The sequence below is a fragment of the Gordonia paraffinivorans NBRC 108238 genome (genome assembly GCF_000344155.1).
Classification (GTDB): domain Bacteria; phylum Actinomycetota; class Actinomycetes; order Mycobacteriales; family Mycobacteriaceae; genus Gordonia; species Gordonia paraffinivorans.
In genome coordinates, this window is the sequence record NZ_BAOQ01000029.1 from 1 (window position 1) to 57671 (window position 57671).

Sequence of the window (57671 nt, forward strand, 5' to 3'; positions counted from 1 at the left end):
CCGCACGCGCGCCTGTGCCCGCGGATCGGCGTCCGGGGCGGTACGGAGCACACGGCGGCGGGGGCCCGGGGCCTCCTGCGGCACACCGCGGGGCCGTCCGCCGCTCACGGGCCGTCCGGTTTCGCCGGTGCGTTCACCGCGGACGGGTTCTCGGGGGATGCGCTCACCACGGTCACCGCGGACCGGTCGACGGCCGCCGTCGGCGTCGGGGAACCGTCGGACGCCGGGCTCCGGCGGTCCCGCACGCCGGGGGCGCGGCCGCCCGGGTGCGCCGTCGGATGGTGAATCCACTGGTAAGCGGTCCCTTTCACAGTCGTCGTCCTGCTCTCGCCGCGGCCACGGAGCCGACCTGAACTCGTGTGGTTTCCGAGACAGAAGTGAAAGCAGGGTCAGTTGATGTGTACCTCGCCAGGCTACTGAAGTGATCCGAGAATTCGAGAACGCAACGCCGAGAAGTCGAGTAGTGGTCATCACGTCCGTCGATCGGTCTGCAGTCCCACCCGTCCGACGGTGGCGGAAGGTGTGCGGCCCGGCCGCCCTGCGGCACGATGGTCGGCATGCGCGTCACGCCCGAGACCCCCACCGTCCACATCGTCGGCGCCGGCGGACAACTCGGCACCGCCCTGCAGGAGCGGGCCGACCGGGCCGCCGGGCAGGTGCTGTGGCGACCGTTGACCTCGGCAGACATCGACATCGCCGACGAGGCGTCGGTGGCGACCGCCCTCGGCGGCCTCGGGCCGGCCGACGTCGTGATCAACTGCGCGGCGTACACCGATGTCGACGGGGCCGAATCCGACCGCGCGGGTGCCGAGCGGGTCAATGTCGCCGGACCCGCGCTGCTCGCCGCGCGCACCGCGGCCGCCGGGGCGTGGCTCGTCCACATCTCCACCGACTACGTGTTCCCCGGCACGCCCCTCGACGGGGAGGGCGCCGGTTCCGCGGAGGACCGTCCGGACGGTTACGAACCCGACGACGTGCGCGGCGAGCCCGCGACCGTCTACGGCGCGACCAAACTCGCGGGCGAACGTGCCGCACTCGCGGCCGACGGGCGCACCACCGTCGTCCGCACCGCGTGGGTGTACACGGGTGGGCCGGAGAGCCGGGACTTCGTCGGGACCATGCGCCGGCTGGAGGCCACCCGTGACACCGTCTCGGTCGTCGACGACCAGCTCGGCTCGCCGACCTACTGCCGCGACCTCGCCGACGGACTGTGGGAACTCGTCCTCGCCGGCCCGCGCGACGCGGTGACCGGGAAGGTGCTGCACGCGACCAACGCCGGCCGGGCCACCTGGTTCGAGGTCGCCGCCGCGGTCTTCGCCGAGATCGGCGCCGACCCCGCCCGCGTGCACCCGACCACGACCGCGGAGTTCCCCCGACCGGCACCTCGGCCGGCGTACTCGGTGCTGTCGGGCCGATCCTGGGCGGCCGCGGGACTGACCCCGCTGCGCGAGTGGCGCGCGGCACTGCACGCCGCCATCGCCGATTCGGCGTCCGCGGGCGGTTCGTTACCCTGAGCCGGTGCCCGCTCAGCTAGCCGTCGTGACGGTGACCTACTTCTCCGGTGACCACCTCGCGACCTTTCTCCGCAGCCTCGACGCCGTGACCGACGAGATGCCGCAGGTCATCATCGCCGACAACGGGTCGACCGATGGTGCGCCCGAGCGCGCCGAGCAGGAGTACGAGTCGGTCACCCTGCTCCGCACCGGCGGCAACCTCGGCTACGGCCGGGCGATGAACCGCGGCGTCGCGCAGCTCGATCCCGACATCGAGTTCGTCCTGCTCGCCAACCCCGACGTCGAATGGAAGCCGGGCGCGATCGGGGAGCTCCTCGCCGCGGCCCGCCGCTGGCCGCGCGCCGGCTCCCTCGGGCCGCTGATCCGCGAGCCCGACGGCTCGGTGTACCCGTCCGCCCGCCGGGTCCCCGACCTGATCTCGGGCACCGGCCACGCCATCCTCGGCACCGTCTGGAAGTCCAACCCGTGGACCGCGGCCTACCTCGCCGACGACGTCGCCCCGTCGGAACGACCGGTGGGTTGGCTGTCGGGGTCGTGTCTGCTCATGCGCCGCAAGGCCTTCGACGAGGTAGGCGGATTCGACGAGCGCTACTTCATGTACATGGAGGACGTCGACCTCGGCGACCGCCTCGGCAAGGCCGGCTGGCAGAACGTCTACGTTCCCAGTGCCGAGATCGTGCACACCAAGGGTCACAGCGCCGGCCGGCACCCCGAGAAGATGCTGCCCGCGCACCACGAGAGCGCCTACCGATTCCAGGCGGACCGCAATCCCGGTGTGCTGCGCGCGCCGATACGTCTCGCGCTTCGCGTCGGTCTGGCCGTGCGCTCCCGCCTGGCCGTGAGGGCCGCGCGGCGGGCCGCGGCGGGTGACAGCGGCCGGTGAGTGTTCGACCCGGTGAGTGATCGATGAGTACCAGCAACCATGAGAAAGGGACGGGCCACGTGGACAACCACACCGTTCGCGAAAGCGATTCCGTCGAGGAATCGGATCCGGTCATCGAGGACGTCCAGGCCGTCGTCCTCGTCGGTGGGCAGGGCACTCGGCTCCGGCCGCTGACGCTCTCGGCCCCCAAGCCGATGCTGCCGACCGCGGGCCTGCCCTTCCTCACCCACCTGTTGTCGCGCATCCGGGCAGCGGGCATCCGCGACGTCGTGCTCAGCACGTCGTACAAGGCCGAGGTGTTCAGCGAGTACTACGGCGACGGTTCCAAGCTGGGTCTGAACCTCCGGTACGTGACCGAGGACGAGCCGCTCGGCACCGGCGGCGGTATCCGCAACGTGCTCGACGACCTGACCGCCGGCACCATCGTCGTCTTCAACGGCGACGTGCTCGGCGGCACCGACGTGCGCGACGTCATCGAGACCCATCGCGAGGCCGGCGCCGACGTCACCATCCATCTGGTCCGGGTCAGCGATCCGCGCGCCTTCGGCTGCGTGCCGACCGACGACGACGGTCGCGTCACCGCCTTCCTGGAGAAGACCCAGGATCCACCGACCGACCAGATCAACGCCGGCACCTACGTCTTCACGCGCGAGATCATCGAGACGATCCCGTTCGGCGTGCCGGTCTCGGTCGAGCGCGAGGTGTTCCCGCGGCTGCTGGCCGAGGGCAAGCACGTCCACGCCCACGTCGACCACGCGTACTGGCGCGACATGGGGACGCCGGAGGACTTCGTCCGCGGGTCGGCGGACCTGGTGCGCGGCATCGCCCCCTCCCCGGCGCTCGGCGACCGGCACGGCGAGTCGCTGGTGCACGAGGGTGCGGGCGTCGCACCGGGCGCGCTGCTCATCGGCGGAACGGTCGTCGGACGCGGGGCAGAGGTCGGCCCGCGGGCGCGGCTCGACGGCGCGGTGGTCTTCGACGGCGCGGTGATCGAGGCCGGCGCCGTGGTGGAGCGCTCGATCATCGGCTTCGGGGCGCGGATCGGTCCGCGAGCACTGATCCGCGACACGGTCGTCGGCGACGGGGCCGACATCGGTGCGCGCTGCGAACTCCTCCGCGGCGCACGGGTGTGGCCGGGCATCCAGATCCCGGACAACGGCGTGCGGTTCTCGACGGACGTCTGAGCAGACCAGACGGCGAACCCACCCGTCTTCGGCACACCCGCCCTCGCGTGGGGCGGAGGAGCCGAAGGCGGGTGGGTTCGGCGGTTCAGCGGGTCTTGACGGCGGCCAGCACGCCCGGGCCGAGCGGGATCACCACCGGCAGCAGCGACTCGTCGTCGGCGATCAGCATCGCCGCCTCGCGGGCCGCGGCGGTCGCCGGCTCGGTGCGGGAGGGGTCGCCGACGGTGCCGTCGGCGGTCGCGTTGTGCACCACGACGACGCCGCCGACGCGCAGCATGCGGACCGCCTCGGCGACGAAGCGGGGCAGGTCCAGTAGGGGGCCGTCGATGAACACCAGGTCGTAGGACGCGTCGGACAGGCGCGGCAGCACGTCGGTGGGCGTGCCGTTGATGAGCCGGGTGCGGCCGGGTGAGATGTCGGCGCCGGCGAACGACGCCCGGGCCGCCCGATGGTGTTCGGGCTCCGGGTCGATGGTGGTCAGCACACCGTCCTCGGCCATCCCGTTCAACAACCACAGGCCGCTCACGCCGGTGCCGGTCCCGATCTCCGCGACCGCCTTCGCTCCGGCGGTCCGGGCGAGCAGGGCCAGCAGCGCGCCGACCGCCGGGCTGACCGGCGTCGTGCCGAGTTCCTCGGCGCGGGCGCGGGCGGCCAGGACGGCGTCGTCCTCGACGATGGCCGACTCGGCGTAGGCGATCAGGTCGGGGACGTCGGACGGGGTTGACTCGGTCACGCGTCGAGGTTAGACCGCGGCGCCGGTGAACAGCGACGCGGCACGCCGACCTGCGCCGATCCCCGTCCGGTGGGCGGCCATGTCGGTCGGTCGCCCAACTTCCTCAGGGAACACTCAGGCGGCTCACACGGCGACCACACCCCGATGGGAGAGGGTGAGTGCGTCGACGGTTCCGGTCGTTCCCGGCGGGCCGGTGTGAAGTCCCGGCGAATCGGGAATACCGAACCGTCGTCGAGATGTTGGACAACGGTGAGTGCTCTGGTCACCGGGCTGTGTTCACGAGAGAGGAACCGACCACCGAACATGACCGATCCCCGTGATTCCATCGACGAGGTCGCTGCCGTCCCCACCGGCACCGCAGGCTTCGACGCCACCGGCGACGAACTGCTCATGCCGTCGTGGGAGGAGCTCGTGCGCGAGCACGCCGACCGCGTCTATCGCCTGGCCTACCGGCTCTCGGGGAATCAGCACGACGCCGAGGACCTCACGCAGGAGACCTTCATCCGGGTGTTCCGGTCGCTGTCGAACTACCGTCCGGGCACGTTCGAGGGCTGGCTGCACCGCATCACGACCAACCTGTTCCTCGACATGGTCCGCCGTCGCAACAAGATCCGCATGGAGGCGCTGCCCGAGGAGTACGACCGCGTGCCGGCCGACACCCCCGATCCGCAGCAGGCCTTCGACGCCGCGAACCTCGATCCCGATCTGCAGCGCGCGCTCGACTCGCTGGCCCCGGAGTTCCGTGCCGCGGTCGTGCTGTGTGACATCGAGGGCCTGTCCTACGAGGAGATCGCGACCACGCTCGGCGTGAAGCTGGGCACGGTCCGCAGCCGCATCCACCGCGGCCGGCAGGCGATCCGCGACGCCCTCGCCGCGCAGGGCCACACCGACAGCCGCTCGGTCGTCGTCGGCGCCCGGGTCTGATCCGGGCACCGGCCCCACGAGCTCGACCACAACCGCCCGTCGCCGGAACCTCACGGCGCCGGGCGTCGTTGTCAGACTCGGATAAGCTTCACCACGCCGCACGAGTGCCGCGTCGTGGGTCCCGGCAAGGGTCGCGGTCGATGGGTACCGTGGCTATCGGACCGGCGATCGCGACCACCGACAGGGCGGGGGGGCGCGAGGAGTGGCAGACTTCGACAGTTGCGGCGTAGACGTCGTGGAGAGGGGTGACCGACGATGACGGACGGCGATCGCGGGCGTGCGACACGGGGCAACGGTGTCGAACCCCCGACCCCCAATCTCCGTCGCCGTCGATCCAACCTCGGCACCGACGCGTGGACTCCCGCGCCCTCCTCGTTCCTCCCCAATCGCGGCTATCGAGAGCCCGGCCGGGCCGGTGGACGCCGTTTCGCCCCCACCGAGCACCTGGCGCCGGAGGCCGTGGCCGCCTTCGTCGACGGCGAACTCGGTATGACGGCCCATGCCCGCGCGTCGCATCACCTGGCTCTCTGTCCGGAATGCGTCTCGGCCGTCGAGGCCCAGTCCCTGGCCCGCACCCGCCTGCGAGAGTCGGGCCAGGTGTCCGTGCCCGCCTCGCTGCTCGGCCAGCTCTCGCAGATCCCCACCAGCGAGATCGATCTCGGCTCGCAGGCCCCGACCGACAACATCCCCGCCGCCCGCAACCCCCTGCTGCGGGCGGCCACCAATCCCTTCGCCCGTGACGCCGGGCGCGGGCGCAACCTCCGTCGCCGGAGCCAGTGAACGTGGCCAACGGACCCGGACCGCGGCACGAGCGGGACTCGAACACCGGAGACGACACGACCGCGGCAGGCGGTCACGGCATGCACCTCCCCGTGGACGACGGGCAGTTCGCGCGACGCGAGAACCCGCCCGGCTCGCACCGCCTGACCCCCGGCCGGCGTGGGCACGTGCCGGTCTCGCCCGAGACCGCGCAGGTCTTCGGCCGGCCCGCCGGCGTGCGTGGCTCGTTCGCGACCGACACCCGGACCGACTCGGTGCCGCAACCCCAGATCGCGCCACCGGACCCGGTGCTCGCAGAGGCGTTCGGGCGTCCTCCCGGTTCCGACGAGACACTCCAGCGCGACCCGCTCGCCGCCTACGGGCAGACCGAGGACGAACCCCGTCCCGAGGACCCCTGGCGCGATCCCGAGTCGCCCGCCCGGCTCACCGAACCCGCGCTGTCCACGCCCGAGGCGGCACCGCCGACCGACCCGGGCCCCAAGCTCGGCGTTCGAGATGTGTTGCTGGGCAATCGGATCAGCTGGGTCGCCCTGGCCACGCTCGCCGTGATCGCGCTGCTGATCGGGATCGTCGGCGGGCTCATGGGCAGGTACACCGCAGAGGTGGCCGCGCCGCTCACCACGGACTCGGTCGAACTCGCCACCGACGACTCCACCCGCGGCGACGAACCACGGTCGTCGATCGCCGGGGTCGCGCAGTCGGTGGAGAAGTCCGTGGTCGCCATCGACGTCCGCGCCTCGGGCGCCTACGCGACGGGTTCCGGCTTCGTCATCGACAAGGCCGGCTACATCCTCACCAACAACCACGTCATCTCGATCGCGGCCAGCGACAAGAACGCCAAGCTCGAGGTGGTCTTCTTCGACCGTCAGCGCGTCCCGGCCCGGATCGTCGGCCGCGACCCGAAGACCGATCTGGCGGTGCTCAAGGTCGACAACGTCAAGAACCCGACCGTCTCGGTGCTCGGCAACTCCGCCGACCTGCAGATCGGCGAGGAGGTCGTCGCGTTCGGATCGCCGCTCGGTCTCAACCGCACGGTGACCCACGGCATCGTCAGCGCCCTCAACCGTCCGGTGGCGCTCACGCCGGACGCCGAGTCCGACACCGACGCGGTGATCGACGCCATCCAGACCGACGCCGCGATCAACCCCGGCAACTCCGGCGGTCCGCTGGTCAGCGCCGAGGGCAAGGTCGTGGGCATCAACACCGCCGGGCGCCTCGGTGCCGGCGGCGGGTCGATCGGCCTGGGATTCGCCATCCCGATCAACGACGCCAAGCCGATCGCCGAGGCGCTCATCCGCGACGGCAAGGTGAATCACCCGCAGATCGGCGTCAACGTGAGCTCGGTGCGCAACGAGCGCGTCCTCGGCGCCCAGGTGCGCAATGTGGTCTCCGGCGGCCCCGCCGAACGGGCCGGGGTCCGGGAGAACGACGTCATCACGTCGTTCAACAATCGGGCCATCGAGAGTGCCGACGAGTTGAATGTGGCGATCCGGACCGCGAAGATCGGTCAGGAGGTCCCGTTCGAGTACTGGCGGGACGGGCGTACGTTCAAGGGCACCATCACTCCCGCGAGCGACTGAGCGCCGTGACGATCGAGTGAGTCAGACCGGGACGAGGTAGATGTTCAGCAGTATCGGATGGGGCGAGATCGCGATCCTGATGGTCGCCGCACTGGTGATCCTCGGTCCGGAGCGCCTGCCCGGTGCCGTGTCCTGGACCATGCAGTCGATCCGCAAGGTCCGCGACTACGCGACCGGTGCGACCAATCAGCTCAAGGAAGAGCTCGGGCCCGAGTTCGAGGATCTCCGCAAGCCGCTGGCCGACCTGAACGAGCTACGCGGTATGACGCCGCGCACACTGGTCACCAAGCATCTGCTCGACGGTGACGATTCGCTATTCCGGCTCGGGGAGGACGCCACGACGGTCGACCGCACCACCTCGCCGGCCCCGCCGATCAAGCCGGTGTCCGCGCCGCTGTCCATGGAGAAGACCGACGCCGGGACCGCTGCGAGCCCGGCGAACACCGGGGGAGAGGCGTCGCCGCGACGGTCGGAGGGCGGACGCCCGTCGGTGGCCGACTGCGACGCCACCTAGGCCCTCCCGCACCCGAGACACCTACGACGACACCCCGGCCACCCACACGGGCGGCCGGGGTGTCGTCGTAGCTGGTCTCAGTCGTGCCGGACGGTGTCGAGGCCGAGGCTCATGCCGGCCAGGCCGCGCTTGCGGACCGCGAGCTTCGAGGCGATCGCGCGCAGCGCCGATCCCGACGCCGAGTCGGGTGCGGAGAGCACGACCGGCACCCCCGCGTCGCCGCCCTCGCGCAGCGCGGTCTCCAGCGGGACCTGTCCGAGCAGTTCCACCGGTGCGCCGACCATGTGGCTGAGCCGGTCGGCGACCTTCTGTCCGCCGCCGGACCCGAACGGCTCCATCCGGGTGCCGTCGGGCAGTTCGAGCCACGACATGTTCTCCACCACGCCCAGGATCTTCTGCCGGGTCTGCAGAGCAATCGCGCCGGCCCGCTCGGCGACCTCTGCCGCAGCCTGCTGCGGGGTGGTGACCACCAGGATCTCCGCGTTCGGGATCAGCTGTGCGATCGAGATCGCGACGTCGCCGGTGCCCGGCGGCAGGTCGAGCAGCAGCACGTCGAGGTCGCCCCAATAGACGTCGGCGAGGAACTGCTGCAGCGCGCGGTGCAGCATCGGGCCGCGCCACGTGACCGGGGTGTTGCCGTCGGTGAACTGACCGATCGAGATGAAGCGCACGCCGTGGCTGATCGGCGGCATGATCATCCGCTCGACCTGGGTGGGCTTGGCGTCGCTGCCGAGCATGCGCGGTACCGAGTGGCCGTAGATGTCGGCGTCGAGGACGCCGACGCTGAGCCCGCGTTCGGCCAGGGCGACCGCGAGATTGACGGTGACGCTGGACTTGCCGACGCCGCCCTTGCCGGATGCCACCGCGTAGACGCGGGTCAGCGAGCCGGGCTGGGCGAACGGGATCACCGGTTCGGCCTTGTCGCCGCGCAGTTTCTTGCGCAGCTCGGTCCGCTGCTCGTCGTTCATGACGTCGAGCTCCACGCGGACCGCTCCGACACCCGGCACGTCGGAGACCGCGGTCTCCACACGCTGGGAGATCTCGGTGCGCATGGGGCAGCCCGACGTCGTCAGGTACACCGCGACGTCGACGCTGGCATCGTCGTTGACGGTGACCGACTTGACCATCCCGATGTCGGTGATGGGCTTGCCGATCTCGGGATCCTTGACCTTGCCCAGAGCGGCACGAACCGCCGATTCGGAGGGCGCGACTGGAGTTGTCATCGCATCCAGACTACCGGCGACGACGACCGGGCCGGGTGGAGGTCCCGGCTCGCGTGCCGAGCCGGGAGGTCAGCGGGCGGGAACCGGGGTCGTCGCAGGTCCGGGCTGATTCGCGGGGGCCTGGCGGGTCGTCGGCGCCTTCTTGGTCGGCGGCGGGGCCGGCTGGCCGGGCAGGGTGATCGTCGGCAGGCACACGATGAAGCAGTCCTGCGGCGGCGGGCCCGGTCGGCGCGTCGACGGCGGCGCGGAGGTGGGCGGCGCCGACGGTGAGCTCGAGGGGCTCGACGACGAGCTGCTCGGCTTCTTCTTCGACGTGCTCGACGCCAGCCGCTTGGCCTCGGGGACCGGGTTGGTCGGCATCACGCCGGTCGCGTACGCACTGGCCCAGGTCAGCACGTTGACGACGTACTCCATCGAGCGGTTGTAGCGCAGGATCGCCGAGACGCGGGTGCCCTCGGCCATGATGTCGGCGACCCCGGCGCACAGGTAGCGCCCCGCGGAGTAGGTGGCGTCGAAGACGTTGTTCGGGTCGGCCTTGCCGTCGCCGTTGGCGTCCGAACCCCACGCGGCCCACGTGCTGGGGATGAACTGCATCGGGCCCATCGCGCGATCGTGTACGGGATCGCCGTCGAGGCGGCCGCCGTCGGTGTCCTTGATGACGGCGTTGCCCGCCAGCGAACCGTCGAGGACCGGGCCGGCGATCGGGTTGATCGTCGTGCCGTACTGGTCGACGGAGCCGTTGGACGCATGGTTGGACTCGATGCGGCCGATGCCGGCGAGCAGGAACCACGGCAGCTTGCACTGCGGGCTCTCGGCGCCGACGCGGTTGGCCGCCAGCTTGTAGGCCTGCAGCACGATGCCGGGTATGCCGAGCGGCCCCGACGGGAGGTCGCTCGCGAGCCGGAACTGCGGGGCGATGGGCGCCGGCTTCTCCGGCGGCGGTGCGAAACCGAGGAGCGTGGCCGGGGAGCCGGCGACGACCTCGGCCAGCGCCACGGGTTCGGCGGGCTCGGCAGGCGACGCGACGAGCACACCGTGTGCACTCGACGCGGTGGTGCCGAGCACCATCGCGCCGACCAGTGCGCCGCCGACGGCAACGGTCGCGGTGCGGCGGGGGAAGCGACGGGGACGGCGCGGTCCGCGGCGCCGCCGCACGAGATCCAACGGGCTCATCGGCGGCCGGCGTCCTGCTCGGGGCGCCCGGACCCGGGCGCCGCTGGGCACTCCACCGACCTCGTCGACCGTGTCGGACGGTTTGCCGTCCGTTCCTGCCGCATCGAATGCACGCTCACATCAACTCCGTTGTCAACACACGACACGTCTGCCCCCGATTCGCCGTGAATGCATGTCCCGGGTCCGTCGGCCCGTGAGCCGGGAGCGAATGCGCCGGCCGGAAACCGGTGAGGTGGGACCGGTCTGGGCCAAACTGTGACCCACCATACATAGTGGGTCCGATGACCAAATGGCGAACCCGACATTTGATCATCGGCAGTGAATTCGCTGACGGGACCCGGAAAGTTACCGACGCGAATGCGATGGGGCAGAAGTTACCGGAGTGACGTAACGAGTGGGTCTCGCCGTGCTGTGAACTTCCCGGATGCGGCCGCCGGGTGCTCGTCAGTGCGACTTCTCGGCGGCGTCGTCGCCGACTTCGTCGTCGGCGTCCTTCGCCTTGAGCCGTTCGGTGAGCTCGTCGAGCAGCTCGTCGAACTCGCGGCGGAGGTAGTCGCGGGTGACGGTGTCGCCGAGTGCCAGGCGGACGGCCGCGAGCTCGCGCGCCAGGAACTCGGTGTCGGCCTTGGTCTGCGCCGCGCGGGCCCGGTCCTCCTCCAGGGACACGCGGTCCCGGTTCTCCTGGCGGTTCTGGGCCAGCAGGATCAGCGGCGCCGCGTAGGCCGCCTGGGTGGAGAAGGCGAGATTGAGCAGGATGAACGGATACGGGTCCCAGCGGATCGCCACGGCCGCGAGGTTCAGCACGATCCACACCACGACGATGACGGTCTGGATGGCCAGGTAGCGACCGGTGCCCAGGAATCGCGCGATCCGCTCGCTGTACATCCCGACGACGTCGGAGTCGAGGTTGAAGGAGAAGCGGGGTCCCCGCGTGCTGGGTGTGTCGAGCTTGCGACCCTCGCTCATCGGAGCCTCACCCCGCCGGAGCCGGGATTCGCGACGTCCTCGGGCTCGGTCTCGCGCCAGTCGCGCGGCAGGAGCTCGTCGAGCAGGTCGTCGACGCTCACCGCGCCGAGGAGGTGTCCAGCCTCGTCGACGACCGGGCCGCACACGAGGTTGTAGGTGGCGAAGTAACGGGTCATCGTCTCCAGGGAGTCCTCTGGACGCAGGACGGCCAGGTCGGTGTCGAGGATTCCGCCGACGAGATGGGCGGGCGGTTCGCGCAGCATGGCCTGCAGGTGCACGCAGCCCAGGTACTTGCCGGTCGGCGTCGAGGTGGGCGGGCGCACGACGAAGACGATGCTCGCCGCCGCGGGCGTCAGATCCGGGTCGCGGACCCGTGCCAGGGCCTCGGCGATCGTCGTCGACGGGGTGACGATGACCGGTTCGGTGGTCATCACACCGCCGGCGGTGTCGGGGGAGTGCAGGAGCAGGCGGCGCACCGGCTCGGACTCCTCGGGGTCCATCTCCTCGAGCAGCGCCTCGGCCTCGGTGTCGGGCAGCTCGCCGAGGAGGTCGGCCGCGTCGTCGGGGTCCATCTCCTCCAGGATGGCGACCGCGCGGTCGCGGCCGAGGATCGCCAGCATCGCCTTCTGGTCGTCGGGCGGGAGCTCCTGCAGGACGTCGGCGAGCCGTTCGTCGTCGAGCGCCGAGGCGATCTCGCCGCGCCGCTTGGACGGCAACTCCCGCAAGGCGTTGGCGACGTCGGCCGCGCGCATCCCCTCGAACTGCAGGAGTGCCTGGGCGACGCCCTGTCCCGGCAGGTTCAGCGCGCTCTGGGTGATGCCGTGCACGCTGGACCAGTCCACGACGTGGGTCTCGTGGCGCCGGCGCAGGCCGCGCCGCCCCGCGCGGACCGCGACCCGCGAGACGACCCAGTCGCGGGTCCGGGTGCGCTCGATGCAGAGGTCGACGACGGTCACGTCGGCCTCGGCGAGCTCGGGGAGATCCGGGTCGACGACGCGCACACGCGTGTCGAGCACCTGGCCGATCGCCAGCGCCTCGCCGGGGCGGAGGTGGAGCCGGCGCAGGCTCACCGTGCCGGTGTTCAGCGTGACCGCGCGCGGCTCGATGTTCGTGACGCGCAGCATCGGGACGAAAATCCTTCGGCGCGTGGTCAGTTCGACGGCCAGGCCGAGGGCGCGCGGCTGCTGGCCGGAGAGCCGGATCGAGAGCACGACGTCGCGGACGCGCCCGATGGATTCGCCATCGGGACCAAGGACGGCCAATCCGACTAATCTGGCCACGAAAACCTTGCTCACCGACGACATGGAAGTAAGGGTAGTGCCAATGCGACGGCCGACGGTCGAGGCGACCGCCCGACCGTCATGGTCGACGTCGACTCCCGTGGGCGTCGACGCCCGAAGAGACGCTTGTAGAAGGGGAAGGTTCGACGAGATGACGAATCCCATGCGCCCGAGTCGCGAGACGCCCGGGCTCCCGACCCCGCCCAAGGGTTGGCCGATCGGTTCCTATTCGACCTACGCCGAGGCCCAGCGCGCGGTGGACTACCTGTCCGACCAGAACTTCACGGTCGAGGACGTGACCATCGTGGGCGTCGACCTGATGCAGGTCGAGCGGGTCATCGGTCGACTCACCTGGGGCAAGGTCATCGGCGGCGGCTTGGTGTCGGGCGCCTGGCTCGGCTTCTTCTTCGGCTGCCTCGTCGCCCTGGTGTTCACCGGCAACCCGCTCGGGCCGATCATCGTCGGCCTCGTCGGCGGCATGGTCTTCGGTGTGATCTCCGCGACGATTCCCTACGCGGCGACCCGGGGCCAGCGCGACTTCGCGTCCACGATGCAGTTGGTCGCCGGTCGCTACGACGTCCTCTGCGATCCCAAATCCGCAGAGAAAGCGCGCGACATGCTCGCGCGCCTGCAGCCCTGAGCCCGTCGGCGGCATTCGGACACGGCACGATCACGATTCCGGACGGAGTGGCACGCCCATGCCGAATGTGTTGCATGTCACGAATCGTGACGTATAGCGTTGCACCTCGGACGCTCACGGCGGAGCACCCCGCTCGTGTTGCGCCGCGTACGACATCGAGGAGGCTGCGTGCGGAGCAGGGTGAGCACTGATGTATCGGGCCGACCCGGCAGCGCCGGGCGGTCGGGCAGCGGCCCGAAGAAGTCCCGAACCACAAGCCGCGTAAGGCGAAAGGTCGTCGCGGCCGCGGTCGCCGCGGCGGCGATCCTGCCCGTCGTCTCCGCCTGTGGGGCGGGATACGAAGCGGGCGTACTGAATTTCTATCCGCCGGCCGACGGCGCCGACACCTTCGCCGCGATCGGCGACAAGTGCTCGGCCGAGTCGGGCGGCGCCTACAAGGTCGTCACGACGCCCCTCCCCAAGGGGGCCGACGACCAGCGACTACAGCTCGCGCGGCGGCTGGCGGGCAACGACGCAGGCCTGGACCTGATGGGCATGGACGTCGTGTGGACCGCCGAATTCGCCGACGCCGGTTGGATGGTGCCGGTTCCCGACGAGTTGGCGGCCGCGGTCACCGAGCGTTCCCTGGGCGGCCCGCTCGACACGGCGGTGTGGAAGACCGAGGACGACGAGAACGAGCGCCTCTACGCGATCCCGTTCTCCACCAACACCCAATTGCTCTGGTACCGCAAGGACGTCCTGGAGGACAAGGTCGGTCGCAAGCGCCCGGCCTCCACCTGGGACGGCATGCTGGAGGACGCGCTCATCAGCGGCCGCAACGGCGGTCCGACCTACATCATGGTGCAGGGCCGGCAGTACGAGGGCCTGATGGTGTGGTTCAACTCGGTGCTCGTCAGCGCCGGCGGCCAGGTCGTCGACCCCGACGACCCCGACAAGGTCACGCTGAACGACACCCCCGAGCACCGCGCGGCGACCGTGCGCGCGCTGCGCACGCTGAAGGCGGTCGCCACCGCGCCCGGCCACGACCCGTCGCTGTCCAACTCCGACGAGGGCTCCGCGCGGCTCGGCATGGAGAGCGGCAAGGCGCTCTACGAGGTCAACTGGCCCTTCGTGTTCCCCGGTATGCGCGAGAACGCGATCGCGGGCAGCGTCCCGTTCCTCGACCTGAAGCGCTTCGCCAACCTGTACGCCGACCCGAACAACCCGCCGTCGGACCGCGACGTCATCCCGGTGAACCGCGAGATGCAGAAGGTCTTCGACTTCGCCCCGTACCCGGGCTTCGAGGGCCTGCCGACCAAGACCACCCTCGGCGGTCTCAACATCGCGGTCGCCAGCACCTCCAAGCAGCAGGATCTGGCCTGGCAGGCGGCCGAGTGCATCACCAACGAGGCGTCGCAGAAGATGTTCTCGCTCAACGCGGGTCCGCCGCCGGTCATCGAATCCATCTACGACGACCGTGATTTCCGGCTCGCCTACCCGATGTGGGAGGAGATCAAGCGGCAGCTGGAGCCCGAACACGCCGCGGTGCGTCCGAAGTCGCCCGACTATCAGGCGATCTCGACCCTGCTGCAGGCGAAGCTGAGTCCGGTCGGCGCCTGGGACCCGGAGACCCTGGTCGATGAGCTGGCCGACGCCGTCCAGAAGGCAATCAACGGGGAAGGGTTGATCCCGTGACCGACGAGAACACGCCCCGCGACGACGATCCGGGCAACGAGTCCGGCTTCCGCGCCGGCCGCCACGCACTGCCCGACGATGCGCCCCCGCAGACCGGCCCCATCCCGATAGTCGGTGGGCCGCCGCCGGTCCAGTCCGCCGAACTGTGGAAGCCGCCGCCCGGCGGCCGTCACGAACAACAGGCCGCCGACACCTCCGGCTCCGCGGGCGGATGGAACGCCCCGGGTGCCGCGGCACCGGCCGGAGGCGCCGCGGGTGCCGCGACCGCTCTCGCCGAACGTCCCCGCGAGGAGAAGAAGGCCAAGAAGGCCAGGCTGAGCGAGGGTAAGTCGGCCGAGCGCCGGCTGGCGTACTGGCTGATCGCCCCCGCCGCGATCATGATGCTGTTGGTGACCGGATACCCGATCATCTACGCGTTCTGGCTCTCGCTGAACAAGATGAGCCTGTCCGCGCCGGGTGAACGCGAGTTCGTCTGGTTCTCCAACTACGGGGCAGTGCTCTCCGACGGCTACTGGTGGACCGCGTTCTCGGTCACGCTGGGCATCACGGTCGTGTCGGTGATCATCGAGTTCGTCCTGGGCATGGCCATCGCGCTGGTGATGCACCGGACGATCTTCGGACGGGGGACGATCCGCACGGTGGTCCTGATCCCGTACGGCATCGTCACCGTGGCCGCGGCGTTCTCCTGGTACTACGCCTGGACGCCGGGCACCGGCTATCTGGCGAACCTGCTGCCCGACGGCAGCGCGCCGCTCACCGAGCAGTGGCCGTCGCTGGCGATCATCGTCCTCGCCGAGGTCTGGAAGACCACGCCGTTCATGGCGTTGCTGCTGCTGGCGGGTCTGGCCCTGGTGCCCGACGACCTGCTGAAGGCGGCCCAGGTCGACGGTGCGGGGGCGTGGACGCGGTTGTGGCGCATCATCCTTCCGCTGATGAAGCCGGCCATCCTGGTGGCGCTGCTGTTCCGCACGCTCGACGCGTTCCGCGTCTTCGACAACATCTACGTGCTCACGCGAGGGTCCAACAGCACCTACTCGGTCTCGATGCTCGGTTACGACAACCTGTTCAAGGCCTTCAACCTCGGTGTGGGATCGGCGATCTCGATCCTGATCTTCTTGTGCGTGGCGCTGATCGCATTCGTGTTCATCAAGGGGTTCGGCACCGCCGCACCGGGTTCCGACGACGAGGGGAGGTAAGCCGGTGAATGCGAGCGGTAAATCGAAGGCCTGGTGGTCCATCGCCAACATCCTGGTGATCCTGTACGCGCTCATCCCGCTGCTGTGGATCATCAGCCTGTCGTTCAAGCCCGCGTCGAGCGTGACCGACGGCAGCTTCATCCCGAAGGAATGGACCCTCGACAACTACAAGTCGATCTTCGACACGAGCGCCTTCACCTCGGCGCTGATCAACTCGATCGGTGTCGGCCTGATCACCACCCTCATCGCGGTCATCCTCGGCACCATGGCGGCCTACGCCGTGGCGCGACTGGAGTTCCCGGGCAAGAAGGTCCTCATCGGCGCGGCGCTGCTCATCGCGATGTTCCCGCAGATCTCGCTGGTGACGCCGCTGTTCAACATCGAGCGCCGACTCGGCCTGTTCGACACCTGGCCGGGCCTGATCCTGCCGTACATCACCTTCGCGCTGCCGCTGGCGATCTACACGCTGTCGGCGTTCTTCCGCGAGATCCCCTGGGAACTCGAGAAGGCCGCGAAGATGGACGGCGCCACACCGTTCCAGGCGTTCACCAAGGTGATCGCCCCGCTGGCGGCCCCCGGTGTGGTGACCGCGGCGATCCTGGTGTTCATCTTCGCCTGGAACGACCTGCTGCTGGCGCTGTCACTGACCTCCACCGAACGCGCGATCACCGCGCCGGTGGCGATCGCGAACTTCACCGGCAGCTCTCAGTTCGAGGAACCGACGGGATCGATCTCGGCCGCCGCGGTCGTGATCACGATCCCCATCATCATCTTCGTTCTCTTCTTCCAACGTCGAATCGTGGCCGGCCTGACATCCGGCGCCGTGAAGGGATAACCCATGGCAGACATCGTTCTGGACAAGGTCACCAAGAAGTACCCGGACGGCTCGGTCGCGGTCCACGAGGTCGACATCGAGATCGCCGACGGCGAGTTCGTGATCCTCGTCGGGCCGTCGGGCTGCGGAAAGTCCACGACCCTCAACATGATCGCGGGCCTCGAGGACATCACCTCGGGCGAGTTGCGGATCGACGGCGAGCGCGTCAACGAGCGCGCCCCCAAGGACCGCGACATCGCGATGGTGTTCCAGAGCTACGCGCTCTACCCGCACATGACCGTCCGGGAGAACATCGCCTTCCCGCTGACGCTGCAGAAGCTGCCGAAGGACGAGATCGCGGCGAAGGTCGACGAGGCCGCCCGCATACTCGACCTCGGGCAGTACCTCGACCGCAAGCCGGCGAACCTGTCCGGCGGCCAGCGCCAGCGCGTGGCGATGGGCCGCGCGATCGTGCGCTCGCCCAAGGCGTTCCTGATGGACGAGCCGCTGTCGAACCTCGACGCGAAGCTGCGTGTGCAGATGCGCACGGAGATCGCGCAGCTGCAGCAGCGTCTGGGCACCACCACGGTGTACGTGACGCACGACCAGACCGAGGCGATGACCCTCGGCGACCGCGTCGTCGTGCTGCGCGGCGGGCACGTCCAGCAGATCGGCACCCCGCAGGAGCTCTACAACAACCCGGCCAACGTGTTCGTCGCCGGCTTCATCGGTTCACCCGCGATGAACTTCCTGCCCGGCCGGCTGAGCACCGAGGGCATCGACACCCCGATCGGCACGATCGCACTCGACGACCTCCGTTCGGTGCTCTCGCGGGCCGGTGACGTCGGCAGCAGCGGCGAGGTCCTCGTCGGCATCCGTCCCGAGCACATCGAGGACGCCGCGCTGGTCGACCCGACCACGCGTGCCCAGGGTGCGACGTTCTCGGCGAACATCGACGTCCTGGAGTCGATGGGCTCGGACATCTACGCCTACTTCGGGATCGGCTCGGGGTCGCGGGCGTCGAGCGACGCGCTCGCCGAACTGTCCGCCGATTCCGGCGCCGACCTGGGCGGAAGCCAGCTCATCGCGCGCCTGTCACCGGATTCGAAGGTCACCCGCGGGTCGACCGCCGAGCTGTTCTACGACGCGTCGAAGGTCGCGGTCTTCGACCAGAGCTCGGGCGAATCGCTGCGTCGTCGCTGAGCGGCGTCACCGACACCCACGCCGAGCGCCACCCCGGATTCGCGGGCGATCACCAGCGAGTCCGGGGTGGCGTTCGTCGTGTCCGACAGGCCTATCGGCGGTGCCGGCGGGAGTGGTCGCGCAGTTCGTCGAACACCTTCTCGTCCCACACGTGCCGGCGGATCAGGCGGTACCGCTCGCAGGCGAGCCACAGGTACAGCTCGGCGTCGCTCTCGATGTCCTCGCGGATGCCGGCCCGACGCGCCATGCGGACGACGGGCAGGAACTCCTCGCCGAACCACCGGCGCGCGACCTCGGTGCGGCTGAGGAACTCGCCGATCTCCTGGCTGAGCCGGAACCCCCACGCCTCCACGTTCTCGGCGAGCTCGGCGTAGTCGAAGGGATCGGACAGGCGGATCGCGTCGGCCTGGGAGCCCTCGAGCGGCACGCGGGACAGGAAGAGCCGCCGGTGGTCTTTGAGGATCAGGTCCGACGGCGCGTTGATGCCCTCCGGCGATATCCGCGTGTGGATCTCGGTGACGTAGGCGTCGATGGTGCGGTATCCGCGGGCGATCGCGATCGACACGCGGTGATGTCCGTCGATGACGAAGTGCATCGAGCCGATCCGATAGAGCTGCACCGGTGGCATGGACTCGCCGCGCCGCTGCGCGGCCGCGAGCCGCTGCCACCGCTCGCGCACCCGGGAGGAGGTCGGCCGGAAGTAGCGGTCGAAATCCTTGGTGCGGTCGACGCTTCCGACGATGGAGGACACCTCCACCACCTGGAGTCCGAGCACGGTCTTGCCGGTCACGCCGAGCGCCGCGCACACCTCGTCGAACGGCAGGATCGCGTTGATGTCGGCGGGCTGACGCGTGAACCACTGTGCGAGACGGGCACGTTCGGCCTGGCGGCGTAACCGTGCGAAGTCGTTCTCCGCGTCCGCCTCGGGGAAACCGGTGTCACGCGCCATGTCTGCGCCTCACGATCTCGACCCTCCCGGTAGTGGGATCGATGTCGAACTGACAGTATCCGACCACGTTCATCGACGTGGTGTGCTTGCCGATCGGCAGGTCGGCGGGGCAGTCGCCGTACGGATGGATGTGACCGTGCACCAGCAGCGTCGGTCGTAGCGACCGCACGAGCGGGTGGAAGCACTCGAATCCGCGATGCGGCTCGTCGTCGCGGTCGCCGACGCCGCGGGCCGGGCTGTGGGTGAGGAGGATGTCGACACCCGGGCGATCCGACCTCGACGTCGCGCGGCTCAGGGCGTTGCCGCACCGCAGGCGCAGGGATCGCAGCCGCTGCTGGGCGTCGGTGTACTGGTTCGACCCGCCGTTGTAGCGGCGAGACCCCCCGAGGCCGGAGATGCGGAGACCTGCGACGGTGACGGTCCGGCCGTCGGCGTTGACGGCGCCGGCCGGACCGGGATCGTCGGCCGGGAGACCGGCGCGGGTCCAGCCGGTCCGTCCCCGCCGGTATCCCCGCAGGTCGCGATCATGGTTGCCGGGCACGTAGACGCACGGGGCCTCGCACAGCTCGGACAGGGTCTCGAGGTAGCCGAACGGCAGGTCGCCCGCACCGAGCACGAGGTCGGGGCGGCCCTCGATGCCGACGCCGAGGGCGAGGGATTCCACCACCTCGTCGGCGACCGCCAGAACCCGGACCATGGCACCCAGGCTAGACGAGACGCCGGGGCGTGGAGTGCCTCTCGGTAGCCTGTCGGACGTGAGTGCATCGGTGACCGACATCGTCGGGAAGTACCTGTTGGACCGGCTCGGCGTCGAACCCCAGCGTGCGTCGGTGACCTTCCTCGGCGTCGAGCCGATCGATGTGCTGCGGTTCGTGACCGGCGACGCCGGACCCGAGGAACTGGTGTACGTGACCTCAGGCTGCGCGCGGCACCCGATGACCGATCCGACCGACCTGCACGCCGACCCGCTCCGCGGACCCCGCGCCGAACTGGTGGTGCGCCTGCGCCCCGACAGCCCGCTGCCCGGTCTGCACAAGCGGATGGCGACGCTGGCCGCCGCGCCGGCCGTGGAGGGCCTGATCCTGACCGCGGACGCGCTGGTCGACCTCGGGGAACCGCTGTGGGACGGGTCGTCGTGTACCGCGGTGCTGCTCGCCGACGACGACCTCGGCGAGGTGGCACTGCCCGAGCCGATGGACCCCGTTCGCTTCCTGCGGGCGATCCCGATCACCGCGAACGAGGCCGCCTGGGTGCGGCTGAAGGGTGCCGACGCGTTGCGCGAGGCGTGGCGGGAGGCCGGCATCGACGTCACCGCGCCCGACCGCGCGTCGGCCAGCCCCGCCTGACGCTGTCACTCGCCGGGTTTGGCCCGGGCACGGCTGGGGTATCGACAGCCAGAGGCGAAGTGCCTTCGCCGGTGACGGCGCGGTCGGAAGGCGGACGAGATGACACGGCGAGACGATGCATGCACGGCGGTGGTCCGATGACGGTGACCTCTGTGTACCCACTTGCACTGACCCGGCCCAAGGCCCCGACCGATCCGCTGGCGGCCAAGGTCTACCTGCCACAGCAGGACACCGAACTGCTCGTCGACGCCTTGCGCGAGCGCGGCGTGACCGGGGCGTCGGTCCTCGATCTGTGCACCGGTAGCGGCGCGGTGGCGATCGCCGCAGCCCGTCTCGGCGCGGCACGGGTCACCGCGGTCGACGCCTCCGCGGACGCGGTGACGTACGCGCGCGCCGGAGCCGAACGCGCGGGCGTGTCCGTGGACGTCCGGCTCGGGGACCTGCGACGTCACGTCGGACGTTACGACGTGGTCACCTGCAATCCGCCCTATGTTCCGACACCCGACGTGTCCGATCCGGAGTACCACCTGAACGGGCCCTCCCATGCCTGGGATGCGGGAATCGACGGCCGGGCCGTGCTCGACCCACTGTGCGCCCGCGTGCCGGACCTGCTCGTCCCCGGCGGTGCGTTCGTGCTCGTCCACTCGGAGTTCGCCGACGAGGAGGAGTCGGTGCGCGCACTGCGCGCAGGCGGGCTGCACGCCGAGATCGTCGACGAGCGGGTTATCCCGTTCGGCCCGGTGATGACCGCCCGCGCCCGATGGCTGGAGGAGCGCGGACTGCTCGAACCGGGATGCCGCGTCGAGCGGATCGTCGCGATCGTCGCCGTGGCCCCTGGAGACGCTGCGACCGGAGAGGCTGCGCGCACGCCGGCGACCGATCACACCGAACAGCAGACGTCATGACCGTCGAGGACGTCGTCGCCGACATGTCGACCGTGAGGAGCACGACCGTGGACGAGAACCCGCAGCCGGGCGCCGAGCGCAGGAGGGTGCGTGTCGTCCGCGGCGGTCCGGTGCTCGTCGAGGGGCCGGTGGACATCGAACTACCCGACGGCTGCCGCGTGCAGTCCGACCGGTTCATGGTCGCGGTCTGTGCCTGCGGGCGCAGCAAGAACTACCCGCTGTGCGACACCAGCCACCGCAAGCGCAGGCGGCGGCAGACTTCCTGACCCGACCACATCAACGGCTTCGGTCCCGACTCATCGAGTCGGGGTCGAAGCCGTTGTATGTCAGGTCGCCGGCGCTCAGATCCCGGGGAACGCGCTCTCGCCGCGCTCCCACGCATCCATCATGTGGGCGCCGAGCGCGTCCTCGACGAAGAGGAAGGCGCGGATGCCGAAGACCACGTCGGCCTCGGCGCTCGGATCGGAGCGGACGAGATCGCCGACGACGTCGGTGCGCAGGATCTGCTCGTGCACCGCGTCGGCCTCGACGTGCTCGCGGTAGAAGTGCCGGCAGGCCTCCGGGGCGTCGAGTCGCTCCAGGCCGGCCAGCAGGCGCTGCGACCCGGGCGGCGAGGTGATCTCGGTGGCCGCGAGATGGCCCACGGCCGCGCCCCGGTATCGGCGGTGGAGACCGAACAGCGACATCAGGTTCACCGGTGTCAGTGCCACACCCGGCACGGTGTCGAGGTAGCCCAGGTAGTCGGCCGACAGGTCGGACGCGCGGAGCAGGTCGGCGAACAGCTCCTGGTGGACGGCCTTGCCCCGACCACTGCCGTACTCGTCGAATTCGACTGCGACATAGGCGGCCTTCGCGTGTCCGCGCAGCCGCGGGATCGCCCAGGCGTGCGGATCGGCCTCCTTCAGGTGGTACAGCGAGCGCAGCGCGAACATCTGCCGGTACTGATCCCACGTCCCGTTGTCGCGCAGGTGATACGACGCGCCGTCGCCGTCGATGTCCTCGATGCACAGGTCGTCCATGACGTCGTCGACGTTCTCGTCGGACGCCGGGACGTCGCGGTGCAGGGCGTGGCGGAAGCGGCTCTCGAGGGCGGCGCGTAGCGACAGGAGCGCAGGATTCCATTCCCAGGCCACGTCGACGTCGGCGAATCCGACGTAGTGCATCTCGTAACAGAGGTAGAGCGCCAGCTGCAGGTCCTCACCGTAGGGATCGGCGTCGATCACGTGGGTGCCCAGGCCAGGTGCCTCCGTCGAGGATTCGGGGTCGCTGCGGAGAAGGTCGATCACGGCCTTCGACAGCGGACCACGCGCGCGGGGCAGGACGGGCACGCGAAAGACCTCGGACGTCGTGTCGGAAATGATCGAACTCGCTGTCACCAGCACTCCTCCCGGTCGGTCCGCCCAGACCCGGGGGACCGGGTCGCAGAACCGTCTCCGATTACCCGAACGGGCGCAGGTCAAACCCCACCTGGGCCGCGTCGCTCCTCGCCGCGCGGGTGGCGCGTACGGGCGGATCGGCGTGCTTCCAGCGTAGGCCGGAGAGCGACGCCGGTCAGCGCGATCGGAGGTCGGCGACGAGATCGTCGTCGAGCGAGGCCCGCACCAGCGCCGCGGCGAGGAGTTCGGGTCTCCCGCCGGCGAGAGCGGCGAGCTGGTCGGGGTCGGTGGGCAGGCCGAGTTCTTCGGCTCCCTGCAGTGCCCGCTCGTCGAACCGAGGGGCGGCCCAGGTCCAGACCGACTGCACCTCGCGCAGGAAGATGTCCGCACCGACCGGTCCGATGCCGGTGAACTCCTGGAGGAGATCGGCCACCTGCTCGGGGTCGTGGTCGCCTCGTTCGGCGAGCTCCCGCAGGTCGGCGTGGTAGTCGTCGAGGACCTTCCGCGCGGCTTCGCCGAGACGGGTCGCGGTGCTCTCGTCGTAGCGCTTGTAGTGCGCCCGGCCAAGTGCGTCGACGAGGTCCTGCCAGGACGCGTCCGCCATCGTCTGCGGCGTGCGGTACCCGGACGAGAAGAGTTCCCGGGCCGCCGCCACCGCGATGCCGGCCGAGATCCGGGTGGACAGCAACAACGACAGGACCAGCAATTCGAACAGGGGAGACGGGGTGTTCTTCAGCGTGATCCCGGCCTCGTCGGCGTAGGTGCGGCCCGCGCGGTCGAGCAGCTCGGCGACGGTCTCGTCGATCTCGGTGGAACTCATGGTCGGTCGGCTACCCGGCACCGGCCGTCGTCAATCACGCTGCGTTCGATCCCGTGCCCGCGGGCGACCAGCGCTGCTTGCGGGGATCGGCTCGGAACCGCCTCGACGATGTCTGCGCATCTGACGAGGCCCGGGCCGCCCTCGGCCCTCACAGCCAGTGGCTGCGCCGGAACACCACGAACAGCACCGCGCAGACCGCGACCAACAGTCCCAGGACGAGGGGATAACCCCAGGGCTGGTTCAGTTCGGGCATGTACTCGAAGTTCATCCCGTAGATGCCCGCGATCATCGTCGGCACCGCCGCGATCGCGACCCACGCGGAGATCTTGCGCATGTCGGTGGTCTGCTGGATGCCGACCTTGGCCGCCCCGGCCTGGAGCAGCGAGTTCAGCAGGTCGTCGTACTCCAGGACGCGGTCGATCACGGTGGTGAGGTGATCGGACACGTCGCGTAGGTGCCGCCGGACCTCCTTGGGCACCAAGGGATTTCCGTTGACGGTGAGAATGCGGAGCGGCTCGGCGAGCGGTGTCACCGCGCGCCGCAGCTCGAGGACCTCGCGGCGCAGGAGATAGACGGGGTCGATGTCGAGCCATCGGTTCTGCCTGCTGAACACCGATTCCTCGATGGCCGCGACGTCGACGTCCATGCGTTCGGTGACCGCGAGGTAGGTGTCGACGACCTTGTCGGCGACGGCGTGCAGGACCGCGGTGGGGCCGAGTGCGAGGCGTTCGGGCCGAGCCTCGAGGCGGCGACGCATCCCGGACAACTCGGTGTGCTCGCCGTGGCGCACGGTGAGCACGAAGTCGGGACCGGCGAAGACCATGATCTCGCCGGTCTCCACGACCTCGCTCGCCTTGGCCATCGACTCGTGCTCGACGTACTGGACCGTGCGCAGCACCAGGAACTGGGTGTCGTCGTAGACCTCGAGCTTCGGGCGCTGATGGGCGTGGACGGCGTCCTCGACGACGAGCTCGTGGAGCCCGAAAGTGCGTCCCACATCGGCCATCTGCGCGTCGTCGGGGGCGTGCAGCCCGACCCACACGAAACCCTCGCCGGATTCGCGGACCCGCTGCAGGGCCTCGCGATAGCCGACCTCACCCGGCTGACGGTGGCCGTTGACGTAGACGGCACAGTCGACGACGGCCCCGGTCGAGGACGGGGGCTGCGGGGGCGACGGGCTCGGGGCCCGGCGCGATGAGAGGCCACGGGAACCTGACCTCGGGATCGACGCCACGATTGCCGATGCTACCCGCGCGGGCAGCACAGCCGGGCGCGTCGAGGCCGCAACCTCGCCGGTGCGAGGACGACGGCAAGTAGCATCGCGTCCGTGCCATTCGACGTCACCGTGTACACGACGACGCTGATCACGTTGATCGTCATCATGGACCCGCCCGGTCAGATCCCGCTGTTCCTGAGTCTGGTGGGGCAGCGCTCGCCGGAGTACCGGCGCCGCGCCGCGTGGCAGGCGCCCATGGTGAGTCTGCTGGTGATCAGCGTCTTCGCCATCGGCGGCAAGGCGATCCTGAACTACCTGCACATCGGCATCCCGGCGCTGCAGGGCGCTGGCGGCCTGTTGTTGCTGCTGGTGGCGCTGCAGTTGCTCACCGGCCTGGGCAATGCCGGCAACCCGAAGGCGTCGGAGGACGTCAACGTGGCCCTGGTGCCGCTGGGCACCCCGCTTCTCGCCGGTCCCGGTGCCATCGCGGCCGTCATCGTCCAGGTCAGCAGTGTGAACGGCGAGGCGGCGGGCTATCTGGCGATCGCGGCGGCGATCGTCAGCGTCCACATCGTGGTGATGCTCGTCCTGCGCTACTCGACCTTCTTGATCCGGGTCCTCGGGGTCGGGGGCATCACGCTGCTCGCCAAGATCGCGGGTCTGCTGCTCGCGGCGATCGCGGTCCAGCTCGTCGCCGACTCGATCATGGGCTTCATCGCCCAGGGGGCGTGACCGACCGGGGACGCTCCGGCACATGGGCGGGCCCGCGCAACCGATACGGTGGCAGGGTGCGAAAGAGTCACGTCGGCAAACGTCTCGCGGTGGTGACCGGACTGGTCGCGATGCTCGTCCTCGGGCTGACCGGATGCGGCGACGACGCGGGCGCGCCCCGCGCGCTGGTGATCGGCTCCGCCGACCAGCCGGCGATGCGCGTGATGGCCGAGATCTACACGGGCGCACTGCGCAACGTCGGGTCGGTGGTCTCCGACGACCATCCCCTCGGCGACGATGCGACGCTTCTCGAGGAGATGGACCGTGCCGAGATCGATCTCTTCCCGGCCTTCACCGGCGAACTGCTGTCGCTGCTCGCGCCGTCATCGACCGCGGTCGGTGCCGAGGAGGTGTACGTCGACCTGAACCGGTCGTTGCCGCAGGGGGTCTCCGTGGGCGACGAGACGCCGGTGTCGGATGCCCCGCAGCTCTTCGTCTCGACCACACTGGCCGGGACCCTCGGTGTGTCCGGCCTCGACGATTGCGCTCTGCTGCCGCCCGGACTGCCCGTCATCGTCACCTCCGACCCGGAGCCGTCGACGCTGAAGGCGTTCGCCGACGCCGGCTGCCGCCTGGGCCCGGTGGAGACGGTCCCGACCACCGGGCAGGTCCTGGTGCGCGCCTCGCAGGGCGACGCGATCGGGTTGCTGGCGCCGCTCGACATCGCCGGTGAGGACGCCGAGGGCGCGTCGTCGGACGTGCAGGCGCTTCGCACCCCGGCGGGTGAGGGGGAGAACGCCGACGAGTCGCGCGCCGGCGGGTCCGCCGAGAAGCCTCGCGACGCGGCGGTGTCCGGACCGCGAGCGGAGATGCTGGTGCCGGTGTTCCGGACGGCGGCGCTGAACCGGGACCAGGTCAAGACGATGAACAAGGTGGCCGGCGAGATCACCACCGCCGACCTGGCCACGATGGCCGGTGAGGTCCAGACCGGCGGCGATCCGCGCGAGGTCGCGCAGGAATGGCTGGCCGAGCACGGCCTCTAGACGGAACGGACAGAGAGAAACACACGTCGGCGGGTCCCCGACCGACCCGCCGACGTGTGAGCTCAGATCGCGCCCGTCACTTGGCCTTCGACAGCGCCCAGCTGGTCGCCTTCGCCGCCACCCACTGGTACTTGGAGGCGACGAGACGGACCGCGAGGTCGAGGACGACCGCATCGGCGCCGACCAGGACGCGCGCCTTGTTCTTCTTGACGCCGTTGATGATCACGTCGGCCGCATCCTCGCTCGACATGCGCGCGAGGTACTTGTCGAAGAAGGCGGCGGTGGCCTTCTGGTCGTGGTCGCCCGACACGGTGGCGTTGCGGGCGATCGCGGTCTTGATGCCGCCGGGATGCACGCAGGTCACCTTGACCGGGTGCTTGGCGATGATCATCTCCTGGCGCAGCGCCTCGGTGAAGCCGCGGACGGCGAACTTCGCCGAGTTGTATGCGGCCTGACCGGGTTCGGACAACAGGCCGAACAACGACGACGTGTTGACGATGTGGCCGTCGCCCGAGGCGATCAGATGGGGCAGGAACGCCTTGGTGCCGTTGACGACGCCCCAGTAGTCGACGTCCATCACCCGCTCGATGTCCTTGAACTCCATCTTCTCGACCTCGCCGTGATGCGCGATGCCGGCGTTGTTGAAGACGACGTTGACCACGCCGAAGTGGTCCTTGACCGTGTCGGCGTAGGTCAGCACGGCCTCGCGCTCGGCGACGTTGAGCAGTTGGGAGTGCACCTCGGCGCCGGCCGCCTTCACCAGGCGCTCGGTCTCGGCGAGCCCGTCCGGGGTGACGTCGGAGATCGCCAGGCGCGCACCCTCTTTCGCCAGCTTGACTGCGATGTCGCGGCCCATGCCCGAGCCGGCGCCGGTGATGACCACGACCTTGCCGCGGAAGTCCTTCATGAGTTTCTCCTCGATCGAGAGAGTCGGTGTGCCGGTCAGGCGGTGACGGTCGCGGGCTGATCGCTCGTCGTCGTGCCGTCGATGTCCGGGGCGGGCAGGCGGCGCGCTCCGCGGACCACATCGTAGGCAGCGATGTCGAAGTGGCGGGTCGCATTGCGGAAGGCGAAGGTGAATCCGGGCCACAGCGTGGTGATGTTGCCGTTGGCGTCCTTGTACCAGGAGGCGCAGCCACCGTTGACCCACACGCTGTTGCGCAGCTTGTGCTGGATGTCGGAGTTGAACTCCTGCTGGGCCGACAGCTTCACCTCGGTGCGGGTGATGCCCTGCGCCCGAACGGTCTTCAGGTAGTCGACGAGGTAGTTGAGCTGGGATTCGATCATGTAGACCATCGACGTGTGCCCCAGGCCCGTCGACGGCCCGACCATCAGCATCATGTTCGGGAAGCCGTGGACGAACGAGCCCTTGTAGCCCTGCATGCCGATCTCGCTCCACACGTCGGCGAGGCTGCGCCGGCCCGAGCCGACGATCTTCTCGAACACCGGGGAGTCGGTGACGTGGAAGCCGGTGGCGACGACGATGACGTCGACCTCACGGATGGTGCCGTCCTTGGCGACGACGCCGGTCGGCGTGATCCGCTCGATGCCGTCGGTGACCAGGTCGACGTTGGGCCGGGCGAGGGCCGGATACCAGTCGTTCGAGCGCAGGATGCGCTTGCAGCCGACCTGGAACGTGGGGGTCACCTTGCGACGCAGCTCGGCGTCGCGGCCGACGCCGCGCAGGATGTTGGCGCGGCACAGCAACTCGACCGGCTTGAGCGCGGCGGGGGAGTAGGTGAGGCCGAAGGCGGTCGCCTCGTTGGCCGCGTAGATGGTTCCGCGGACGGCGGACTGGTAGCCCGGGATGTTCTTGTAGGCCCAGTGCTCGAGCTTGGTGTACGGACGCTCGGTGCGGGGCACGATCCACGGGGCGGTGCGCTGGTAGACGTCGAGACGCGAGGTGATCTTGGCCAGCTCGGGCACGATCTGGATCGCCGACGCGCCGGTGCCGATCACCGCGACGCGCTTGCCGGAGTAGTCGAAGTCGTTGTCCCAGCGGGCCGAGTGGACGATCTTGCCCTCGAAGGAGTCGATGCCCTCGATGTCGGGGAGGTTCGGCTCGCAGAGGGGGCCGACGCCGCCGACGAGGATGTTGGCGCGGACCTGGCCCTTCACGCCGTCGCGCTCGGTGTCGATGATCCAGCGACCCTGCGCCTCGTTCCACTCCGCGTGGGTGACCTCGGTGCCGAACTGCGCCTTGGCAGGGATGCCGTGCTGCTCCGCGACGTCGTTGATGTAGGCGTGGATCTCGGGCTGGTGTGAGTACGACCGCGACCAGGTCGGGTTCTTCGCGAACGAGTAGGAGTACAGCTGGGAGGGCACGTCGCAGGCCGCGCCGGGGTAGGTGTTGTCGCGCCACGTGCCGCCGAAGTCGTGACCGCGGTCGAGGAGGACGTAGTCGTCGAACCCGTTCTGCTTGAGGCGGATGGCGGCACCCAGCCCCGAGAAGCCGGCGCCGATGATGGCGATCTCTACATCGTTCGTTGTCATGGTGACACCATAGGGGTGATACTGAACACGTGTCAATAGCTATTGAACAAGACTCAATAGAGGTAATCTGGGCCGGTGACCAGTAGAGGAACGTCCGAGGCCCCGGTGAGGGAGAACAAGAGTCCTTCCAAGCGCACCCGAATGAGCCCGGAGGCCAGGCGCGATCAGCTCCTCGAGTTCGGTCTGGAGATGGTCAAGGAGCGCCCTCTCGAAGAGATCACCATCGACGCCATCGCCGACGCGGCCGGGGTGTCGAGGGCGCTGTTGTTCCACTATTTCGCGTCCAAGCAGGACTACCACGTCGCCATCGCCCAGGCCCAGGCCGACCGGCTGCTGGCGTGCACCGAGCCAGACGACTCGCTCGGGGACCCCATCGCGATCCTGACCGCCTCGATGGAGGCGTTCGTCGACTTCGTGAGCGAGAACCGGACCGCCTACACGGCGTTGATCCGGGGTGCGTCGAGTTCCGACCCCGCGATGCGCGACGTCTTCGACCGCACCCGCGAGGTGATGGTGCAGCGGGTCCTCGACCACGCCCCGGGCTTCGGCGTCGAGGTCAGTCCCGCGGTCGTGTTGAGCGTGCACGGGTGGATCGCGTTCGTGGAGGAGACGGCGATCCGCTGGCTGACCGAGCCGACCGTGAGCCGCGAGGAACTGCTCGCCCTGATCACCGGAGCACTGCCGGCTCTCGCGACTGCCGCGGTCGGCGCCTCGGCCTCTGCGGTGTAGGCGCGGAGCCCCACCCGGCGCCGGGTGCACGACGAAGAAGAGAGGCCCTGCCGGATGATCCGGCAGGGCCTCTCTCATGTCTCGCGGAGACTACTCGGCGAATGCCTCGTCGAGGATCTCCTGCTGCTCGACCGCGTGCACCTTGCTCGAGCCCGACGACGGAGCCGACATCGCGCGGCGCGACACACGGCGCAGACCGCCGAGGATGTCCGGCAGGACCTCCGGCAGCCACAGGCCGAGGAACGGCCACGGACCCTGGTTCGCCGGCTCCTCCTGGACCCAGCGGAACTCCGAGGCGTTGCCGTACTGCTCCAGCGTCTTGCGCAGGCGGCGGTGCGGGACCGGGTAGAGCTGCTCGATGCGGACGATCGCGATGTCCTCGCGGCCGTCCTTGTCGCGGCGGGCGGCGAGCTCGTAGAAGAGCTTGCCGCTGACCAGCAGCACACGCTTGACCTTGCTGCGGTCGGCGCCTTCCTTGGCGAAGCGCGGGTCGTCGATCACCGAGCGGAACTTGTCCTCGGTGAACTCCTCGACCGCGCTGACCGCAGCCTTGTTGCGCAGCATCGACTTCGGGGTGAAGACGATGAGCGGGCGGCGGATGCCGTCGAGGACGTGGCGGCGCAACAAGTGGAAGTAGTTGGCCGGCGTCGACGGCAGGGCGACGGTCATCGAACCCTCGGCGCACAGCTGCAGGAAGCGCTCGATACGGCCCGAGGTGTGGTCGGGACCCTGGCCCTCGTGGCCGTGCGGCAGCAGCAGCACGACGTCGGACAGCTGGCCCCACTTGGCCTCACCGGACGAGATGAACTCGTCGATGATCGACTGCGCGCCGTTGACGAAGTCGCCGAACTGCGCCTCCCACAGCACGAGCGCATCCGGGTTGCCCACGGAGTAGCCGTACTCGAAGCCCACGACCGCGAACTCCGACAGCGGGGAGTCGTAGACCATGAAGCGGCCGAGGTCGTCGCTGCCGTCGAGGGGCTTCAGGTGGTTGAGCGGGGTGTACTCGGACCCGTTCTGCCGGTCGATGAGCACCGAGTGACGCTGGGTGAACGTGCCGCGTCGCGAGTCCTGTCCGGACAGGCGGACGGTGCGTCCCTCGAGGACCAGCGAGCCGAAGGCGAGGAGCTCGGCGAAGGCCCAGTCGATGTTGCCGTTGCGGGCCGCCTCGGCGCGACGCTCGAGGACCGGCTTGACACGCGGGTGCGGCGTGAAGCCCTCGGGCACGTCGACGAAGGCGTTGCCGATGGTCTCCAGGACGTCCTTGCCGACCGCGGTGACGAGCTTGGTCGGGAGGGTCTGGTCGGCCTCGACCGACGGCGAGGGCTCGGGACGGTACTTCTCGAGTTCCTTGACCTCGTTGAAGACCCGCTCCAGCTGGCCCTGGTAGTCGCGCAGGGCGTCCTCGGCCTCCTTGGTCGAGATGTCACCGCGACCGATCAGGGCCTCGGTGTAGCTCTTGCGGACACCGCGCTTGGTGTCGATGACCTCGTACATCGCCGGCTGCGTCATCGACGGGTCGTCGCCCTCGTTGTGGCCGCGGCGGCGGAAGCACACGAGGTCGATGACGACGTCCTTGTGGAACTTCTGGCGGTAGTCGACGGCGAGCTTGGCGACCCAGACGCACGCCTCGGGATCGTCGCCGTTGACGTGGAAGATCGGCGCGCCGATCATCTTCGCGACGTCGGTGCAGTACTCGGTCGAGCGGGAGTGCTCGGGCGCGGTGGTGAAGCCGACCTGGTTGTTGACCACGATGTGCACGGTGCCGCCGGTGCGGTAGCCGGGCAGCATCGCCATGTTCAGGGTCTCGGCGACCACGCCCTGACCGGCGAACGCGGCGTCGCCGTGCAGCATCAGCGGCAGCACGGGGAAGCCCTCGTCGTCGTCGCCGAGCAGGTCCTGCTTGGCGCGGACGAGACCCTCGAGAACCGGGTCGACCGCCTCGAGGTGGCTCGGGTTGGCGGTCAACGAGACGTTGATCTCGTTGTCGCCGAACATCTGGTAGTACTTGCCCTCGGCACCGAGGTGGTACTTCACGTCACCGGAGCCGTGCGCCTGCGACGGGTTCAGGTTGCCCTCGAACTCGGTGAAGATCTTCGAGTACGGCTTGCCGACGATGTTGGCGAGCACGTTCAGGCGACCGCGGTGCGGCATGCCGATGACGACCTCGTTGAGGCCGTGCTCGGCGCTCTGGTCGATGACCGCGTCCATCATCGGGATCACCGACTCGGCGCCCTCGAGCGAGAAGCGCTTCTGGCCGACGTACTTGGTCTGCAGGAACGTCTCGAAGGCCTCGGCGGCGTTGAGCTTGCTCAGGATGTACTTCTGCTCGGCCACCGGCGGCTTGACGTGCTTGACCTCGACGCGCTCCTGGAGCCACTTCTGCTGCTCCGGTTCGAGGATGTGGGTGTACTCGACGCCGATGTGGCGGCAGTACGCGTCGCGCAGGATCGCGAGCACGTCGCGCAGCTTCATCTTCTCCTGGCCGTGGAAGCCGCCGACCTTGAAGGTGCGATCGAGATCCCAGAGGGTCAGGCCGTAGGTCGCGATGTCCAGGTCCGGATGCGCGCTGCGGGCGTCGCTGTTCATCATCAGCGGATCGATGTCGGCCATGAGATGGCCGCGGCTACGGTAGGCCGCGATCAGCTCGAGCACGCGGGTGCTCTTGTCGACGAGTCCGGCGGGGATGTCCCGGCGCCAGCGGACCGGCTCGTACGGGACGTGGAACGCCGTGAAGATCTCGTCGTAGAAGGCGTCGTCGATCAGCAGCTCGTGGATGGTGCGCAGGAAGTCGCCCGACTCCGCGCCCTGGATGATCCGGTGATCGTAGGTCGAGGTCAGGGTCATCAGCTTGCCGACGCCGAGCTCGGCGATCTGCTCCTCGCTGGCGCCCTGGAACTCGGCCGGGTACTCCATCGCGCCGGCGCCGATGATGGCGCCCTGGCCCTTCATCAGGCGCGGCACGGAGTGCACGGTGCCGATGGTGCCGGGGTTGGTCAGCGAGATGGTGACGCCGGTGAAGTCGTCGGCGGTCAGCTTGCCGTCACGCGCCCGCCGGACGATGTCCTGGTAGGCGTTGTAGAACTCGGCGAAGCCCATCTGCTCGCACTTCTTGATCGCCGCGACGACGAGAGTGCGGTTGCCGTCCTTGCCGACCAGGTCGATGGCCAGACCGAGGTTGGTGTGGGCGGGGGTGACGACGTGGGGCTTGCCGTCGATCTCGGCGTAGTGCCGGTTCATGTTGGGGAAGGCCTTGATGGCCTGGACGATCGCGTAACCCAGGATGTGGGTGAAGCTGACCTTCCCGCCCCGGGTGCGGGCGAGGTGGTTGTTGAGGACGATGCGGTTGTCGATCATCGCCTTCGCAGGCACCGCGCGAACACTGGTCGCCGTGGGGATCTCCAGCGAGATCGCCATGTTCTTGGCGATGGTGGCGGCCGGGCCGCGGAGGGCCTTGTTGGTCTCCGCGGGCTCCTGGGCGTCCTTGGCCGCGGCCTTCGCATCGGCCTTGGGCGCGGGCTTCGAGGCGGATCGGGCCGAGCCGTCGCGACTGGCGATGCTGTGGCCGGACGCGGCCTTCGTCGCGGTCGACTCCTTGGCCGGAGCGGGCTTGCGGGGCGAGGCGGTCCGCGTCGGGGTCTGGTCGAGAGTGACCTGCTTGCTCTGGGGTGCCTGGGCGGGGCGGGCCGCCTTCGGGGCGGGGGTCCCGTTCGCGGAGGCGGGGGCGGCCTTCGCGCTGGGTGCCTTGCCGTTGGAGGCGGAGTCGCCGCCGGGTTGATAGTTCTCGAGGAGCTCGTGCCAACTGGGGTCCACCGAGCTCGGGTCTTCCTTGAATTGCTGGTACATTTCCTCGACCAGCCAGGTGTTCTGTCCGAAGTCAGAAGTCGAACTGCTGCTCACAGCGGTATCTCGCCTCAATTCCCTGAAGGTGCCGGGTTCTTCGCCACGCTGTCGTCTCTTGTGGAGACTATCGGTGAACCAACTGCCGATGCTACGCGTCGTCTACTGCGTCACACCCACCGACCTGCTACTACGGAGTCAGTTCGTGATCTGGGTGATTCGGCGCAGAGGGTTCGGTACGTGGAGGGGCGACGCGCGCCGTTGCGCGTCCTGTCAAATGCCCGCGTGCGGGTCGGTGTCCACCAGTTGTCTCGTGCTGTTGTCCGGACCGTGATCCGGGGTGGTGGACGCCTCCGCACCGGGCTGCGGTACCGGGTTCGGGAGTTCGACGTCGGGGGCTTCGTCGGGGTTGACGCCGGCTTCCCAGAATCCGCGGTACAACGTGTCCAACGCGAGCAACTGCTCATGTGTTCCGCGTTCGACGATTCGGCCTCGATCGACCACGGCGATGGTATCCGCGCGCGCCGCCGTGGCCAGACGGTGGGCCACGATCACCGACGTCCGCCGCCGGGTCATCGCGCGGCCAGCCGCCAGCACCTTCGCCTCGGTCGCCTGGTCGAGGGTCGCGGTCGCCTCGTCGAGCAGCAGGATGTCGGGGTCGACGAGTTCGGCCCGCGCGAGGGCGATCAGTTGCCGCTGTCCGGAGCTGAGGCCGCGGCCGCGTTCGCCGACGGGGTGGTTCATCGCGCCGGGGAGCGCGGCGATCATCGGCAGCGCGCCGACCGCGGCGGCGGCCCGGGCGATGGTCGCGCGGTCCGCGTCGGGGCGTCCGTAGGCGATGTTGTCGGCCACCGTCCCGGTGAACAGGTGCGGTTCCTGCGGCACCAGTCCCAGCCGGCGGCGGTAGTCGGAGAGCACGATGCCGCCGATGTCGGTGCCGTCGACGAGAATCCGCCCCGACGTCGGATCGTAGAAGCGGGCCAGCAGCTTCACGATCGTCGACTTGCCGGCGCCGGTGCGTCCGACCAGCGCGAGCGACGTGCCCGCCGGGATGTGTAGATCGACGTCACTCAGGGCATCGGCCCGGGTGCCCTCGTAACGGAATCCGACACCCTCGAAGTCGACCTTCCCGGCGAAACCGCCGGCGGGTGCGGGAACATCGTCCGGATCGGTCCGCAACGAACTGCGGGTCCGGAGCAGGTCGCCGATCCGGCGCAGGCCGACAGACGCCTGCTGGTAACCGTCGAAGACCTGCGACAGCTGCTGGACCGGGCCGAAGAGCATCGTCAGGTAGAGGACGAAGGCGACCAGCGTCCCGGCCGAGAGCGAGCCGCCGGCCACCAGGCCGGCGCCGACGCCGAGCGCGACGGCGGTGGCGAGATCCGACATCAGCGTGATCAGCGGGAAGTAGGTGGCGATCGCGCGCTGGGAGACCATGCGGGCGGCCACCCACTCCGCCGACCGCTGCGCGAAGCGTCGTTGCGCCGCGTCGGTGCGGAGGTAGGACTGGGTGGTCTTGATGCCGGCGATGTTCTCCTGGAAGTCGGCGTTGACCGAGCTGATCAGTTCGCGGGCGCGCGTGTACGCGCGGCTCGCCACCCGGCGGAACACGACCGTCGCAGCGATGAGGAACGGGAAGACCGGCAGTACCAGCAGGCCGAGGGACGGGCCGGTGATCAGCAGTGCCGCCATCACCCCGACGAGCGTGAGGACCGCGACCACCGCCGAGGTCAGGCCGGTCTGCAGAAATGACGACAGCGCGTCGATGTCGGTCGTCATGCGCGTCATGATGCGACCGGACAACTCGCGCTCGTAGTAGTCGAGGCCGAGCCGCTGGATGTGGGCGTAGCTGCGGATGCGCAGTCCGAACAGGACCCGTTCGCCCGCCCGCGTGGACGTCATGGTGAGTGCGGCGGCGGCAATCCAGCCGACGCCGACGAGGGCGAGACCGCCGAGTGCCGCCCACCAGAGCGTGAACGCGTCCTCGTGGCCGGCGGCGTCGATGACCGAGCGGGCGATGCTCGGGAAGGCCAGGCCCGCGAGGGTGTCGACGCCCACGGCCACGAGCGCCGCGGCGAGCAGCCAGGAGACCGGACGCAGGAGGCCGCGGAGTGTGAACACGGGGTTCTCGCGCCGGACCTCGGCCACGTCGACCCGGGGTTGCTCGTCGGCGGGCGGCAACAGGTCGAGTTGTTGTCGGAGCTCGGGGGTCTCGGGCATGGAGCCCAGCGCGCTGCCCATGCCCCCGCCCCGTGCCCCGGGGCGGGGCGTGGCGGGGGAGCCGGCCGGACCGGCCGCGTCCGAAGTCGCGAGATGCGTTGTGGGCCAGAGTTTCTCGATGTCCTCCGGAGTGGGCTCCGGCGGTGTCGGGATCTCGTCGTCGGCGTTTGGGTCGACGGTGACCGACGACATCAGCTCGCGGAAGCGAGGGGACGTCGCCTCGAGTTCGGCGACGGTGCCCACCGCCGCGATCCTGCCCTCGTCGAGCACCGCGACGCGGTCGGCGAGGACCAGCGTCGAGCGGCGGTGGGCGAGCACGAGCATCGTGCGCCTCTCCTCGCGCAGACGGCCGAGGATGCGGGACTCGGTCGATGCGTCGACGGCCGACGTCGCGTCGTCGAGGACGAGGATGCGCGGATCGGCGAAGAGTGCGCGCGCGAGCGCGATGCGCTGGCGCTGCCCGCCCGAAAGGGTGAGGCCACGTTCCCCGACCACGGTGTCGTACCCCTGTGGGAGTGCCTCGACGAACTCGGCGGCGTCTGCGGCCGCGGCCGCCGCGGCCACCCGCTCGTCGAGGGCCGCCCGTTCGGCGGGGGAGAGATCGGAGGTGTCCACTCCGGCGCCCATCGCGATGTTCGCGGTGATGGTGTCGGAGAAGAGGAAGGGCTCGTCGAAGACGACGGCGAGTGCACTGTGCAGCGCGCGCGGGGAGAGATCCTCGATCGGGTACTCGGCGTCGGGGCCGACGATCGCGATCGTGCCGCGGTCGGGCCGCTCGAACCTGCTGACGAGGTCGGCGATGGTCGATTTGCCCGACCCGGGCGGGCCGACGATCGCCACGCACTCGCCCGGCTCGATCCGCAGGTCGATCCCGCGCAGGACGGCGGGGGGATCGTCGGCGTCGTGGGTGTGATGGGCGAACGACACGTCGGCCAGTTCCACCCCGAGCGGGCCGTCGGGCAGGGTCCCGGTGGCCTCCTCTCCGGGATCGCGGGGATGGTCGATGACGTCGTAGACGCGCTCGACCGCGGCGCGGGCGAGTTGGGCGTTGACGATGAGATTGGTGAGCAGGCGTGCGATGCCGGTCATCGTCGTGACGTAGGTGGTGAAGGCGAGGAAGGTGCCGACGGTGATCGCCCCGGTCATCGTGAGGTGCCCGCCGAGGACGATGACGCCGACCATCCCCAGCTGCGGGATGGCGGCGAGGGTCGGGGTGAACCGGGAGTTGATGCGGGCGGCGCGCATCCGCCGGGAGAACAGCGTGCGGCAGCGGCCGACGAGGGTGTCGACGGCGCGGTCCTCCTGCCCGAAGCCCTTCACGACGCGGACCCCGGTGACGGTCTCCTCGACGTGCTGGGCGACGTCGGCGGCCGCCTGCTGGGCCGACCAGGTCGCGGCGAACAGGCGGCGCCGGGTGCGGAACACCTCGAGCGCGATGAGCGGGGCGATCACCAGCGCGACCACGGTCAGCAGCGGCGACAGGTAGGCCATGATCACCAGCGCGACCACCAGCTGCACCGCGGCGCCGAGTGACAACGGGGCCATGGCGAGCAGTCCCTGGACCACCTGGATGTCGGAGATGGACCGGGACACGATCTGGCCGGTGCGTATGCGGTGCTGGCTGCGGCCGTCGAGGTGCAGGAGGGTGTCGAGCAGGCGCAGTCGCAACGCGTTCTGCACGTTGACCGCGAGTCGGCCCGCGAAGAGGCGCCGACCGAGGTGGCACGCATAACGGACGACGGCGAACACGACCAGCGCCGTGACGAAGGTCGACAGTGCGAGGTCGTCGTCGACGACGCCGGTCGCCCGGTCCATGGCCCCCTTGGCCAGGAGCGGCAGGACGGCGTCGGCGGCCACTCCGAGCATGGTGACGGTCAGGGTCACCACGGCGATACGCCGATACCGCCAGGCCTCGCCCAGCAGTTTGCGTATCCAACCGGGCGAGCTGGTGACGGTGGTGTCGGGTGCTGCGGCGTCGGGCGTGGTGGGCTCCGATCTCACCGCGAGCCGGGCGGCAACCCGTCGGAGTCGCCCACGACCTCGGCGTCGAGCACCCAGAACGGCGGCGGAGGACCGAAGGCCTCCCGCGCGTTGTGGATCACCTTGCGGCCCAGCGCCCGGCTGCCGGCGCCGCCGATGACGGCGCCGATCCCCGCGGGCATGAGCTTGCCGACGATGAGCGGCGCGCGCCGGATCGCGTACTTGCGGACGAGTTTGTTGACCAGGGTCTTGTTGAGCCTGGTCATCGCGCCCGACGGCAGTGCGACACCGCCGAGGCGGCGCAGCGGGCCGCCTCGGGTGCCGACCACCCGGCCGAGTGCGAGGACGCCCTCCTCGCCGAGCGCCACCGTCAGCACCAGGGCCTTGCGACGCTCGGTCTCGTGCAGCGCGATGCCGTGGACCTCGGCGATCGACAGCGCGAGCAGGGCCGACGCCTCGAGGAAGAACGCGGTGTCGCCGGTCAGCGCGCCGAACGCCGTCATGGTCCCGACGCCGGGGATCGCCGCTGCGGCGCCGACCGCCCCTCCCGACCCCGTCACCGCGGCCAGGTAGCGCTTCTCGAGGCGTTCGATGATCTGCGCGGGCGTCTCGTCGGGATACTTGCGCCGCAACGAGTCCACGTACTTCTTGACCGCCGGGGCCTGCAGGCGCTGCGCGCGGTCGAGGAGGCCTCCGGTGACCTCGACGGCCTTGCCCGGGGCCTTGGGGGTGGTGTCTGTCATGAGCGCGGTACCCAGTTCTCTTCGGGCACGACCTCCTCGGGTCGTGGCGGGCCGGGCGGGGTGCCGTCGCCGAACGGACGGCCCCCGAGTTCCTCGCGGTGATGCGGGGTCAGCCACCCGCGCAGGTCGGGCCCCTTGGGCACGATCTGCGTCGGGTTTATGTCGGTGTGGACGATGTAGTAGTGCTGCTTGATCTGGGTGAAGTCGGTGGTGTCGCCGAAACCCGGGGTCTGGAAGAGGTCGCGCGCGTACGCCCACAGCACCGGCATCTCGCTCAGTTTGCTCCGGTTGCACTTGAAGTGGCCGTGGTAGACCGCGTCGAAGCGGGCGAGGGTGGTGAACAGGCGGATGTCGGCCTCGGTGATGGTGTCACCGACGAGGTAGCGCTGCGCAGAGAGCCGCTCGGACAGCTCGTCGAGCTTGGCGAACAGTCGGTCGTACGCCGACTCGTAGGCCTCCTGGCTGCCCGCGAAGCCGCAGCGATAGACGCCGTTGTTCACCTCGGTGTAGATCCCGTGGCTCACCTCGTCGATCTCGTCGCGCAAGGGTTCGGGGTAGAGATCCGGGGCGCCCTCGCGGTGGAACGCCTTCCATTCCAGCGAGAAGTCGATGGTGATCTGCGGGAAGTCGTTGGTCACGACCTCTCCGGTGGTGGTGTCGACGATGGCCGGCACCGTGATGCCCTTCGGGTACCCGGGGAACCGCTTCTCGTACGCGTCCTTGAGCCGGGGGATCTTCAGGACCGGGTCGACGCCGCCGGGATCGAGGTCGAAGGTCCACGAGTTCTTGTCGTGGGTCGGTCCGCAGAGTCCGAGGGAGATCGCGTCCTCGAGCCCCAGCAGGCGCCGGACGATCAGCGTGCGGTTGGCCCAGGGGCAGGCCCGGGCGGCGATGAGCCGGTACCGGCCCGCCTCGACCGGGTAGCCGTCGCGACCGTCCGCGGTGATGCGCGTCTCGATGTATTTCGTGTCCCGGACGAACTCCTGCCCGGTCATCACGTAGCTACCCTGCGCGTCGGTGCCGGCAGGGGTGGATTCGTCCGGCGATGGGGTCATGGGCTCCACAGTAATGATGCGCGTCGACAGACGCCGCGACCTTGACACTCGCGAATATTCCAGCTGGAATATTCGGCACGGGAGACCGGGGTTCGCACGAATCCCGACCGTCGTACCGCGGCGGGGCGCGCCGGATCGGCGGCATCGGCATCGGACCCACAGGCATCAGGAGGCGGTCGTGGCACGTTCTGAGCGCCCCGTGCTCGGACCGGTGGCGATCCTCGTGCTCGGACTGCTCGACGAGCGTCCGATGCACCCCTACGAGATGGTGCAGACGACCCTCGCACGCCAGGAGGACCGCCTGGCCAAGTTCCGTGCGGGCACGCTCTATCACGCGGTCGACCGGCTCGCCGGGCAAGGACTCATCGAGGTGTGCGAGGTCCGGCGCGAGGGCAACCGGCCCGAACGCACCGTCTACGCGATCACCGAGGCGGGCCGGACCGCGCTCACCCACAACCTCGAGCGCATCCTCGAGACCCCGGCCGAGGAATACCCCGGGCTCTACCTCGCGCTGTCGGAGGCCCACGGGCTCCCGCGGCAGCGGGTGATCGAGCTCCTCGGACGCCGCATCGCCGCGATGCGGGCCGAACTCGACGACGTCGCCGCGATGGCGGCCGAGGCGCGGGCGTCGGGCAAGCCGGAGATGTTCGTGCTCGACCTCGGCTGCCGCGTCGCGACGCTGACCGCGCAGCTCGCCTGGCTCGACGACCTCGTCGACCGCCTCCGCGACAACCGCATCGAGTGGCTCGACGACCCGGATTCGCCGTATCGCACCGGATCGACCCCGCCGGTGACCGGAACGGCCGGGACCGCCGCGGTCCCAGACGAAACACAGACCACCCGGTGACGCCAGATCGCTCGGGAACCACAGCCCACCCGGGGTCCATGCCCCGCTCAGAGACAAGAAGGTCGAGTAACCGATGACCACTCCCGACGCCGGAGTCGGCGGCACCTCGGTGACCACGCGCCCATGGGCGGCGCTGATGGCGCTGTGCGTGGGTTTCTTCATGATCCTCGTCGACATGACGATCGTCGCGGTCGCCCAGCCGCGCATCCAGGCCGACCTGGACACCGACGTCAACGGGGTGGTGTGGGTGACCAGCGCCTACCTGCTGACGTATGCCGTGCCGCTGCTCATCACGGGTCGTCTCGGCGACAAGTTCGGGCCGAAGAGCATGTACCAGATCGGCCTCGTCGTCTTCACCATCGCGAGCGTGTGGTGCGGCCTGTCGTCGTCGATCGGCGAACTGATCGCCGCCCGCGCCCTGCAGGGCATCGGCGCCGCGCTGATCACGCCGCAGACGATGTCGCTCATCACGCGAATCTTCCCGCCGGAGAAGCGCGGTGCGGCGATGGGCATCTGGGGCACGGTGGCCGGTGTCGCCACCCTCGTCGGACCGCTGCTCGGCGGCGTCCTGACCGACGCCCTCGGCTGGGAGTGGATCTTCTTCATCAACCTCCCCGTGGGCATCGCCGGCCTGGTGCTGGCCGCGGTCCTCGTCCCGCAGGTCGAGACCCACGACCACCAGTTCGACTGGATCGGCGTAGTGCTGTCGGCGGTCGGCCTGTCCGCGCTGGTGTTCGGAATCCAGGAGGGCGAGAGCTTCGACTGGGCGGGGTGGATCTGGGCGCTCATCGTCGCCGGCGTGGCCTTCTGCGGCGCATTCGTCTGGTGGCAGTCGCGCATCCGAACCGAGCCGCTGCTCCCGCTGTCGCTCTTCCGCGACCGCAACTTCTCGCTCGCCACCGTCGGCATCGCCTCGATGGGATTCGCGATGTCGGCGATGATGATCCCGCTGACCTTCTTCCTGCAGCTCGTGGGCGGGATGTCGCCCACGGAGTCGGCGGTCGTCATGGTGCCCATGGCGATACTGACCGGCATCCTGGCGCCGATCGTCGGCCGCATGGTCGACCGCGTGCATCCGCGTGCGATCGTCTCCACCGGCCTGGCGCTGTCGGCCATCTCGATCGGCTGGCTGGGTGTGATCTGCCGGCCGGAGACCCCGGTGTGGCAGATCGTCGCGCCGTTGTGCCTGATGGGCATCGCGTCCGCCGGCGTGTGGGCGCCGCTGGCGGCCACCGCGACCCGCAACCTGCCGTGGCATCAGGCCGGCGCCGGTGCGGGCGTCTACAACACGTTGCGGGTGATCGGGTCCGTCCTCGGCTCGGCGATGATCGGGGCGCTGCTGCAGTCGCGACTGGCCGCCGAGCTGCCGGGCGTCGACGCCGCGGCGGCACAGGACGGCACAGGCGGCGCCCGGCTGCCGGAGTTCCTCCGCGAGGGCTTCGCCGAGGCGATGGGGCAGTCGCTGTACCTGCCCGCCGCCGCGCTGGTCGTCGGTGTGGTCGCGACGTTGTTCTTCGTGCGTCCGGCACACCAGATGCCGCCGGGGGCGCCCGCCGCTCCGGCCGACGTCGCCCCGGACGGCGCGACCCACGCCGGGTAGCGCGACTCACAGCGGGGGCCGGCCGGCGCCGGAGCGCGCGTCCCACGATCTGTCGGGACCCGACCGTATGGTTTGTCACCATGCGGATCGTCCACACCTCCGACTGGCACCTGGGCCGGACGTTTCACGGTGTCGACCTCCTCGACGACCAGCGTCGTGCACTGAGCCACCTGGCGGCCCTGGTCGCCGAGGAGGCCGCCGACGCCGTGGTCGTCGCGGGCGACGTCTACGACCGCTCGGTTCCGTCCGCCGACGCGGTGCAGGTCTATGACGAGGGCCTGGCGCAGATCGCCGCCGCGGGTGCGCAGATCGTGGTGACGTCGGGCAACCACGACTCGGCCACGCGCCTCGGTGCGGGCTCCTCGTTCGCCGCCGCCGGTGGGCTCCACCTGCGGACCTCGATCGGTTCCATCGCCGACCCGGTGATCCTGACCGACGCCCACGGCGAGGTCGCGGTGTACGGCATCCCGTACCTCGAACCCGACACCGCCCGGCGGCAACTCGGCATCGACGAGGCCTGCGGGCACACCGCGGTGCTCGAGGCCGCCATGGACCGCGTCCGCGCCGACCTCGCCGGTCGCGACGCCCGGTCGGTGGTCGTCGCACACGCCTTCGTCAGCGGCGCCGCGGCGTCGGGGTCGGAACGCTCGATCAGCGTCGGGGGAGTGGAAACCGTTGCCGCCGAAGTGTTCTCCGGCGCCGACTATGTCGCCCTGGGGCACCTTCACTCGCCGCAGCGGGTCACCGACACCGTGCGATACAGCGGTTCGCTGTTGCCGTACTCGTTCGGCGAGCGCACGCACCGCAAGGCGGTCTGGGTCATCGACCTCGACGCCGACGGCGTGGCGGAGGTCCGCAAGCGTGAACTGCCGCTCGTGCGCGGGCTGAGTTCGCTGCGCGGCACGCTCGAGGAGTTGCTGACCGACGACCGCTTCGCCGACGCCGAGGACCACTACGTGGAGGCGGCCCTCACCGACGACGTCCGGCCGCTCGACGCGATGCGCCGGTTGCGTGAGCGTTTCCCGCACGCCGTCCACGTCCAGTGGGATCGTCCGCACGCCGGCTCGGGGATCGATTACCGGTCGCGCGTTCGCGGACGCACCGACGCGGAGATCATCCTCTCGTTCATCGAAGACGTCCGCGACGAACCGACCAAGGGGGAGCGGGCCATCATCGAGCGCGCACTGCGCGACGTGGTCGGCGAGCCGGAGGCCGACGCGACCGAGGGCGAGCTCGCGCTGTTCGCCCTCGACGCGATCGTCGCGGAGTCGGCATGAGACTGCATCGCTTGCGGATCAAGGCCTTCGGGCCGTTCGCCGACGAGGTCGTCATCGACTTCGACGAACTCGGCGCCGACGGGCTCTTCCTGCTGCACGGCCAGACCGGTGCGGGCAAGACCACCGTTCTCGACGCGGTCGCCTTCGCGCTGTACGGCCGGGTTCCCGGTGCCCGCGACACCACCCGCCGCCTGCGCTCGGACCATGCCGCGTCCGATCAGGCCCCGGAGGTCGAGCTCGAGGCGACCATCGGTTCCCGACGACTGCGCATCACCCGCACGCCCGAGTACGAACGGCCGAAGAAGCGCGGTGAGGGGATGCGGAAGATCAACGCCACCGCGTCGTTGGCCTGGCTCGACGGCTCCGGGCCCGACCTGACTCGCATCCCCGACGTCGGCGAGGCGGTGGTCCGCCTCCTCGGCATGAGCGCCGACCAGTTCTTCCAGGTCGTGTTGCTGCCACAGGGCGACTTCGCCCGCTTCCTCCGGGCCCATCCCGACGAGCGGGAGGCGTTGCTGGAGAAGCTGTTCGACACCGAACGCTTCGGCGACATCGAGGACTGGCTGCGGGATCGGGCCCGGGAGAGCGCGACCCGGCTCTCCGAACACGCCGCCGCCGTGGAGCGGGTCGCCGGACAGATCGTCGCCATCAGCGGGGTCCCGGCGCCCGCGGAGGCCGACTTCGAGTGGGCGCAGGGCTGTCTCGACGCCGCACGTGAGGCCGCCGAGCGCACCGGGGCGGAGCTCACGGCCGCGCAGGCCGCGGCCGAGCAGGCGGAGGCCGCCCACCGCGACGCGCTGCGGGCCGAGGACCTGCGACGCCGCGGGGTGCAGGCGCGAGACCGCCTGGCACAGCTCGAGGAAGGGGCCGAGACCCTGGCCGAGGCCGACCGCGCACGACGACTCGCGTTGCGCGCGGCGCCGATCGCCCACCTCGCCGACGACCACGACCGGCTGACCGCCGAGGTCGCCGAGAAGACGGTCGCGGCCGATCGTGCTCGTGAGGCGCTCGCCGAACTCGCCGAAGGCCGACCGCTCTGCGAATCCGACTGCGACGACGCCACTCTGGTCGCCGCCGTCGACCGCTGGACCGAGGAATCCGGCAGGTGGGAGCCGCTCGCCAGGCGTGTCGCGGAGCGTCCGCGCACGGTCGCCGACATCGACGAGCTCGAGGAGGCGATCGCCGCAGCCGAGCGCGAGGCCGCCGGGATCCGGGAGTTGCTCGACGCGGCCCCCGCTCGTCGCGAGGAGGCGGTCACCGCGCTCCGGGAGGCAGAGGAACTCCGGGCCCAGGCGCCCAGGCTCCGTGCCGAACGCGACGCCACCCGCCGCATCCTGCAGGCGTTCGATGACCGTGACCAGGTCCTCGACCAGCTGGCGAAGGCCGAGCGAGATCTGCTCGACGCACGCGAAAAGCACACGGCAGCAAGGGAGCATCAGCTCGATCTCCGGGAAAGGCGTCTCGCCGGGATGGCGAGCGAGCTCGCGCGCGGGCTCGTCGACGGCGAGCCCTGCGTCGTGTGCGGGTCGCCCGACCATCCGGCGCCCGCCGCCGGCGACGAGGAGCAGGTCGGCGAGGCCGACGAGAAGCGGGCCGCCGCGGACGAGCAGGCAGCGAGTGCGATCCGGTCGATCGCCGAGTCCGAGGTCATCGCGCTGAAGGAACGCCGCGCGAATCTCGATGCCGTCGTCGGCGACGCCGACCGTGTGGCCACGAAGGCCGAGCTGGACCGGCTCGCCGCCGATCTCGCGGCCGCGGAACGGGCCGCCGCGCGGACACCCACCCTGAGGGAGGCGGTCGAGCGCATCGACGCCGAGATCGACGGCCGGCGATCTGCGCTTGCCGACCTCGATTCCGCCCAGTCGGCCCGTCGGGAACGGCTGTCCGGCCTGCGGGAGTCGCTGTCCGCGCTCGACGCCGAGGTGGCCGAGGCGACCGGCGGCCGGATCGGCGTCGACGAGCGGCGTCGTGAGCTCGCCGAGCTCTGCGCGCGGGCCCGGCGGCTCCGGGAGGCCAGGCGCGACGCCGAGCAGGCCCGCCGACGCCTCGACGAGGTTGCCGACCGGCTCGCGACGGCCTGCGCCGAGGCCGGATTCGCCACTGTCGAGGACGTCCGGGCCGCGCTGGTCCCGCCGGCGCAGATCCAGGCCTGGGAGCGGATGCTCGAGGACGCGGCCACATTGCGCGCCGCCTCCGAGGAGACCCTTGCCGACCCGGAGGTCCGGGAGGTACTCGAGGCGCCGGCTGTCGACGTCGAACGACTGGCCGCGGATCTGGCCGCCGCCCGCTCACGTCGTGACGAGGCGGCGCAGCGCAACGCCGTGGCGGTGCAACGCCGTACCGACCTCGATCGGTACGTCGCCGACTTCTGGAACGTCCTCGACGCCCTGGCGCCGATCCAAGAGCGTCACGCCGAACTCTCGGGTCTCGCCGACCTAGTCGGCGGACGCGGGCAGAACTCGCGCCGGATGTCGCTGCGCTCCTACGTGCTCGCCGCGCGTCTCGACGAGGTGCTCGTCGCCGCGTCGGGTCGGTTGCGTGAGATGTCCTCGGGGCGTTACGAATTCGTCCACTCCGACACAGCAGCCGTCCGCGGGCGACGCCGGGGCCTGGGGATCGAGGTCCGCGACGAGTACACCGGCGCCGTGCGTCCCACCTCGACGCTCTCCGGCGGGGAGACCTTCTTCGCCTCGTTGGCGCTGGCCCTCGGTCTCGCCGACGTGGTGTCGGCGGAATCGGGCGGACGCGTCCTGGACACGATCTTCATCGACGAGGGTTTCGGCACCCTCGATCCGGAGGCGCTCGACCTCGTCATGGGCGTGCTCGACGACCTCCGCTCGGGTGGCCGCGTGGTCGGCGTCGTCAGCCACGTCGACGAGCTGCGCGCCCGGATACCGTCGCAATTGCACGTCGTCCGGCGTGAGAACGGCTCGACGCTGCGGGTGCAGAGCCCGCTCGGCGTGTCGTGAGCAGCCCGATTGTGATGTGACGGTGGGCGTGCGCTAATCTTGGTTCCGCCCGTTGAGCCCCCGTAGCTCAGGGGATAGAGCGTCTGCCTCCGGAGCAGAAGGCCGCAGGTTCGAATCCTGCCGGGGGCACAGAGAATCTCCTTCACCCGTGCCGTTCGCGCACGGGTTTTCTTCTTTCCCGGTGATGGTGTCGCGTCCGAATCCGGGCACATCGGTTCGTGATCGGGCAGGCAGGTCCGTAAGGCAGCTGCAAGCGGTCGGTAAGTCGTGGGGCGCACGATGACGGCGATCAAACGGTCACGACCAGAGGAGAAGCCAGTGACAAGCCGTCCCATCAGCCGATCCGCCGGCGAGCGCGCTCCGGACCTCACCGGCATGAAGGTCGCCCATCGCGCCATGCTCGCCGATACTCGCCGATTCACCGAGATCGTGCACCGGATCGGTGCGGGCGAGGCGTGTGGTGCCCGCCGCCGCCGGACGATCGCCGACTATCTCGGCCTTCTGTGCGACTCGATCCACCATCGCCACACCGTCGAAGACGACGTGGTGTGGCCGATCCTCGAGTCCTCGGCGGGGGCGGCCATCGATGTCCGGGAACTGCAGGACGACCACGCCGAGCTCGAAGGGCTGCTCGGCGATCTGCGTAACCGGGTCGACGCATTCGCCAGAGCGAGAGAGGGGGACAGGCGGGTCTCGGCCGAGCTCGCCGAGGCGTTGGCGCGAACCCACGAGTTGCTCGCCGAACGCATCGCGGAAGAAGAGAGGGCGGTGTTCCCGATCGTCGCCCGATATGTCAGCGTGTCCGACTGGGATCGCGTCGAGAAGGCCGCTCGCACCGGGGGAAAGATGCGGTTCGAGGCGCCGCGGATGTTACGGCACGCCGAGCCGAGCGAACTCGCGAAGATGAAAAAGGAAGCGGGACCGATCATCCGCGCACTACTCGCCCTGCTGATGCGGGGTCACGACAAGAGGGAGGCGATCATCGCCGGCCCAGCTCGCTGAGTCCGGCCTCGATCCTCGACCGGATCCGCGTGGCCGCGTGACGGTGGTGGGCCGCGGCCGCCGGATCATCGAGAAGATCGGCGAGCTCGGCGAGGACGACGTCCATCGGACCGAACACCACCGATCCGGAGTTCAGCCCGGCGACCGTCCGCGACCAGAGCCGGAGCTCCGCGTAGAACTCGGCGGCCTCCTCGACCATCCTCAGGCGGACCAGTGCACGCGCGTGGAACACCGACATCGCGGTCCAGTAGAAGTCGCGGCTCACCGGCACGGCGTCTTGCGCGACGCGTCGGGCGCGCTCGACGTCGCCCGCATCGAGCAGGGCGACCACATAGGCCCACGTCACCATCGCGGGTGCCGCGTCGACGACCAGCGCCAGCGGCTCGACGAGGTGTGCGAGGGACCCGCGGAACCAGCCGATGACCATTTCGCCGACGAGCCCGATCTCGGCGGCGTTGAGCGCCCCGGCGGCGGCCAGCCTGCCGGCGAGCTCGCGATACTCGTGTTCGGCCCGGTCGATGTCGCCGCCGAGCACCTCCAGGACAGCGGAGAATGCGCTGAGCACCACGACGAGCTCGCCGGCCCGTCCGCTGGAAGCGGTCCGCAACCCCAGCTGCACCTCGGCCGCGGCACCGGGCAGGTCGGTGTCGGCGGCGCGGGCGAGGAACGAGAAGAAGTGTGCGGCCGCCTGGTAGGCGAGGATTCCCGAGGCCTGGGCTGCACGTGCGAACTCGTCGGCGAAAGCGGGGAGGTCCGCGGCGGCGTCGGGGTCCAGCGCCGTGTACACGCGGGCATTCCACGCCGCGCAGAGCGCTTCGGGGTCGTCACAGCGATCGGCCGTCTCCACCGCCTGCGCGGCCAGCTCGATCGCGAGCCGGTCGTCGATGCCGTCGAGTTCGAAGACCGCACACACCAGCAGATACACGCGTTGCACGCCGGTCGCGTGATCGAGCGCGTCCGTCATCGCGGTGATCAGCTCGGCGTCGGCGGTGCGTTGCCGACGGATGGTCCAGATGACCGGAGCGCGCCAGCACGTCAACGCAGTCAGCTCGAGGTCGTGGTCGCCGAGCCCGCGCGAGAGCGCCAGGGCCTGCTTGCGGCGGGCTCTGGCCTCGATGGTGTCGTCGCCGCGGTACGCGAGGGCCGTCACCAGTCGGGTCAGTGCCTCGACGAGCGCCGCGGTCGACGAGGCCTCGGTGTCGTCGGCGGCGTGTCCGGCCATCTCGTGGAGACGTACCGCGGTTCGCCACAGCTCCGCGGAGTCGGCCTTGAACTCGGTGTCGAACCGTGCCCGCGCCGCCCGCGTCACCAACTCGATGGCGTGTTCGAGGGTGTCCGGAGACGCGCCCGCGGCGGCATGATGGGCGAGCACATCCGGGTCGGCACCGGGCATCCGTTCGAGGTAGGACACGATCTGCCAGTGCGAGCGACGTTTGCGTAGCGCCGGCACGCTGTCGTAGACGGTGTCGCGTACCAGGACGTGGTTGAAGTGCACGCGGTCGATGTCGGCGGTCAGCAGGCCGGCCGCGACGGCCGTGTCGATGGCGTCGAGGAGCTCGTCTTCGGCGTCCGCCCGGTCGCCGGTTGTGTTCCACAGCGCGAGGAGAGCGTCGATCGGTGCGGCGCGACCGAACAGCGCGGCCATTCGCAACACGGTGGCGACCTCTGCGGGAAGCCGCTGGACCCGTTGCAGGAGAACGCTCCGGACCCCGTCGGGCACCGCTTCCGTGGCCGCTGACCGCCCCCGGGACGCGATGAGCTTCGCGAGCTCCCGGGTGAACAGCGGGTTGCCGTCCGTGCGCGAGCGCAGCAGGTTCACGAGCTCGTCGTCGACCCGACCCAGGCCGACGGACCGTGCGATCTCGCGGATGCCCGTGTCGGACAGCCCCTGCAATTCGATGTGATCGGCGGTCACCCCGACCAGCGACGCCGTGGTCGCCAGGAGGTCCACGCCGGCCTCGGACGCGCGGTAGGTGACCACGATCAGGACCGGGGACCGGGCCATCCACGTCACGAGCTGTCGGAGCACCTGCAGTGTCGCGCCGTCGGCCCGGTGCGCGTCGTCGAGGACCAGGACCGTCCCCGGTGCCGATGCGTCCGCCCGGCAGGCATCCGCCAGCTGTCGGGCGATGTCGAACGTGGTGTCGAGTCCCCCGGCGCTCGCCTGGGCGGGAGGAACGCCGAGCTGCTGCAACATCTCTCGCCAGGCCCAGCCGGTCGGCGCGCCGTCGACCTCGGGACAGTGCCCGCTCGCACCGACCCAGCCGCGGGAGGCCAGACGCCCGACGACCGTCTGGGCGAACGTGCTCTTGCCGCCACCGGCCTCGCGCTGACCCACACGACGCGCAGTCCGGACCCGATGACGGTCTCGGCGTGTGCGCTCAGGGTTGCCAGCTCGTCCTCGCGCCCGGCGGGCTCGCGGTCCCCGGTCGCCGGGTGCGCCGCGTTTGCGGCCGGGGGTGACGGTGGGTGGGCGGTGACCGGTCCGGTCACAGGAGAGTCCAGCGACGGGGACTGGTGGAGGATGTCGTGCTCGAGTCGCCGGATCGCAGGCGCCGGATCGACTCCCAGCTCGTCGGCGAGGAACGAGCGCAACCGGCGCAGTGTGCCGAGGGCATCCGCCTGTCGCCCGAGCCGGTACTGGGCCAGCGCGAGGAGCCGGAAGAACTCCTCGCGGGTGGGCTGGTCCTCGCACTCTGCGGGCAGCATCTGCGCTACCTGTGGTGCCTGCCCGTGATCGACGGCGAGTGCCGCCCACTGTTCCACCGCGGATCGCCGGAGATCCTGCAGTCGCGCGACCTCGGGTTGCGCCCACGTCTCGCCGGAGAAGACCCCGTAGGGCTCGCCCCGCCACAGTCGGAGCGCAGCGTCGAGATCGTCCAGTCGCCGCACGGGCTCGACGGGTTCGGCCGCGGCGACGACGGATTCGAAGGCCCACGCGTCGACCGCGGCGCGCGGCAGCCGCAACGCGTAACCGGGTTGTTCACTGACGAGCACCGTGGCGGGCGCCCGAGGGAGTCGCCACGGTTCGATGACGCGGCGGAGGTTCGACACCTGAACCTGTAGTCCGGCAAGGGCCTTGGGTGGTGGTTCGCCGTTCCACAGGTCGTCGATCAATCGGTCCGTGGACACCACGCGTCCCTGACCCGCCACGAGGCGCGCCAGGACCGCCCGCTGTCTGCCAGGCCCGAGATCCACTGGTTCGTAATCGATCTCGCAGGAGACCGGACCGAGCACGGAGATCCGCGGCGGCGGACCCGCACCTTCGGCCGGAGTTGCGTCCCGAACCCCCATGACCATTCGGATCCCTTCGTCGCCGACGTCAGACTATCGCCGACGGACCCGCCCGGTGGCTCAGTTCATCGGCAACGGCCGGGCATCACGCTCGGCGAGCATCGCCTTGATGATCCCGATCTCCTTCTCCTGGGTGCGCTCCATCCCGGCCGCCATCTCGCGGACGTAGGGCTGGGAGACGTTGGCCGGGTTCGCGGCGTACTCCATCATGTGCAGCCCGCCCTCGTGGTGGCGCAGCATGAGCTGCAGGAAGGTCGTGTCGACCTCCGGCCCGCGCATCGCGCGGAACCGCTCCATCTCGGCCGACGTCGCCATGCCGGGCATCGCGGGCTGTTCGGCGTCGGCGTTCGACGGTGTCGAGCCGTGGTCGACGTGGCCGCCTGCGCCGTGATCGCCGTGGTCCTCTCCGGAGGAGTCGGCGGAGCCGTGACCCATCCAGTCCATCGGCTCGCCGGGGTTGTTGATCGGCTTGCCCCAGCGGACCAGCCACGACTGCATCTGGCCGATCTCGTTGGACTGGGTGGTCAGGATGTCGAAGGCCATGCTGCGCACCTGCGGGTCGGTGCCGTGCTCGAGCTCGATGGCCGCCATCTCCACACCCTGCTCGTGGTGCCGGATCATGTCCTGCGCGAATCCGACCGCCGCCGGGCCGGGGGTCTCGGCATCGCTCTTGTCGTCGTCCAGGCTCGCCTGGATCAGCAGGCCGAGGCCGACGCCGACCAGCAGGATCGCGACGCCGGCGAGTGCCAGCAGCGCGGTGCGACGCCGCGGCGCGGGGGCGGGTTCGGTGGCGGGTGCGGTGCCCTCGGGTGTCTCGCTCATCGGAAGTCCTTCTCGCGGGCGATCAGTTGCCGGCCGGCATCGGGTTGTCGCCGCCGCCGTCCATCGGGACCGCGTCGGGACCCGGCTCGCCCTCGTCGGCGGGCGGCGGGTTGGACGGGTCGAAGCCCGGGATGGCGGTACAGGTCGCCTGGGTCTCCGGGTAGGCCGCGGCCTGCGGGTTCTCCTTGTAGACGCCCGGCATCGTGTTGCGGCGCAGCGCGGTGATGAACTGGTTGACCCGCTCGTCGGTCGCCGAGTCGAGCTTCAGCTGGTGGCCCCAGCTCTGCAGCGAGACGGGCGAGTCCTGGCCGGGGTAGGGCGACAGGAACAGGTACTGCTCGCCGCGGACGAGGCGCTTGAGGTGGTCGAGGTCCTCCGGCGAGATGGTGTCCGGGTTGTAGGTGATCCAGATCGAGCCGTGCTCGAGCGCATGGACCGCGTTCTCCGGGCGCAGCGGGTTCGGGTAGACGACGCCGGTGCAGGTCGCCCAGATCTCGTCGTGCGGACCACCGAACGGCGGCGTCTGGTCGTAGGCGACGCGCTGCGTGGCGTTCACGTGCTTGCCGGCCTCGTAGTAGATCTTGGTGACGCCGGGGATGTCGTCGGACGGGTCCGGCTTCTGCGGGGACGGGATGAATTCCGACACCGATTCCACCGCGATGTCGTCGCGCTCGTTCTCGCGCTTCTCGTTGAACTTGGGGACGAGGTAGATCGCGAGTCCCGCGATGAGTCCGATCACGACGACGACGGAGCCGACCACCATCCAGTCGATCCCGCCCGACTTGGGGACGGACCCGGACTTCTTACGAGCCTTGGGGACGTTGGCCCCGGATTTGCGCGCCATTGACTTCTTTCCTCATCCGATGGGTCACTGCACGCGAGCGCGGATCCTCGGCGTCCACGCGCGGGCGCAGACGAGTCTACTGATGGACCCGGCGCGTTCGGCGGAGTCGCGGTGCGTCGGCGCAGGGAGGGTGCGATTATCGGTGGAAGGGGCCCGGCCAATAGGATGGTGTCCCGTGACTCCCGCCGACCTCGCTGCGCTGCTGCGCGCCGTGACCCTGACCGTGGTTCGCGACCATGGACTGGATGAGACCCTGGTGCCCGACTCCATCACCGTCGAGCGCCCGCGTCACGCCGACCACGGCGACTATTCCACCAACATCGCCCTGCAGCTCGGCAAGCGACTCGGCGTGGCTCCCCGCGAGCTCGCCGGCTGGCTGGCCGAGGCCTTCGCCGCCGCCGAGGGCATCGCGAAGACCGAAGTCGCCGGTCCGGGATTCGTCAACATCTGGCTCGGCGCCGCCGCGCAGAACACCGTCGTCGCGACCGTGCTCGCGCAGGGCGACGGCTACGGCCGCGGCGAGGAGCTCGCCGGCTCGATCATCAACCTGGAGTTCGTCTCGGCGAACCCGACCGGCCCGATCCACCTCGGCGGCACCCGCTGGGCCGCGGTCGGCGACGCGCTGGGCCGCGTCCTCGCCGCACGCGGCGCCGACGTCACCCGCGAGTACTACTTCAACGACCACGGCGAGCAGATCAACCGCTTCGCACGCTCGCTGGAGGCCGCGGCGCTGGGCAACCCGGTCCCCGAGGACGGCTACGCCGGCGCCTACATCAACGAGATCGCGGCCAAGGTCGTCGAGCAGGCCCCCGGCGTGCTGGAGCTGCCCGAGGACGAGCGCGTCGAGACCTTCCGCTCGATCGGCGTCGAGCTGATGTTCACGCACATCAAGGAGAGCCTCCACGAGTTCGGCACCGACTTCGACGTCTACACGCACGAGAACAAGATGTTCGAGACCGGGCTCGTCGACCGGTGCATCGACGAGCTCAAGGCCAACGGCAACCTGTACGAGAAGGACGGCGCCTGGTGGCTGCGGTCGACCAACTTCGGCGATGACAAGGACCGCGTCGTCATCAAGAGCGACGGCAACGCCGCCTACATCGCCGGTGACATCGCCTACTACCGCGACAAGCGCAACCGCGGCTTCAACCTGTGCATCTACATGCTCGGCGCCGACCACCACGGCTACATCAGCCGGCTCAAGGCCGCCGCCGCGGCCCTCGGGGACGACCCGGACAGCGTCGAGGTGCTCATCGGCCAGATGGTCAACCTCGTCAAGGACGGCAAGCCGGTGCGCATGTCCAAGCGCGCGGGCAACGTGGTCACCCTCGACGACCTGGTCGACGCGGTGGGCGTCGACGCCGCGCGGTACTCGCTGATCCGCTCGTCGGTCGACATCAACATCGACATCGACCTGGACCTGCTCACCAAGCAGTCCAACGACAACCCGGTCTACTACGTGCAGTACGCGCACGCCCGGATGTCGGCGCTGGCCCGCAACGCCGCCGACCTCGGCGTCGTGTCGTCGCTGGACCACCTCGACCTGCTCGACGATCCGGCCGAGGGCGAGCTGATCCGCACCCTCGGCGACTTCGACGAGGTCGTGTCGACCGCGGCCGCCCTGCGCGAGCCGCACCGCGTGTGCCGCTACCTCGAGGCGCTCGCCGGCACCTACCACCGCTTCTACGCGAAGTGCCGTGTGTTGCCGCAGGGTGACGAGGAGGTCTCCGACATCCACCGCGCACGTCTCGCCCTGTGCGAGGCCACCCGGCAGGTGCTGGCCAACGGGCTGGCACTCGTCGGCGTCAGCGCTCCGGAGCAGATGTGAGCGCGCACCCGGCCGGCCCCCGGCACGCCGAACTGCTCGCCGCTCCGCATCTCGCGCAGCGGCCCAACGATCCGGCGGTTCTCGCCGAGATCCCGGCGAAGGTCTGGCCGCGCAACGCCGCCCGCGACGATTCCGGTGAGCTCCGCATCGCCGGGGTCGGTGTCGGCGAGCTCGCCGAGGAGTTCGGCACGCCCGCGTTCATCATCGACGAGGCCGACTTCCGGTCGCGCTGCCGCGACATGATGGCCGCATTCGGGCCGTACGGCCGGGTCCACTACGCGTCGAAGGCGTTCCTGTGCAGCGAGGTCGCGCGCTGGGTCGCCGAGGAGGGGTTGTCGCTGGACGTGTGCAGCGGCGGCGAACTCGCCATCGCGTTGCGGGCCGGCTTCCCGCCCGAGCGGATCGCCATGCACGGCAACAACAAGAGCGTCGAGGAACTGGCCGCCGCGGTCGACGCGAAGATCGGTCACGTCGTCCTCGACTCGATGGTGGAGATCGAACGGCTCGACGCGATCTCGCGCGAGCGGGGAGTGGTCACCGATGTGCTCGTCCGGGTGACCGTCGGCGTCGAGGCGCACACCCACGAGTTCATCTCGACCGCGCACGAGGACCAGAAGTTCGGCTTCGCACTGGCGGGCGGGGTGGCGATGGACGCCATCCGCCGCGTGTTCGCCACCGACAACCTGCGTCTCGTCGGCCTGCACAGCCACATCGGATCGCAGATCTTCGACATGGACGGCTTCGAGCTCGCCGCCCATCGCGTGCTGGGCCTGCTCCACGACGTGGTGGCGGAGTTCGGCGTCGAGAAGACCTCTCAGATGTCGATCGTGGATCTCGGTGGGGGACTTGGCATCTCGTACCTCCCAGAGGAAGATCCGCTGCCTGTGGACAAGGTCGCCGAGACCTTGGCCGCCATCGTGCGCCGCGAGTCGGAGGCCGTGGGCCTGCCGATGCCGACCATCGCCGTCGAACCCGGCCGCGCGATCGCCGGACCGGGCACCATCACGCTGTATCGCGTCGGCACCATCAAGGACGTCGCGCTCGGCGGCGGGGCGGTGCGCCGCTACGTCTCCGTCGACGGCGGCATGAGCGACAACATCCGGACCGTGCTGTACCAGGCCGAGTACGACGTCCGGCTGGTCTCCCGGGTCTCCACCGCGTCGGCAGTCGTCTGCCGCGTCGTCGGAAAGCATTGCGAGAGCGGCGACATCGTCATCAAGGACTGCTGGCTGCCGGAGGATCTGGCACCCGGCGACCTCATCGCCGTGGCCGCGACCGGCGCCTACTGCTACTCGATGTCGAGCCGCTACAACATGACCATGCGTCCCCCGGTGGTGGCGGTCGCCGACGGCCGGGCACGCCTGTTGCTGCGGCGCGAGACCATCGACGACTTCCTCGGCCTGGAGGTGAGCTCGTGAGCGGAACAGATCAGAACACAAGCGAGACAAGCGAGGTGAACGCCGTGCGACCCATCGGGGTGGCGGTACTCGGGATGGGCAACGTCGGTGCGGAGGTGGTGCGCATCATCACCGAGAGCGCCGACGACCTGCGTTCGCGCGTCGGCGCGCCCCTGGAGCTGCGCGGCGTCGCCGTGCGGGACCTGAGCCGGCCGCGCAAGATCGGCCAGGAGCTGCTGACCGACGATCCGGCGGCGCTCGTGGCCCGCGAGGACGTCGACATCGTCGTCGAGCTCATGGGCGGCATCGACCCCGCCCGCGCGCTCATCCGCACCGCACTCGAGAACGGCAAGTCCGTCGTGACCGCCAACAAGGCGCTGCTCGCCGAGTACACCGGCGAACTCGCCACCGCGGCCGCCGAGGCGAAGGTCGACCTGTACTTCGAGGCCGCCGTCGCCGGTGCGATCCCGGTGATCCGGCCGCTCATGCAGTCGCTCGCCGGTGACACCGTCGAGCGGGTCGCCGGAATCGTCAACGGCACGACCAACTTCATCCTCTCGGCGATGGACGAGACCGGGGCCGGCTACTCCGAGACCCTCGCCGAGGCGGGACGACTCGGATACGCCGAGGCCGATCCCACCGCCGACGTCGAGGGCTACGACGCCGCGGCGAAGGCCGCGATCCTCGCCTCGATCGCGTTCCACTCCCGCGTCACCGCCGCCGACGTCTACCGCGAGGGCATCACCGCGGTGACCTCCGACGACCTCGTCGCGGCCAAGAAGTTCGACTGCACCATCAAGCTGCTGTCGATCTGCGAGCGGGTTCGCGACGAGCACGGCGGACAGCGGATCTCCGCGCGTGTGTACCCCGCGCTCATCCCGCTGAGCCACCCGCTGGCCAGCGTGAACGGCGCGTTCAACGCCGTCGTCGTGGAGGCCGAGAACGCGGGCCGCCTGATGTTCTACGGCCAGGGCGCCGGCGGTGCGCCGACCGCGTCGGCCGTGCTCGGCGACCTGGTGATGGCCGCGCGTAACCGCGTCCACGGCGGACGCGGACCGCTGGAGTCCACCTACGCCTCGTTGCCGATCGCCCCGATCGACGACGTACCCACCCGCTACTACATCTCGATGCGCGTCTCCGACCGACCGGGCGTGCTCGCGCAGGTCGCCGGTGAGTTCACGAAGCGGTCGGTGAGCATCGCCGCGGTGCGCCAGGAAGGCGCGGGCGACGATGCCCGCCTGATCGTCGTGACGCACCGAGCCCCCGACCGGGCGCAGTCGGATTGCGTTGCGGCGCTGGAAGACATGGACGCCGTCATCAAGGTGTCGAGTGTGTTGCGATTGGAAGGTACCGATGACTGAAGCGACTTCTGCGCCCGTGCACCGCGCGTGGCCCGGCCTGATCGAGGCATACCGTTCGCGGCTGCCCGTCGCCGACGACTGGAAGGTGGTGACCCTCCTCGAGGGCGGCACCCCGCTGATCAGCGCGCCGCATCTGTCGTCGCTGACCGACTGTGAGGTCTACCTGAAGGTCGAGGGTCTCAACCCGACCGGCTCGTTCAAGGACCGCGGCATGACCATGGCCGTGAGCAACGCGGTCAACAACGGCAAGACCGCCGTGCTGTGCGCGTCCACCGGCAACACCTCGGCCTCGGCCGCCGCCTACGCCACCCGCGCGGGCATCACCTGCGCGGTGCTCATCCCGCAGGGCAAGATCGCGATGGGCAAGCTCGCCCAGGCGGTCATGCACGGCGCCAAGATCATCCAGGTCCAGGGCAACTTCGACGACTGCCTCGAGCTCGCCCGCAAGGCGACCGCGGAGTTCGGTGAGATCGAGCTGGTGAACTCGGTCAACCCGGCCCGCATCGAGGGACAGAAGACCGCCGCCTTCGAGATCGTCGACGTCCTCGGACGCGCCCCCGACGTGCACGCGCTGCCGGTCGGCAACGCCGGCAACATCACCGCGTACTGGAAGGGCTACACCGAGTACCACGCCGACGGCGTCTCCTCGTCGCTGCCGCGCATGCTCGGCGTGCAGGCAGCCGGTGCCGCGCCACTGGTCAACGGCGCGCCGGTGAAGGACCC

The 57671-nt window shown here is 70.0% G+C and carries 47 protein-coding genes, 1 tRNA gene and 1 pseudogene (1 of these 49 running past the window's edge); 29 read left to right on the top strand and 20 right to left on the bottom strand.

What is annotated here, in order from left to right:
- From GP2_RS21955 to manB, 4 genes are all read left to right on the top strand, one after another.
- Positions 1-285: hypothetical protein (locus tag GP2_RS21955; protein ID WP_040527120.1), on the top strand; the 285-nt coding region annotated here is incomplete at its 5' end.
- 263 nt (positions 286-548) lie between these two features.
- On the top strand, positions 549-1514 hold the full coding sequence (rfbD, locus tag GP2_RS14440) for a dTDP-4-dehydrorhamnose reductase (protein ID WP_040527121.1): 966 nt from the start codon (positions 549-551) through the stop codon (positions 1512-1514).
- A 4-nt stretch (positions 1515-1518) separates the two neighbouring features.
- Positions 1519-2397 (top strand): glycosyltransferase family 2 protein, encoded by an 879-nt coding sequence (locus tag GP2_RS14445; protein ID WP_006901262.1) that lies wholly within the window; start codon positions 1519-1521, stop codon positions 2395-2397.
- A 59-nt stretch (positions 2398-2456) separates the two neighbouring features.
- Positions 2457-3581: a mannose-1-phosphate guanylyltransferase gene (manB, locus tag GP2_RS14450; RefSeq protein WP_040527122.1), complete on the top strand. Its 1125-nt coding sequence runs from the start codon at positions 2457-2459 to the stop codon at positions 3579-3581.
- A gap of 85 nt (positions 3582-3666) precedes the next feature.
- Here the strand turns inward: manB and GP2_RS14455 are convergent, their stop codons facing one another.
- The gene (locus GP2_RS14455) at positions 3667-4314 is read right to left on the bottom strand and encodes an O-methyltransferase (protein WP_006901264.1); all 648 of its coding nucleotides are present in this window, start codon (positions 4312-4314) and stop codon (positions 3667-3669) included.
- A 303-nt stretch (positions 4315-4617) separates the two neighbouring features.
- Here GP2_RS14455 and sigE point away from each other — a divergent pair, with 303 nt between their 5' ends.
- The 4 genes from sigE (at position 4618) to tatB (ending at position 8112) form a co-directional block, all read left to right on the top strand.
- Positions 4618-5238: an RNA polymerase sigma factor SigE gene (sigE, locus tag GP2_RS14460; RefSeq protein WP_006901265.1), complete on the top strand. Its 621-nt coding sequence runs from the start codon at positions 4618-4620 to the stop codon at positions 5236-5238.
- A 255-nt stretch (positions 5239-5493) separates the two neighbouring features.
- The gene (locus GP2_RS14465) at positions 5494-6018 is read left to right on the top strand and encodes a hypothetical protein (RefSeq protein WP_006901266.1); all 525 of its coding nucleotides are present in this window, start codon (positions 5494-5496) and stop codon (positions 6016-6018) included.
- Positions 6019-6020: 2 nt separating this feature from the next.
- Positions 6021-7598 carry a S1C family serine protease gene (locus GP2_RS14470; protein WP_006901267.1) on the top strand — a complete coding sequence of 526 codons (1578 nt, stop codon included), beginning with the start codon at positions 6021-6023 and terminating at the stop codon, positions 7596-7598.
- A 40-nt stretch (positions 7599-7638) separates the two neighbouring features.
- The gene (gene tatB, locus GP2_RS14475) at positions 7639-8112 is read left to right on the top strand and encodes a Sec-independent protein translocase protein TatB (protein WP_006901268.1); all 474 of its coding nucleotides are present in this window, start codon (positions 7639-7641) and stop codon (positions 8110-8112) included.
- Positions 8113-8189: 77 nt separating this feature from the next.
- Here the strand turns inward: tatB and GP2_RS14480 are convergent, their stop codons facing one another.
- The 4 genes from GP2_RS14480 to GP2_RS14495 form a co-directional block, all read right to left on the bottom strand.
- Entirely contained in the window at positions 8190-9335 is a 1146-nt protein-coding gene (locus tag GP2_RS14480) for an Mrp/NBP35 family ATP-binding protein (protein ID WP_006901269.1), read from the bottom strand.
- Between the two features lie 69 nt (positions 9336-9404).
- Entirely contained in the window at positions 9405-10508 is a 1104-nt protein-coding gene (locus tag GP2_RS14485; protein WP_006901270.1) for a lytic transglycosylase domain-containing protein, read from the bottom strand.
- 444 nt (positions 10509-10952) lie between these two features.
- Positions 10953-11474, bottom strand: a complete 522-nt coding sequence (locus tag GP2_RS14490; protein WP_006901271.1) for a DUF1003 domain-containing protein — start codon at positions 11472-11474, stop codon at positions 10953-10955.
- Positions 11471-12778: a magnesium transporter MgtE N-terminal domain-containing protein gene (locus GP2_RS14495; RefSeq protein ID WP_040527126.1), complete on the bottom strand. Its 1308-nt coding sequence runs from the start codon at positions 12776-12778 to the stop codon at positions 11471-11473. The genes GP2_RS14490 and GP2_RS14495 overlap by 4 nt, the downstream gene beginning before the upstream one ends.
- Positions 12779-12905: 127 nt before the next feature.
- On the opposite strand from GP2_RS14495, the gene GP2_RS14500 reads away from it, so the two are divergent.
- The 5 genes from GP2_RS14500 (at position 12906) to GP2_RS14520 (ending at position 18281) form a co-directional block, all read left to right on the top strand.
- A complete protein-coding gene (locus tag GP2_RS14500) occupies positions 12906-13394 on the top strand; it encodes a YflT domain-containing protein (protein ID WP_006901273.1) in 489 nt (162 codons plus the stop codon).
- Positions 13395-13697: 303 nt separating this feature from the next.
- The gene (locus GP2_RS14505) at positions 13698-15068 is read left to right on the top strand and encodes an extracellular solute-binding protein (protein ID WP_230824551.1); all 1371 of its coding nucleotides are present in this window, start codon (positions 13698-13700) and stop codon (positions 15066-15068) included.
- A complete protein-coding gene (locus GP2_RS14510) occupies positions 15065-16264 on the top strand; it encodes a carbohydrate ABC transporter permease (protein WP_006901275.1) in 1200 nt (399 codons plus the stop codon). The genes GP2_RS14505 and GP2_RS14510 overlap by 4 nt, the downstream gene beginning before the upstream one ends.
- 4 nt (positions 16265-16268) lie before the next feature.
- Positions 16269-17099, top strand: a complete 831-nt coding sequence (locus GP2_RS14515) for a carbohydrate ABC transporter permease (RefSeq protein WP_006901276.1) — start codon at positions 16269-16271, stop codon at positions 17097-17099.
- 3 nt (positions 17100-17102) lie between these two features.
- The gene (locus tag GP2_RS14520) at positions 17103-18281 is read left to right on the top strand and encodes an ABC transporter ATP-binding protein (protein ID WP_006901277.1); all 1179 of its coding nucleotides are present in this window, start codon (positions 17103-17105) and stop codon (positions 18279-18281) included.
- 91 nt (positions 18282-18372) lie between these two features.
- On the opposite strand, the gene GP2_RS14525 is transcribed toward GP2_RS14520, so the two are convergent.
- Together GP2_RS14525 and GP2_RS14530 are read right to left on the bottom strand one after the other, a co-directional pair.
- Positions 18373-19230, bottom strand: coding sequence for a hypothetical protein (locus tag GP2_RS14525; protein WP_006901278.1), 858 nt, complete (start codon positions 19228-19230; stop codon positions 18373-18375).
- A complete protein-coding gene (locus tag GP2_RS14530; RefSeq protein WP_040527127.1) occupies positions 19220-19927 on the bottom strand; it encodes a metallophosphoesterase family protein in 708 nt (235 codons plus the stop codon). The genes GP2_RS14525 and GP2_RS14530 overlap by 11 nt, the downstream gene beginning before the upstream one ends.
- A gap of 58 nt (positions 19928-19985) precedes the next feature.
- Here GP2_RS14530 and GP2_RS14535 point away from each other — a divergent pair, with 58 nt between their 5' ends.
- From GP2_RS14535 to GP2_RS14545, 3 genes are all read left to right on the top strand, one after another.
- Entirely contained in the window at positions 19986-20576 is a 591-nt protein-coding gene (locus GP2_RS14535) for a suppressor of fused domain protein (RefSeq protein ID WP_040527129.1), read from the top strand.
- A gap of 137 nt (positions 20577-20713) precedes the next feature.
- A complete protein-coding gene (locus GP2_RS14540; protein WP_006901281.1) occupies positions 20714-21481 on the top strand; it encodes a HemK2/MTQ2 family protein methyltransferase in 768 nt (255 codons plus the stop codon).
- A gap of 23 nt (positions 21482-21504) precedes the next feature.
- Positions 21505-21747, top strand: a complete 243-nt coding sequence (locus GP2_RS14545; protein WP_051997234.1) for a CDGSH iron-sulfur domain-containing protein — start codon at positions 21505-21507, stop codon at positions 21745-21747.
- A 75-nt stretch (positions 21748-21822) separates the two neighbouring features.
- Here the strand turns inward: GP2_RS14545 and GP2_RS14550 are convergent, their stop codons facing one another.
- From GP2_RS14550 to GP2_RS14560, 3 genes are all read right to left on the bottom strand, one after another.
- Positions 21823-22857, bottom strand: a complete 1035-nt coding sequence (locus GP2_RS14550) for an iron-containing redox enzyme family protein (RefSeq protein ID WP_006901283.1) — start codon at positions 22855-22857, stop codon at positions 21823-21825.
- 175 nt (positions 22858-23032) lie between these two features.
- Positions 23033-23677 (bottom strand): HhH-GDP family DNA glycosylase, encoded by a 645-nt coding sequence (locus tag GP2_RS14555; RefSeq protein ID WP_006901284.1) that lies wholly within the window; start codon positions 23675-23677, stop codon positions 23033-23035.
- A gap of 148 nt (positions 23678-23825) precedes the next feature.
- Positions 23826-24911 (bottom strand): magnesium and cobalt transport protein CorA, encoded by a 1086-nt coding sequence (locus GP2_RS14560; protein ID WP_006901285.1) that lies wholly within the window; start codon positions 24909-24911, stop codon positions 23826-23828.
- A gap of 93 nt (positions 24912-25004) precedes the next feature.
- Between GP2_RS14560 and GP2_RS14565 the strand changes: the two genes are divergently transcribed.
- Positions 25005-25625 carry a MarC family protein gene (locus GP2_RS14565; protein ID WP_006901286.1) on the top strand — a complete coding sequence of 207 codons (621 nt, stop codon included), beginning with the start codon at positions 25005-25007 and terminating at the stop codon, positions 25623-25625.
- Between the two features lie 56 nt (positions 25626-25681).
- Complete coding sequence (locus GP2_RS14570; RefSeq protein ID WP_006901287.1) at positions 25682-26647, top strand: glycine betaine ABC transporter substrate-binding protein; 966 nt, start codon at positions 25682-25684, stop codon at positions 26645-26647.
- A gap of 76 nt (positions 26648-26723) precedes the next feature.
- On the opposite strand, the gene GP2_RS14575 is transcribed toward GP2_RS14570, so the two are convergent.
- Both GP2_RS14575 and GP2_RS14580 read right to left on the bottom strand, forming a co-directional pair.
- A complete protein-coding gene (locus GP2_RS14575) occupies positions 26724-27554 on the bottom strand; it encodes an SDR family NAD(P)-dependent oxidoreductase (protein WP_006901288.1) in 831 nt (276 codons plus the stop codon).
- Between the two features lie 35 nt (positions 27555-27589).
- Positions 27590-29140, bottom strand: a complete 1551-nt coding sequence (locus tag GP2_RS14580) for a flavin-containing monooxygenase (protein WP_006901289.1) — start codon at positions 29138-29140, stop codon at positions 27590-27592.
- A gap of 75 nt (positions 29141-29215) precedes the next feature.
- Between GP2_RS14580 and GP2_RS14585 the strand changes: the two genes are divergently transcribed.
- Entirely contained in the window at positions 29216-29869 is a 654-nt protein-coding gene (locus GP2_RS14585; RefSeq protein WP_006901290.1) for a TetR/AcrR family transcriptional regulator, read from the top strand.
- 90 nt (positions 29870-29959) lie between these two features.
- Here the strand turns inward: GP2_RS14585 and GP2_RS14590 are convergent, their stop codons facing one another.
- The 4 genes from GP2_RS14590 to GP2_RS14605 all read right to left on the bottom strand — a co-directional run bounded on the left by GP2_RS14590 (position 29960) and on the right by GP2_RS14605 (position 39707).
- The gene (locus GP2_RS14590) at positions 29960-33769 is read right to left on the bottom strand and encodes a multifunctional oxoglutarate decarboxylase/oxoglutarate dehydrogenase thiamine pyrophosphate-binding subunit/dihydrolipoyllysine-residue succinyltransferase subunit (protein ID WP_040527131.1); all 3810 of its coding nucleotides are present in this window, start codon (positions 33767-33769) and stop codon (positions 29960-29962) included.
- A gap of 213 nt (positions 33770-33982) precedes the next feature.
- A complete protein-coding gene (locus GP2_RS14595; RefSeq protein WP_006901292.1) occupies positions 33983-37930 on the bottom strand; it encodes an ABC transporter ATP-binding protein in 3948 nt (1315 codons plus the stop codon).
- On the bottom strand, positions 37927-38652 hold the full coding sequence (locus GP2_RS14600) for a hypothetical protein (RefSeq protein ID WP_006901293.1): 726 nt from the start codon (positions 38650-38652) through the stop codon (positions 37927-37929). The genes GP2_RS14595 and GP2_RS14600 overlap by 4 nt, the downstream gene beginning before the upstream one ends.
- Complete coding sequence (locus GP2_RS14605) at positions 38649-39707, bottom strand: glutathione S-transferase family protein (protein WP_006901294.1); 1059 nt, start codon at positions 39705-39707, stop codon at positions 38649-38651. The genes GP2_RS14600 and GP2_RS14605 overlap by 4 nt, the downstream gene beginning before the upstream one ends.
- 178 nt (positions 39708-39885) lie before the next feature.
- On the opposite strand from GP2_RS14605, the gene GP2_RS14610 reads away from it, so the two are divergent.
- From GP2_RS14610 to GP2_RS14635, 6 genes are all read left to right on the top strand, one after another.
- On the top strand, positions 39886-40554 hold the full coding sequence (locus GP2_RS14610; RefSeq protein ID WP_006901295.1) for a PadR family transcriptional regulator: 669 nt from the start codon (positions 39886-39888) through the stop codon (positions 40552-40554).
- Positions 40555-40627: 73 nt separating this feature from the next.
- Positions 40628-42154 carry a DHA2 family efflux MFS transporter permease subunit gene (locus GP2_RS14615; protein ID WP_006901296.1) on the top strand — a complete coding sequence of 509 codons (1527 nt, stop codon included), beginning with the start codon at positions 40628-40630 and terminating at the stop codon, positions 42152-42154.
- A gap of 80 nt (positions 42155-42234) precedes the next feature.
- Entirely contained in the window at positions 42235-43431 is a 1197-nt protein-coding gene (locus GP2_RS14620) for an exonuclease SbcCD subunit D (protein WP_006901297.1), read from the top strand.
- Positions 43428-46400 (top strand): AAA family ATPase, encoded by a 2973-nt coding sequence (locus tag GP2_RS14625; RefSeq protein ID WP_040527133.1) that lies wholly within the window; start codon positions 43428-43430, stop codon positions 46398-46400. Before GP2_RS14620 ends, GP2_RS14625 begins: the two co-directional genes overlap by 4 nt.
- A gap of 56 nt (positions 46401-46456) precedes the next feature.
- Positions 46457-46529: transfer RNA gene (locus tag GP2_RS14630), tRNA-Arg, on the top strand.
- Positions 46530-46718: 189 nt separating this feature from the next.
- Complete coding sequence (locus GP2_RS14635; RefSeq protein ID WP_006901299.1) at positions 46719-47402, top strand: hemerythrin domain-containing protein; 684 nt, start codon at positions 46719-46721, stop codon at positions 47400-47402.
- Here the strand turns inward: GP2_RS14635 and GP2_RS14640 are convergent.
- The 4 genes and pseudogenes from GP2_RS14640 to GP2_RS14650 form a co-directional block, all read right to left on the bottom strand.
- Positions 47380-49740, bottom strand: a complete 2361-nt coding sequence (locus GP2_RS14640; RefSeq protein ID WP_006901300.1) for an AAA family ATPase — start codon at positions 49738-49740, stop codon at positions 47380-47382. The two genes, GP2_RS14635 and GP2_RS14640, sit on opposite strands and share 23 nt — an antisense overlap.
- 242 nt (positions 49741-49982) lie before the next feature.
- Positions 49983-50702, bottom strand: a pseudogene (locus GP2_RS22220) (AfsR/SARP family transcriptional regulator); the annotation flags it as partial.
- 54 nt (positions 50703-50756) lie between these two features.
- Complete coding sequence (locus GP2_RS14645) at positions 50757-51518, bottom strand: DUF305 domain-containing protein (RefSeq protein ID WP_006901302.1); 762 nt, start codon at positions 51516-51518, stop codon at positions 50757-50759.
- Positions 51519-51540: 22 nt separating this feature from the next.
- The gene (locus tag GP2_RS14650; RefSeq protein ID WP_006901303.1) at positions 51541-52362 is read right to left on the bottom strand and encodes a thioredoxin-like domain-containing protein; all 822 of its coding nucleotides are present in this window, start codon (positions 52360-52362) and stop codon (positions 51541-51543) included.
- Between the two features lie 175 nt (positions 52363-52537).
- Here GP2_RS14650 and argS point away from each other — a divergent pair, with 175 nt between their 5' ends.
- The 4 genes in view from argS to thrC are tightly spaced (each overlapping or abutting the next) and all read left to right on the top strand, a layout consistent with a single transcriptional unit that may run on beyond the window.
- Entirely contained in the window at positions 52538-54190 is a 1653-nt protein-coding gene (gene argS, locus GP2_RS14655; RefSeq protein ID WP_006901304.1) for an arginine--tRNA ligase, read from the top strand.
- Positions 54187-55608: a diaminopimelate decarboxylase gene (gene lysA / locus GP2_RS14660; RefSeq protein WP_006901305.1), complete on the top strand. Its 1422-nt coding sequence runs from the start codon at positions 54187-54189 to the stop codon at positions 55606-55608. Before argS ends, lysA begins: the two co-directional genes overlap by 4 nt.
- Positions 55605-56948 (top strand): homoserine dehydrogenase, encoded by a 1344-nt coding sequence (locus GP2_RS14665; RefSeq protein WP_040527135.1) that lies wholly within the window; start codon positions 55605-55607, stop codon positions 56946-56948. The genes lysA and GP2_RS14665 overlap by 4 nt, the downstream gene beginning before the upstream one ends.
- Positions 56941-57671: the 5' portion of a threonine synthase gene (thrC, locus tag GP2_RS14670; protein WP_006901307.1), read on the top strand. 355 nt of this gene lie beyond the right edge of the window; 731 of the gene's 1086 nt are visible here — the first part of the coding sequence; its start codon is at positions 56941-56943; the stop codon falls past the right edge of the window. The genes GP2_RS14665 and thrC overlap by 8 nt, the downstream gene beginning before the upstream one ends.

Coding starts and splice junctions, on each gene's coding strand:
- GP2_RS14525 (WP_006901278.1), bottom strand. CDS start 19,230: ATGGCGCGTGACACCGGTTTCCCCGAGGCGGACGCGGAGAACGACTTC.
- GP2_RS14495 (WP_040527126.1), bottom strand. CDS start 12,778: ATGTCGTCGGTGAGCAAGGTTTTCGTGGCCAGATTAGTCGGATTGGCC.
- tatB (WP_006901268.1), top strand. CDS start 7,639: ATGTTCAGCAGTATCGGATGGGGCGAGATCGCGATCCTGATGGTCGCC.
- GP2_RS14520 (WP_006901277.1), top strand. CDS start 17,103: ATGGCAGACATCGTTCTGGACAAGGTCACCAAGAAGTACCCGGACGGC.
- GP2_RS14650 (WP_006901303.1), bottom strand. CDS start 52,362: ATGGCGCGCAAATCCGGGGCCAACGTCCCCAAGGCTCGTAAGAAGTCC.
- GP2_RS14645 (WP_006901302.1), bottom strand. CDS start 51,518: ATGAGCGAGACACCCGAGGGCACCGCACCCGCCACCGAACCCGCCCCC.
- GP2_RS14465 (WP_006901266.1), top strand. CDS start 5,494: ATGACGGACGGCGATCGCGGGCGTGCGACACGGGGCAACGGTGTCGAA.
- GP2_RS14620 (WP_006901297.1), top strand. CDS start 42,235: ATGCGGATCGTCCACACCTCCGACTGGCACCTGGGCCGGACGTTTCAC.
- GP2_RS14480 (WP_006901269.1), bottom strand. CDS start 9,335: ATGACAACTCCAGTCGCGCCCTCCGAATCGGCGGTTCGTGCCGCTCTG.
- GP2_RS14625 (WP_040527133.1), top strand. CDS start 43,428: ATGAGACTGCATCGCTTGCGGATCAAGGCCTTCGGGCCGTTCGCCGAC.
- GP2_RS14500 (WP_006901273.1), top strand. CDS start 12,906: ATGACGAATCCCATGCGCCCGAGTCGCGAGACGCCCGGGCTCCCGACC.
- sigE (WP_006901265.1), top strand. CDS start 4,618: ATGACCGATCCCCGTGATTCCATCGACGAGGTCGCTGCCGTCCCCACC.
- rfbD (WP_040527121.1), top strand. CDS start 549: ATGGTCGGCATGCGCGTCACGCCCGAGACCCCCACCGTCCACATCGTC.
- GP2_RS14540 (WP_006901281.1), top strand. CDS start 20,714: ATGACGGTGACCTCTGTGTACCCACTTGCACTGACCCGGCCCAAGGCC.
- GP2_RS14615 (WP_006901296.1), top strand. CDS start 40,628: ATGACCACTCCCGACGCCGGAGTCGGCGGCACCTCGGTGACCACGCGC.
- GP2_RS14490 (WP_006901271.1), bottom strand. CDS start 11,474: ATGAGCGAGGGTCGCAAGCTCGACACACCCAGCACGCGGGGACCCCGC.
- GP2_RS14530 (WP_040527127.1), bottom strand. CDS start 19,927: ATGGTCCGGGTTCTGGCGGTCGCCGACGAGGTGGTGGAATCCCTCGCC.
- GP2_RS14575 (WP_006901288.1), bottom strand. CDS start 27,554: ATGAAGGACTTCCGCGGCAAGGTCGTGGTCATCACCGGCGCCGGCTCG.
- GP2_RS14600 (WP_006901293.1), bottom strand. CDS start 38,652: ATGACAGACACCACCCCCAAGGCCCCGGGCAAGGCCGTCGAGGTCACC.
- GP2_RS14555 (WP_006901284.1), bottom strand. CDS start 23,677: ATGAGTTCCACCGAGATCGACGAGACCGTCGCCGAGCTGCTCGACCGC.
- GP2_RS14485 (WP_006901270.1), bottom strand. CDS start 10,508: ATGAGCCCGTTGGATCTCGTGCGGCGGCGCCGCGGACCGCGCCGTCCC.
- GP2_RS14605 (WP_006901294.1), bottom strand. CDS start 39,707: ATGACCCCATCGCCGGACGAATCCACCCCTGCCGGCACCGACGCGCAG.
- GP2_RS14580 (WP_006901289.1), bottom strand. CDS start 29,140: ATGACAACGAACGATGTAGAGATCGCCATCATCGGCGCCGGCTTCTCG.
- GP2_RS14545 (WP_051997234.1), top strand. CDS start 21,505: ATGTCGACCGTGAGGAGCACGACCGTGGACGAGAACCCGCAGCCGGGC.